Source organism: Actinomadura meyerae, assembly GCF_900188445.1.
Taxonomy (GTDB): domain Bacteria; phylum Actinomycetota; class Actinomycetes; order Streptosporangiales; family Streptosporangiaceae; genus Spirillospora; species Spirillospora meyerae.
In genome coordinates this window covers 56,617-114,287 of the sequence record NZ_FZOR01000015.1, presented here as the reverse complement: position 1 = coordinate 114,287, position 57,671 = coordinate 56,617, and the positions used below count along the sequence as shown (strand labels likewise).

The following is a 57,671-nucleotide window of genomic DNA, read 5'->3' as shown; positions in this document are numbered from 1 at the left end:
TGCCCGCCCGTCGTCCCGAAGTAGACGCCGCACGAGTCGAGCGAGTCGACGGCCATCGCGTCCCGCAGCACGTTGACGTAGCAATGCTCCTGCGGCAGGCCCTCGGTCAGCGGCTCCCACTCGTTGCCGCCCGCCCGGCTGCGGTACACGCGCAGCCGCCCCTCCGGCGGGTAGTGCTCGGAGTCGCTCTTGATCGGGACGACGTACACGGTGTCCGGCTCGTGGGCGTGCACCGCGATCGGGAACCCGAAGTCGCTCGGCAGGTCACCGCTGATCTCATGCCACGTCTCGCCCGCGTCGTCGCTGCGCATGACGTCCCAGTGCTTCTGCATGAACAGCACCTCGGGCCGCGACGGGTGCATCGCGATGCGGTGCACGCAGTGGCCGACCTCCGCGTCCGGGTCGGGGATGCCCTCGGACCGCAGCCCGCGGTTGATCGCCCGCCATGTCCTGCCGGCGTCGTCCGTCCGGAACACGCCCGCCGCCGAGATGGCCGCGTACATCCGCGCCGCGTCGACCGGGTCCCGCACGATGGTGTGCAGGCACATCCCGCCCGCGCCCGGCTGCCACGACGGCCCCGACCCGTGCTCGCGCAGCCCCGGCACCTCCCGCCAGGACGCGCCGCCGTCGTCCGTCAGGAACAGGGCGGCGTCCTCGACCCCGGCGTGCACGACATCGGGATCGGAGGGCGACGCCTCCAGATGCCAGACCCGTTTGAACTCCCACGGTCTCGGCGTCCCGTCGTACCACTGGTGCGTGCCGGGCACGCCCTCGTACGCGAACTCGTTCCCCATCGGCCGCCAGGTCGCGCCGCCGTCGTCCGACCGCTGGATCATCTGCCCGAACCACCCGGTGGACTGCGACACGTACAGCCGCTCCGGATCGGCGGGCGACCCCGCCACGTGGTAGATCTCCCACCCGCCGAAGTGGGGGCCGCTGACCGCCCAGTCCTTCCGCGCGCCATCCGAAGTGAGGATGAAGGCGCCCTTCCGCGTACCCACGAGAACCCGAACCCCGGTCATGCTGCCCTCCAAGAGCCGTCCGGCATGCTTCACCGGGGATGCTGACTCCCGCCACCACCAGAACTCATCGGTGCTCTCAGAGCGGCATACCGTCGATCAGATCGCGGGCGCCCTTCCGCAGCAGATCACGCGCCACGCGCGCCCCCAAGCTCTCGCCCTCGTCCGGGCCCGACCACTCGTGCGCGTAGACGGACTTGGCCCCGTCACAAGCGAAAACCATGCCTCTGAGCGACAACCGCCCATCCCGCTCCAGCCGAGCATGCCCGGCGATCGGGCTGTTGCAGTGTCCTTGAAGCCCCTGCAACATCGCCCGTTCGGCGCTCACGCACTGCCGCGTGTCCTCGTCGTCCAGCCCTCGCACCAGCTTGCGGACGTCGAGGTCGTCGCGGCGGCAGTCCACGGCCAGTACCCCGGCGCCTACGGCCGGAACGATGTCGAGCACCTCGCCCGCCCGCTCGATGCCCAGCCGCCGCAGACCCGCCCGCGCCAGCACGAGCGCATCGAGCTCGCCCGCGTCCAGCCGCCCGAGCCGCGAGTCGACGTTCCCGCGCAGGTTCTCCACCCGCAGATCGGGACGCAACCGCCCGAGCTGAGCGCGCCGCCGCACGGCCGACGTCCCCACCCGCGCGCCCGGCGCGAGACCGGCCAGGCTCCGAACCTGGCTCGCCCTTGGGAAGACCATCACATCGGCGGTGTCATCGCGTTCGAGGTAGGCGGCGAAGGCCAGCCCGGCCGGACGCGGTACATCGCCTGGCACGTCCTTGAGGCAGTGCACCGCGAGATCCACACGGCCCGCGAGCAGCGCCCGATCGATCTCCCGCATGAACGCGCCCTTACCGCCCAGCTCGCTGAGAGCCCCCCGGTGCCGATCGCCGGCCGTCGTGATGCCGACGACGTCGACCCGAACACCGGCCGCCTCCTCCAACCGCGCGGCCACCCCACGCGCCTGCGCCATCGCCAGCGCAGATGTACGCGTTCCGATTCGCAGCGCCCTACGTATGCCCAGCACCGCACCGTGCTCGCCCATGCGTTTATCCTCTGTCCCCACCTCGGACGCGTCCGGCGGACGGTCAGGCTCACACCAACTCCTGGCACGGGAACATGCGGTGCTTGAGGATGAGGTCGAGTGCACTGGCCGCAGCCTTGACCTCACCGCACGGCCAGACGAAACCACTCCGCCGGTCACCCGTCTCGCAGTAACCCCACTCCCCGCCGGGCAAGGCGCGGACGGTCACCGAAGCGCCGACGTCCTGGGTGACCCCGCATGCGTACACCCAAAGAAGCGCGGGGAAGCGGAACTCCCGCCGGTCGTACAGCCCGACACAGCGCCAGCCCAGCGGCAACAGCGCCACCCGCAGAACCTCAAGGCTTCGCACCGCCGCGTCATGCCCGCCGCCGAGCGTCCGGGCCTCGAGAACCAACCGCCACCGCCCGACGGCCCGCACCACTCGTCGGCGCCGGTTCACGAAGCGCCCCACTCGGCGAAAACGCCCTTGCCGCCCTCGCCGTCCCGCACCGCGCCCCAGCGGGCGGCCAGCTCCTCGACGATCATCAGCCCCCGCCCGCCGACCACGTCGGACCCGGGACGGCATGCGACCGGAAGCGTCTCGTCGCCGTCCCAGACCTTCAGCACGTAGACGCCGCCGTCCGCGCACGCGTCCACGCGGATCTCGTCGGTCTTCGCGTGCAGGACGGCATTCGTGACCAGCTCCGAGGCGACCACGCTCACCTCGTACGCGTCGACGGGCCACCCGGCGGCGATCCCCGCGACATGCTCCCGCGCCACCTTCACCATCCTCATATCCGGCTCGAATGCGATCACCAGACCCACTCCCTACCTGCCGAGCGCCCGCATTGGCGCACCGGAGGGGACTTTAATGCTTATCGCGATAAGCAGACAACCGATAGTGACGAGAATCTGACCCTCGGTGTGCGACGGGCGAGAGTCAGACGGGGAGGCGGTAGAGCAGTTCGTAGAGGTGGGAGCCTTTGACCAGCACCGATACCTCTACCGGGCGGTCGTCGTGTGAGTAGGCCACCCGGAACTGGCGGATCACCGGGACGTCCGGCAGGGCCAAGAGGTCGATCTCTTCGCTCGTCGGCATCCGCGACGACACGGCGTCCATGAAGTACCGCAGCTCCCACCCCAGATCGGCCAGGACGCGGGGGGCGCCGCCGCGGATCCGCTGCGTCCCGGCGAGGTCGGTGCCGGCCGCCAGCTCCAGCGGGTAGTACGACCGTTCGATCTCCACCGGCCGACCGGCGTGGCGCAGCAGCCGCCGCCGTAGCAGCACCCGGTCTCCGGCTCCGATGGCCAGCGCTTCCGCGACTTCGTTAGGTGCGGGGACCTCTTCAACCTGCAGGAGCTCGTAGGAGTAGCCGCCGGGTGTTGGAGTGAGATACGCCCCGATCTCCACACGGAACGGTTGGCGGTCACGGACGAAGACGCCCTTGCCCTGGCGGCTCGTCAGGTACCCCTCGGCCTTGAGTACCGCCAAAGCCTTCTGGACGGTCGTGTTCGATACACCGAACTCTGTGACGAGATGCACCGTGGAGGGCAACTGCGTTCCCGGCAGAAGGTCGCCGGCCATGATCCGGGCCCGCACCTCTGCCGCCACTTGCTCGTACGGCGGACGGTCATCAGCTCGTTGCGTCAATGTCGTGGCTCCATGACGAGTCGGTAGCGCAGATGGCGGCCCTCGGCGACCATCACCATCACTGAAGCCTCAAAGCATGTGCCTTCGGCGTCCAGGCAAGTGCGTGACAGGACGATCACCGGCGTCTCCGCCGGCAGTTGCAGCTCGGCGGCTTCAACGCTGGTCGCGGCCCGGAACACGATGTCCTCCCGCGCCTCGTGCACGGTATGGCCCATGCCGACGAGCAGGGTCACCGCCCCGCCCCTGATCCTCTCCGGGGTGGCGAGAGCCGTTCCCGCGGCGATCTCCGCCGGGTACCAGGAATCCGTCAGCTCCACGGGGCGGTCGTCGAGAAGCATGGTCCTGCGCCGTACTACCGCTGGTGTCTCCGGCGGCAGGTTCAAGGCCAAGGCCACGTCCGGCGGCGGGACCTCCGTCGAGACGTCCCGCAACCGCTGCGTGCCGACGCCGCCGGTTCGGGCGGCCTCTTCCCTCCACGGGTCGACTTGCCCCTCTTGCCGAGGAGACAGGTACGGCACCGAACTCACGGTCCACATGACACCCCTCCGTCCACAGCACTTCTCGCGAAAACCATTATGGCTGAGTGATCCTCATGGACGCTGGTCGGGCGCGATCTCCGCCCTGCCCGGGGGTGCGGTCACAACGAGTGCGCCCCAGGGGCGAGATGTCACGGGCGAACGGGTGACCACCGCACTCGCGAGCCTCCGTAGGCGGGCGCGCCCGCCTACGATCGGTCCTGCGGATGTCCAGGGCTTCGTCGCTTGTCAGTGATGTCGCCCCGTCCACCCCTGCCGAGGTGGCCAAGAGCCACGGAGGACTACGGATGAGCGAGTGGCGCAAGGCAAGCCGGAGCAATGCGTCCGGCAATGAGTGCGTGGAGGCCGCGGCTCTCGCTGAGGGGCGCGGTGTCAGGGACAGCAAAGCACCCGGCAACGGGCATCTCACCCTCTCCGGCAGGGCGTTCGGTGAACTCATCGCGAGGGTGAAGCGTGACGAGCTTGATCTCTCACGCCGCTCAGGTGGGTTGCAGTAGAGCAGTTCGTACAGGTGGGAATTCTTGACCAGCGCCGATTCCTCTATCGGGCGCTCTTCGTGCGAGTAGGCGACCCGGAAGTGGCGGGTCACCGGGACGTCCGGGCCAAGAGGTCGATCTCTTCGCTCGTCAGCATCCGCGACGACACCGCGTCCCGTCCACGAAGTACCGCAAAACTCTTGCGGCCAACCGGCGTTGCGCAGCCGCCGCCGTAGCAGCACCCGTCGCTGGCTCCGCTGCTGGGGCCTACCGCATTTTCGTTAGGCGGGGACCTATTCGACCTGCAGAAGCTCATAGAAATCAGCAGTCGAAAGAGCCGGGTGCGGGCGGGGGCTGTTGTGGCTTGGGTGGGTGTGGTGCCGACCGGGTTCGGGGGTCGGCTCAGGGATGGGCTTGGCATGTGGTGCCGGCGGGGTGGTCGTGCTTGGGTGCGCGCCTGCTGATGCATGTGGTCGTGGGCTGCCAAGCAGTGGGCGGACGGGTGAGGGTGGTGCCGTGCTCGCTCCCGTGCCGGCGCCGGTGCCGGTGGAGTGGCTGGGGGCGGTGTGTCGAGCGGGCAGCCGGGAATCAGGGCTGACGCGGAAGGTCATCGAGCCTGGGCGGTCGGGCCCGGGCCCGGGCCCGCGCCGCTGTGGCGGGCGGGCTCGGGTGTCGGTGTGTTGGTCAGGCGGCTTGGGGCCATGTGGGTGGTGGGTGTCTTCGCTGGTGGAGGGGGGCGGTGTCGGGTGGGTGGAGGCGGTAGGTGTAGCGGCCGTCGGGTGTTTTGGTGATGTGGAGTCGGTCGGGGTGGGTGTGTTTGTAGCGGTTGTGCCAGCCGCAGCACAGGGTGAGTTTGTCGATGTCGGTGGGGCTGTTGCCGAGGGCCCAGCCGTGGACGTGGTCGACCTCGCACAGCGTCCCAGGCACTTCGCACTCCTGCACCGCGCAGGTGTCGTAGAGCGTTTCCAGGACTTGGCGCTGCGGGGCGGTGGCGAACCGCACCCGGTGCCCCAGGTACAGCGGCGTGTTCCCCTGACCGAGCAGCACCGGTGACACCCCGGCGTTGAGGGCTATGCGGCGGGCCTGCTCTGCGGGGATGGGGGTGCCGTCGGTGAGGCGTGCGGGGGTGGTGCCGCCGGTGAGGGTGTCCAGGTCGCAGATGACGGTGACCTTGGTGGCCGTGTGCCCACCCGCCAGCACGCCGGTGAGCGCGGCCGCGGTGCGTTCGGACAGGTCGCGGTGGTCGTCGGTTCCGGCGGGCTTGGCCAGCGGTGCCAGGGTGCCGTCCCAGATCGCGGCGTCTTCGGCGTTGAGCCAGCCCTTGATGTACCGCCCGCCGTCCAGCGATCGGGTGGAGTCGATCCACGACCGCTCATATCCGCGCGCCACATCTGCCGGGGCCTGCTCACGCCCGTCGCGTTCGGCGATGACGTCGCGGATCCGCTTACCGAAGCTGGCGACCTTCCCCGCGGAGAAGCCTTGGTCGACCATGCTCAGCAGGATCTCTTCAGCGGCCGGGCAATCGTCATCGTCTAAGCGGGTGGTGGCTTCGGCGATCGTCGCGGCGTACCCGGTCGACAGTTCACCGGTAGTCCATCGCTCGGTGACCTCCGTCAGGCGGTGGCGCTGCCGCGCCAGGGTCAGCCGTTCCTTGGCGCGGGATTCGCGCATGCCCATGCGGGACCGCAGCCAGGAGCGGGTGGAGGGGAAACCCCACCGCTGCACCTCCCGGGCACTGTCCACGGCGCCGACGAGCCCGGCCAGTGCGGCCTCGTGCAGGTCGCTGGTGGCGGCGAGATCCTCGGCCAGATCCAGGCAGGCGGTTGGGGAGTCGGGGGCGGTGCGGGAAGCGAGTTCGGCGGCGATCGCTGACGCCGCGTTCACCAATTCGGCGGTGGACGCGGCGTCAAGATCGACCGAAATTGAACTCATGGACACATGATATCTGGCCCGGACGTCACTTCACGCTCTCGAACTAGAGTTCTATCATGATTTTTTAGCGGTGACTCATGATCGCCCTCAGCCGGTTTTTGCATAAGTTACATTTCGGGCATCTCGGTTTCATGGACTTGTGGATTGTGGAATGTAAGTTGTGTCCGCCTGTATGAGGGATCGGAGAGGCGGCAATCGGAGCAGGTTGTCCAATCGGTAACCTCAATGACTGGCACGTACCGCACGAGGCCCGTTGCTTGCCCAGTCGCGAACACCGGGGAGATGGACGCGCAATCACCCTTCTGGCCATTCCTTGCAGTCGTCACCCTGCAAGGCGCTCAAGCATGACCAGTGAACCGTTCATCCCCTCTGGCGGACGTCGATCTCCGCATCATCGCGATGGGTACGTCCAGCCGCCGAGCTCGGGGTCCGGGCCGAGACTGGACCGGCGCTGCTGAAAGCCACCGAGGACGGGCTGAACCTGCGCGTTCTGGACGGCACGCACGCTCATCACACGCGACCGGGTACGGCCGACCGGCAGTACTGCTCGGCCAAGCCTCTGGCAGGGCGTTCGGTGGGCTGGTCGCTCGGGTGGAGCGGGTGGAGCGGGTGGAGAGGGTGGAGAGGGTGGAGAGGGTGGGGTCAGCGGGGGCGGGCCACTCGGGCCTCGTCCCAGACGGGGTCGGGGGACTCGTAGACGGTGCCGTCGGCGCCGAAGATCAAGTGGCGGTCGAAGGCGCGGGCGAACCAGCGGTCGTGGGTCACGGAGATGACCGTGCCCTCGTAGGACTCCAGGCCCTCCTGCAGGGCTTCGGCGCTGGCGAGGTCGAGGTTGTCCGTCGGCTCGTCCAGCAGGAGGAGGGTGGCGCCGCCCAGCTCCAGGAGGAGGATCTGCAGGCGGGCCTGCTGGCCGCCGGAGAGGGTCTCGAAGGGCTGTTCGGCGCAGACGGTCAGCTCGTAGCGCGCCAGGGCGCTCATGGCGTCGTTGCGGAGGCGGGCGTGCTCGGTCATGACGATCTCGCACGGGGTGCGTCCGGCCAGGTCGGGACGGGCGTGGGTCTGCGCGAACAGGCCCGGGACGACGCGGGCGCCCAGGCGGGCCACGCCGGTGTGGGCGACGGGTTTCACCGGGGTCGCGCCACGAGGAAGTTCCTCGGCTATGGCCGTGAGCAGGCGCAGGAAGTGGGACTTGCCCGACCCGTTGGAGCCCAGTACCGCCACACGCTCGCCGTACCAGATCTCGGTGTCGAACGGCTTCATCAAGCCCGTCAGTTCCAGGTTCTCGCAGATCACCGAGCGTTTGCCGGTGCGGCCGCCGCGCAGGCGCATCTTGAGGTTCTGGTCGCGGGGCGGGATCTCCGGCGGGCCCGCCTCCTCGAACTTGCGCAGGCGGGTCTGGGCCGCGCGGTAGCGGGACGCGAAGCCGTCGTTGACCGTCGCCTTGGTGCGCAGCGTGTTGACGAGTTCCTTGAGCTTCGCGTGCTCCTCGTCCCAGCGGCGGCGCAGCTCTTCGAGCCGCTCGTTGCGGTCGCGGCGGGCGGCGGCGTAGGTGGCGAAGCGGCCGCCGTGGATCCAGACGCGGCCCGCCTCGACGGTGACGATCCGGTCGGCGGCGCGGTCGAGGAGTTCCCGGTCGTGGGACACGAGGAGGACCGTCTTGGGCGTTTCGCGCAGCCTTTCTTCCAGCCAGCGCTTGCCCGGGACGTCAAGGTAGTTGTCCGGCTCGTCCAGCAGGAGGACTTCGTCGGGGCCGCGCAGGAGGGCTTCCAGGGCGAGGCGTTTCTGCTCGCCGCCGGACAGGGTGCGCACCTCGCGCCAGCGGCAGGAGTCGTACGGGACGCCCAGCGCCGCCACGCAGCACGCGTCCCAGAGCACCTCGATCTCGTAGCCGCCCGCGTCGCCCCAGCCCGCGAGGGCCGTGGCGTAGCGGAGCTGGGTCGGTTCGTCGTCGCGCTCCATCATCGCCAGCTCGGCCGCCTCGACGGCTTCGGCCGCCGACCGGACGCGGGGCGGTGCCAGGGACAGCAGCAGGTCGTGCACCGAGGAGTCGTCCCGCATGCTGCCGATGAACTGGCGCATCACGCCGATGCCGCCGCTGTGCCCGACCGTCCCGGACTGCGGGGCGAGATCCCCCGCGATCAGGCGCAGGAGCGTCGTCTTGCCGGCGCCGTTCGGGCCGACGAGGGCGGCCGTGACGCCTTCGCCGACGCGGAAGGAGACGTCGTCCAGCAGTTTGCGGCCGTCCGGAAGCACATGGCTGATGTGGCCGACTTCGACGTGTCCCACCGTTCTCCCCCTCGCTGACCCACCGAGTGTCCGGAGGCGGCGGCGGGGCGTCAAACGGTTTTCCCGGGCGCTGTCGGCGGTTGCGGCTATGATCTCCGGCTCCGGGAGAGGTTGGACGATGACGGCGACACAAGAGGCCCCCGCGTGCTACCGGCACCCCAAGCGCGAGACGTATGTCCGCTGCTCGCGGTGCGACCGCTACATCTGCCCCGACTGCATGCGGACGGCCGCGGTGGGGCAGCAGTGCGTCGAGTGCGTTCGGGAGGGCAACAAGACGGTCCGGCAGGGGCGCACCGTCTTCGGCGGCACGGTTTCGGTCACGCCGTGGGTGACGTACGTACTCATCGCGGTCAACGTGCTGGTGTATCTCGGTGAGCTGGCCAAGCCCGACCTCGTCGACAGGCTCGGGTCGCTGGGCACCGGGCTCACCGGGCCGGACGGCGACCTCTTCGTGGCCGACGGGACGACCTACGCCGGGTTCGATCCCGTGGGCGTGGCCCACGGCGAGTGGTACCGGCTGATCACGTCGGCGTTCGTGCATCTGCCGCCGACGGAGGGCGGGTTCGGGATCCTCCACATCGTCTTCAACATGTGGTGGCTGTGGCGGCTCGGCCGCCCCGCCGAGGAGATGCTCGGCCGCTGGCGGTTCCTCGCCCTGTACCTGCTGTCCGCGCTCGGCGGCTCCGTGCTCGGCTACCTGATCGACCCCGGCATGAACGCGGTGGGCGCGTCCGGCGCGGTGTTCGGGCTCACCGCCGCCTACTGGATCTTCATGCGCCGGCTCGGGCACCGCATGGACGAGGCGAACCGGCTCGTCGTGCTCGCCCTGATCTGGCTGGTCGTCTCGGCCGGGATCGCCTCCTGGCAGGGGCACCTCGGCGGCCTCCTGGCGGGCGGCGCGGTCGCGCTGGCCTTCGCCTACGCGCCCCGGGAGCGGCGCCTGCCCGTCCAGGCGGGCGCCGCCGCGGCCCTGTTCGTCCTGCTGGCCGTGCTGGTGGTGGTCAAGACGGGGGAGCTGGGCGGCACCCTGCTGTGACGCTGTGAGGCTGACGCTGTGAGGCTGACGCTGTGAGGCTGACGCTGTGAGGCTGACGCTGTGATGCTGTGACAGCCTCAGGCCGCCTTCGCCAGCAGCGACTCGACATGGGCGGCCACCGCGGTCAAGGCGATCTTGGACGTCTCGCCGGTGGCGCGGACCGTCACCTCGGCCACGCCCTCCGCGAGGCCGCGGCGGCCGATCGTCACGCGGAACGGGATGCCGGTCAGCTCCGCGTCGCGGAACTTCACGCCCGCCCGCTCGGGACGGTCGTCGATCACGACCTCCACCCCGGCGTCCGACAGCGCGGCGTAGACATCCTCGGCCGCCCCCGACACGCCCGGGTCGTCGGACTGCGCCGGGACGACCACCACCTGGAACGGCGCCACGGAGACGGGCCACACGATGCCCCGCTCGTCGTGGTGGGTCTCGACGATCGCGGCCATCGCCCGCTCGACGCCGATCCCGTAGCTGCCCATCACCACCGGGACGCGCCGGCCGTCCGGGTCCAGGACCTCGACGCCGAGCGCCCGGGAGTAGCGGTCGCCGAGCTTGAAGATGTGCCCGACCTCGATGGCCCGGACGGTCTCCAGCGGCGTCCCGCAGCGGACGCAGGGCTCCCCGGCCGCGACCTCGCGCAGGTCGGCCCAGGCGCCGACCTCGATGTCGCGGCCGACGTCCACGCCGCGCAGGTGGACGTCGTCGGTGTTCGCGCCGGTGAACATGTCGCGGCGGCCGCGCAGCGCCTCGTCCGCGATCACCGGGAGGGCCGTGCCGACCGCGCCGAGGCTGCCGGGCAGCGCGCCGAGCGCGTCCCGGATCTCCGCCGGCTCCGCGGCGCGGATCTCCGCCGCGCCCGTCGCGTCCACCAGCTTCTGCTCGTTCAGCGGATGGTCGCCGCGCAGCAGGACGAGCGTGAGCGCGCCGTCCAGGACGTACACGAGCGTCTTGATCTGGCGGTCGCCCGGCGCGCCGTAGGCCAGCAGATCCTCGATGGTGCGGACGCCGGGCGTGTCGAACCGCTCCGGCGCGGGCAGGCCCGGCCCGTCGGACACCTCCGGCAGCGCCGACGTCGCCCGCTCGATGTTCGCCGCGTAGCCGCACGACGGGCAGCGGGCCACGAGGTCCTCGCCGGCGTCGGACGGGCACATGAACTCGGTCGAGCCGGAGCCGCCCATGGTGCCGCTGGACGCCTCGCACACCAGCGCCGGCACCCCCAGCCGCGCGAAGATCCGCGTGTAGGCGTCCCGGTAGGACTCGAACGACGCGTCGAGCCCGGCGCCGTCGGCGTCGAAGCTGTAGGCGTCCTTCATGGTGAACTCGCGGGTCCGCATGAGGCCGCCCTTGGGGCGCGGCTCGTCCCGGAACTTGGTCTGGAACTGGTACCACTGCTGCGGCAGCTGCCGGTACGAGCCGAGCTCCCGGGCGACCGTCGCGAAGATCTCCTCGTGCGTCATGCCGAGGGCGTGCTCGGCGCCGCGCCGGTCGCGGAGCCGGAACATCTCCTGCCCCATCAGCTCCCAGCGCCCCGACCTGCGCCACGGCTCGGCCGGATGCAGCGCGGGCAGCAGCATCTCCTGCGCGCCGATCCGCGCCATCTCCTCCCGGACGATCGCGATGATCTTCGATCGGACGCGGACGGCCAGCGGCAGCAGCGAGTAGTGCCCGGCGGTGAGCTGCCGGACGAACCCGGCGCGCAGCAGCAGCCGGTGGCTCGCCGCGTCCGCCTCCGCGGGGTCCTCGCGGAGCGTGGGCGCGAACATCTGGGACCAGCGCATCCCGCGAGGGTAGCGAAGGTGCCCGGATCAGCGCCGATGGTCAGTACCCTTGTGTGCCGTGAGTCGAGAAGGTGTGACACCGCAGAGCGAGGATTTCTCCGCCTGGTACAACGAGGTGGTCGTGCAGGCCCAGCTCGTCGACCGCGGCCCGGTGCGCGGCACGATGGTCATCCGACCGTACGGTTTCCGGATGTGGGAGCTGCTCCAGGCCGACCTGGACCGGCGCATCAAGGACGCGGGCCACGACAACGCCTGCTTCCCGATGTTCATCCCGGAGTCCTACCTCAAGCGCGAGGCCGAGCACGTCGAGGGCTTCTCGCCGGAGCTCGCGGTCGTCACCCACGCCGGCGGCAAGGACCTGGAGGAGCCGCTCGTCGTGCGGCCCACGTCCGAGACCGTCATCGGCGAGTACATGGCCAAGTGGATCGACTCCCACCGCGACCTGCCGCTGCTGCTGAACCAGTGGGCGAACGTCGTCCGGTGGGAGATGCGGCCCCGGATGTTCCTGCGCACGACCGAGTTCCTCTGGCAGGAGGGCCACACCGCGCACATCGACGAGGACGACGCGATGCGCGAGACGATGTGGGCGCTGGACGCCTACGCCGCCGTCGCCCGCGACCTCGCGGCGATGCCGGTCGTGCCCGGGGAGAAGACGCCCGGCGAGCGGTTCGCCGGCGCCGTCCGCACCTACACGATCGAGGGCATGATGCGGGACGGCCGGGCCCTGCAGGCCGGCACGTCGCACTACCTCGGCACCAACTTCGCCAAGGCGTTCGAGATCCAGTACCAGGACGAGGCGGGCAAGCTCACCCACGCCCACACCACGTCCTGGGGGATGAGCACCCGCATGATCGGCGGCGTGATCATGACGCACGGGGACGACAAGGGCCTGGTGCTGCCGCCGCGGCTCGCCCCCTACCAGGTCGTGATCGTCCCGATCGGGCGCAAGGAGCAGGGCGAGCAGGCCGCCGCCGAGGCCCGCCGGCTGGGCGCGGCGATCAAGTCGACGGGCGTGCGCGTGCACGTCGACGACAACCGCCCGCAGCTGTCGCCGGGCTTCAAGTTCAACGAGTGGGAGATGCGCGGCGTCCCGGTCCGCATCGAGCTCGGCAAGCGCGACATCGAGGCCGGCGTCGCGACCGTCGTCCGGCGGCTGCCGACCGCCGAGGGGCAGGGCAAGGAGCAGATCCCGCTCGCCAAGGTCCCCGAGGTGCTGCCCGGGATGCTCGCCGACTTCCAGGCGTTCCTGCTGGCCAGGGCCGAGGAGTTCCGCGAGTCCAACACCGCCGTCGTGGACGGCTGGGACGCCTTCGCCGCGCAGGTCGCCACCGGCTGGGCCCGCGCCTTCCACTGCGGCGAGACCGAGTGCGAGGACGCGATCAAGGCCGACACCGCCGCGACCCCGCGGGTCATCCCGGCGGACGCGCCCGAGGAGACCGGTACCTGCGTCAAGTGCGGCCGCCCGTCCGCCTACGGCAAGCGCGTCATCTTCGGCCGCGCCTACTGACCGCCGGGGAGCGCCCGCGCGGTCACGTGTCGCCCTCCGCGCGGGCGTTCGCCTTCATCCGGGCCAGATACGGCTGGACGAACCACACCCAGCCGCTCAGCGCCAGGATCCCCACGGCCGTCAGGACGACCGGGACCGCCCGCTCCGACAGCGACTCGACGATCAGCATGGTCGCCGCGGTGATCGAGACCGCCAGCGCGAACGCGCCGGCGATGCCGTACTGGTTCGCGCGCTTGATCAGCAGCTCCTTCTGCCCGAGCCGGAACAGGATGCGGTGCTGGAACGCCGGCGCGATGAAGCAGATCGACGCGAACGCGGCGGCGAACAGCGCGATGTAGTACAGCGTCGTCCCGGTGCCGTCCACCTTGTCGTAACCGGCGGAGAACGGGACGGTCAGCAGGAACGCGAACAGCACCTGCACCCCGGTCGTCGCGACCCGGAACCCCTGGAGCAGCTCCATCAGCTGCCGGTCCAGCCGCTCGTACTCGGTCTCATTGCGCGGCTTGTCGGCGGGATCGACGGTCATGTACCCGATCTACCCCGGCTGAACGACCATCATCCCGACAACCGGCGCATGACGGTCGGTTCGGGGTGGTCAGTCCGGGCGGCGTCAGTCCAGGCCGGGGCAGTCCAGGACGGGGCAGTCCAGGACGGGGCAGTCCAGGCCGGGTCAGTCCAGGGTGGGCTGCTCGACCCGCAGCGCGAGCATCGACACGTCGTCGCGCAGGTCGCCGTCGCAGAAGTCGAGCAGCGCCTGCTCCACCCCGGCGAGCATGCCCTCCGGGGTGTCGCCGGCGTGCCCGGCGAGCGCCTCCAGCAGCCGCTCCTGGCCGAACTCCTGCCGCGTCATGTCGCACGCCTCCAGCACCCCGTCGGAGTGCAGGATCAGCGTGTCGCCGACGGCGAGGTCGATGGTGTCCAGCCCGGCCTCGAAGTCCTCGAACAGGCCCAGCGGGACGCCGCCCCGCGACGCCGACCTGATCACCCCGTCGGCGCGCACCACGATCGCCGGCGGATGCCCGGCGGTGCCCAGCGACACGACGATCCGCTCCGTCTCCAGCGTCAGCCCGGCCATCACGGCCGTGACGAACCGGTCCTCCTCCAGCAGCGCCTCGTTCACGATGCCGAGGACGTCCCCGGGGGACGACTTCCACCGCGACGCCAGCCGGACGCAGTGCCGCGCCGTCGACGTCACCGCCGCCGCGTCCTCGCCCTTGCCGCACACGTCGCCGAGGACGAGCCCCCAGCCGCTCTCGGTGCGGAACACGTCGTAGAAGTCGCCGCCCACGTCGGAGCCGTGCGTGGACGTCAGGTACTTGGCGGCCACCCGTACGCCCGGGATGGCCGGGAGCCTCTTCGGCAGCAGCCCCGCCTGGAGCGTGTCGGCGACCTCGGCGCGCCGCCGGTACAGCCGCGCCGCGCGGATCACCAGCGCCAGGTACCGGCCGAGCCGCTGCACGACCCCGAGGTCCATCAGGTCGAACGCGCCGTACTCGCCGCTCGCCGCCAGTGTGATCGTTCCAATGGCGCGGTCGCCGTCCTCGATCGGCACGCTCAGCACCGAGGTCGCGCCGATCTTGCCGCAGACGGGCTGGCCGTCCGGGCAGACGCCGAGCACGTCGAGGTTCTCCAGGTGCGGGCGCAGGGCGCTCTGCCGGGTGACGAACACGGTGTGCGGGAGGGTGCCCTGGCCGGGCTCGACCTCCTCCAGCATCCGCGCGGCCTCGACGGAGTGCTCGTCCTCGGGGCCCATCACCACCTGGCGGCGCAGCTCCGGCTTCGCGCTCGCCGCGTGGATGCCGCCCTGCGGCGCGCCGCCCGGCCCGGCGCCCGGGGGGCCGGTCAGGTCGATGAACGCCCAGTCGGCCAGCTCGGCGGCCAGCAGCCGGGCGCAGCGCCGCACCGCCACCGTCTCGTTGAAGACCGGTTCGTCGAGCAGCAGCTCGCTCGCGGTGGCGAGGACGTCCATCCGGTGGACGATCGTCGCCACGGCCTCGTCGTCGGCGGGCGCGTGCTGCGCCGTCCGCGCCCGGCCCCGCGCCTGCGGCCGGCGCGGCTCCTCGTCGTCGACGGGCGTGGTCGTCGGGCCGACCGCCACCACGACCATCGGGTCGGGCTCACCGCGGATCCACACCCGCGCCAGCGTCACCACGGCGTCGACCGGGCGGTCCCGGCCGAGGAAGCGGACGTTGACGCGGCGGCGCCGGCCCGTCCGGACCACGGCGGCCAGCTGCGACCGGACCGCCGCGCGCGTCGCCATGTCGCAGAACGCCGTGAACTGCTTGCCCGACACGTACCCGGACGACGTGCCGAGCAGCATCGCCGCCTGCCGGTTGACGCGGCGGACGCTGGTCGTCCGGTCCAGCAGGAACAGCGGGACGGGGGCGTCCTGGAACACGGTGCGCAGCACCCGGCGCTCGTTCTCCGCCGCGGCCGACCCGCCCTGCTCGCCGGACTGCTCGCCGCCCATCGTGCGCAGCACGGTCAGCGCCAGCTCGAGCTCGACCAGCGCCGCGTCCAGCGTGGCGCGCAGATCGGGCTCCGGGACCCCGGCGGCCTGGCGCAGCTCGCCGATGCGTCCCTCGAGATCCGTGATCTCCCGCGTCAGGGATTCGGGTTCGAGCTGGTCGGGCTGATCGTGCATCTGGTCTCCTTCTCCTCCGCGTCACACGGTGGAACCAGCACGGCTCCCCTCCGGACCGGCCGCGGTCCGCGAAGCCGCTTCGAGCAGCCTATTCGCCTCTCCCGCATGCGTCTGTAAGCACAGCCTTAAGGAAGGCCCTGGTGACCGACGATACGCTGCGCGAGCGCCGTCAGCTTCACATGACGTGTCTGTGAGATACGACGCATCTCGGCGAACGCCTCGTCGGCGTCGCAGCCCAGCGCGTGCATGAGGATGCCCTTGGCCTGGTCGACGATCGCGCGCGCCTCCACGGCCTGCTGGAGCTGGACGGCCGTCCGGTGCACGTCGTCGTACTGCTGGGAGTTGGACACGGCGGCGGTGCCCTGCGCCAGCAGCAGCGCCGCGAGCGCGTGCCGGCCGTGGCCGAGCGCCTTCGGCTGCACCCCGTAGAGGGTCAGCGTGACCAGGACGGGCGGGTTCAGGTGCGGGGTCGTGCTGAAGCAGCGCACCCCGCGGCGCAGCATGTCCGACATCGACTCGGGCCAGCGGGTCTCGGCGAGGATGTCGTCGGAGGTGAGGACCCGGCGCTCGCGTACCACGTCGTAGAGCGGCCCGTGCCCGCGCGAGAGCTGCCGGTCGGTCACCTCGGCGAGATCGGGATGGCTCGCGGCGGCCGCGAGCGGCTCCGGCCGCGCCTCCTCCGCCGCGCGGGCGTCCACGGCGATCTCCGCGTCCCGGTCCGGGGCCTCGGCGGCCGCGGGCCACGCGGTCGCCGCGCCGGCCGCCGGGGGCAGTGCCCACCGGACGCTCGCCGCGCCGGCGCAGCCGGGCACGGCGCGCGCGGCCAGCTCGGTCACCCGGTTCAGGGTGCCGACGTCCGAGGATTCCCCGACCATGCCCAGCCGGGCGATCTCGAGGGCGAGCTGGTCCGTGAGGACCGTTTCGGTGGCCGTCACTCCTCCGAGATTATCCTGGCCGGGCACCTGCGGCGCATGGCCGCGCCCGTGGCGACCCTCGTGGTCCATGGAGCGTCCTAGTCGTCGGGCCTTGTCGGTCGTGGGCCCGGTCGTGGGCCCGGTCGCGGGGCCTGGTTGCCGGGCCGGGTCGTTGGGTTCAGTTGTTGGGCGGCGCCTTGCTGATCTCCCCGAGCGGACCCGTCTCCCCGTTCGCCATCGCGAGGTCGCCGATGGAGACGATGCCCACCAGGCGCTCCTCGGCGTCCACGACCGGGAGCCTGCGCACGGCCTGCTCGCACATCAGCCGCGCCACGGTCCCGGTGTCGTCGTCCGGGCGGACGGTGATCAGCTCCGCCGTGCACACGTCCCCGAGGTGGGTGAGCGCCGTGTTCCGGCTCTCCGCCACCGCGCGGACCACGATGTCGCGGTCGGTCACCACCCCGCACAACCGCCCGGCATAGGTGACGAGCACGTCGCCGATGCCTTCGTCCCGCATCGCGCGGGCCGCCTCGTACAGCGTCGCGTCGAGCGGCAATGACAGGGGGGCCTCCGTCATCACGTCGCTGACCCTTGGTGGCATCGCGCGCACATCCTCCCGAATCGCCCGGCGGCTCGCGTGTCCCGTGAGCGCGCCTTACCCAGGGTCGGCGCGCCTATTCGGACAGTTGGGGACGAGCCGACATTTCGTGTCGTTTCGCGTGGTCAGCAGCGTTGTGGTCAGAAGCGTCCGTAGTGGGAAGCGTCCGTAGTGGGAAGCATCCGCGGTCAGAAGGCGAACACCGTGCCGGTCCGCGACCACATGGCGCAGTCGTTGCCGTACTCGGCCCGGAACCGCACCGGTTTTCCGCGCCACTTACCGTCAGCGCGCGCGACGACCGGCGCGTGGACGGCGGTGCACATCCGGCCGTCCGGCGGGTGCTCGAACCTCCCCCCGGACGCCTTCAGCTCGGCGCACGCCCGGGCCGCCGAGGGATGCGCGCCTGCGGGCGGATCGCACCGCAGCGTGACGGCCCGCGTCCCGGACGTGTCGCGCCCGGGATGGGTGAGCGTGAGCCGCAGCGACGAATCCGAAGGGACGGCGGGCACGAGGGCGATCACCGCACCGGCGATGACCCCCGTCAGGAGGTTCGACACGAAAGCCTCCGAATGGTCGAGGGGACTCTCCACTCAGAGTAGCGAACCGACAACGTTCTGTAGGTGGAAACAAGTGATCCCGCAGCCACGGGGCAGCTGCGGGACCACGTTTTTTCCGATCATCGCGAATTGCGAAATCGAGCAATTGCGATCGCGTGCAGTGGCGATCCGGTGCGACTCGGGAGTCAGGCCGCGAGGGTGTGCGCGGCGCGGCGGTGGCCAGCGAGGGACTCGCGGAGCTGCTTGCGTCCGCGGTGCAGCCGGGACATCACCGTGCCGATGGGGGTGCCCATCATCTCGGCGATCTCCTTGTAGGCGTAGCCCTCGACGTCGGCCAGGTAGACGGCGTCGCGGAAGTCCTTCGGCAGGGCGCGCAGCGCGTCGATGACCTGCGAGTCGGGGATGCGGTCGAGGGCCTCGGACTCGGCGGACCGGAAACCGGAGCTGTGCGCCTCGGTCTGCGCGAGCTGCCACTCCTCCAGCTCCTCGGAGCCGGCGCGCTGGGGCTCGCGCTGCTTCTTGCGGTAGGTGTTGATGAAGTTGTTGGTGAGGATCCGGTGCAGCCAGGCCTTGAGGTTCGTGCCCTCCTGGAACTGGTGGAAGTTCACGTAGGCCTTGGCCAGGGTCTCCTGGACGAGGTCCTCGGCGTCGGCGGAGTTGCGGGTCATCCGGACGGCGCTCGCGTACAGCGGGTCGGCCAGCGGAAGCACGTCCTGCTCGTAGCGCCGGGTGCTGTCGATGTTCGTGGTGCTCCTCTTCGCGCGCGCGCCGTCGCCGGCGGCGCTCGCGGTGTTCTTGACGGTGCTCTTAACGGCGGTGTCGCTCTTGGTACCGGCGCCGCTCTCGACGCCGGCGCCGCCCTTGATGCTCATGGTGTGGATCGTGCGGCTGGCGTCGCGGCCGTTGTCGCGGACAGTGGTGACAGCGGTCATCGTCGCTCCCCGTGGTAGGGCCCCGTGTGAGAAGGGCCGGTTGCATGGCGCGTGGTCGGGGGCACGCGCGGACCGGGCGGATGAAACCGCCCCCCGTTGAGTGGTACGTGCCACCGTTCCCGGCGGGTTCGGAGAAGGTCCCCGGTCCCGCGCGGAGGCCGGGCCGGAGGTTCTGCGCGGGTCGGCGGTGCCAGGGCGACCCCGGTGGTCCGGGACGTCGCGGGCGATGCTCGATCAGGCGCTTGACCACCCGCCGGTGGTCTTCCTGCCAGGTAAGACGCGTGGAAGGGTCCAAAAGGTTGCCTCGGATCGAGGTGTCGCTCATCACATCCGCGTGGCGTGTCGGCGAACCCGCGATGAACCCTTGGTATAAGGCGCGCCGACGCCGGGCTATTCCCACCTGTCCCGAAAGGGGCGGCCCCCGCCCAGAGCGTCGAGCGTCCGGGACGAGGGCCGCGTTCGTGGGCGTATGCGGATTGCGGGCGTATGCGGACCGTGGGATGCGGACCGTGGGATGCGGACCGTGGGATGCGGATCGTGGGTGTATGCGGAGTGGGTCTATGCGGAGTGGGTCTATGCGGAGTGGGTGTTGCGGTCAGTCGAGCAGGTGGCGCAGGGCCTTGGTGATCAGGGTCCGGGCGCCGGGGGACTGCTCGATGCCGAAGCCGAGCAGGACGGTGTCCCGGGTCGCCACCGCGGACACGGAGTCGATCAGGGCCTGCGACCGGACGTACTCGGCGCCGTTGCCGGGGCTGCCGGCGGGGGCGCCCTGGATCGTCCACGGGCCGAGCCCGGCCTCGAACCCTTCGGCGTCGGGCTGGCCGCCGGACGTGGTCAGCCGGGTGTCGTCGATGAACACCCCGGTCCCGCCGGTGGCGGGGTCGCTGACGTAGGAGATGGACACCTCGACCTTCTTGCCCGCGTAGGCGGACAGGTCGAACGCGGCCGGGACCCAGCCGTTGGAGTTGCCGGTGAAGGCGTTCCACTGGCCGGACGTCCCGGTGTTGCCGCAGGGGTTGCCGCCGGTGAGGTAGTGGGTGAGGAAGGGATGCATGTCCAGGTAGTAGCCCTGCTCGCACTGCTCGGGGACGGCGGTGCTCGTCCGGCCGTTCTTGTCGGGCAGCGTGGTCCAGTCCTCGGCTCCGGCGGTGTGCGCCTCGACGATGATGTTGTCGAAGCCCGTCTCGGTGCTGTAGGAGAGCTGGGCCTGCAGGGTCGGGGCCTGGGCCGCGGTGATCGACGAGAGGTCGATCGTGCGGGTCAGGCGGCGGTAGGCGCCGTCCTGGTGCGGGCCGGCGACGTACCACTGGCCCTCGACGGGCTCGGTGGGCGCGGCGGCGCCGGTGTAGTCCCCGGCCTTCCAACTGGTGAACTGCGGGAACTCCGCCTTGGGCAGGACGGTCGAGGTGACCTGGAACCCGCCGGCCTCGTTCACCGGGTTGGTCGCGGTGCCGCCGAGCGCGGACGTGACTCCGGAGAACGGGTCCCTGGTTCCGGTGAAGCCGGTGGGCGCGCCCACGCGCTGCCTGTCGTAGGCCCCCATGTAGTACTGGAGGAAGTCGTCCGACAGGAGCTCGCAGTCGTCCCGGAAGTTGCCGGTGACCACGCACGGCTTCTCGGGATGGCCCTTCAGGCCGTAGTAGATGCCGCCTCCGTTGAGCCGGCTGATCGGGCCGTAGTAACCGGTCGTCTCGCCGGTGTGGAGGAGCTTGCCGCCCTCGTTCAGGTACGAGCGGACCGACAGGACGAGGTCCTTCTCGCGGTCGGCCACCTGCGAGTCCGGGGCGTTGCCGATGTAGGTCTTCACCGGGTCGTCGGCCGGGTCCTGGGTGAGGCGGTTGTCGCCGAGGTACCAGACGACGGCCTTGAAGTGCTTCAGGACGCCGAGGTCGTGCGGGACGCCGTCCCTGTCGATGTCCCAGACGAGCGGCCGGTGCCCCGCCGCCTTGACGAGGTCGGCGTACTGGCCGGTGTACCGGGGTGCCTTGGCGGGGTAGACGGGGTTGATCCCGGTGTAGTCCTCGTCCGCGACGATCAGGACGTCCGCCTTGTGCTGGTCGCGGACGGTGTAGGTGAAGTGCTTGCTCTCCACCTGCTTGTGGCCCTTCCGGCCGGTGAACCACACCTCGATCCGGTCGCCGGGCCGCTGCCGGTCGATCGTGCCCCGGTACTCGGCGTAGTAGATCCTGCCGTCGCGGCCGAACCGCTCGCCGCCGCGCCATTCGCGCACGTGCCCGTGCCGCACCCGGCCCCCGTTGACCCGGTAGCGCAGCTCCTTGTTCTTCAGTGACCTGCGGATCACGGACGCGACCTCCTGCGACGACCCGTACGACGTCGCGAACGCGTCGGTCTCGAAGTCGGGCGCGGTGCGTCCCACGGGGGACACCGGCTCGTCCGGCGTGTGCGCGGACCTGCCGACCGACAGCGCGAACGGCAGGTTCTTGCGGAACTCCCGCTCGATCAGCGCCTCGTCGTCCGGGAACTCGAAGTCGCTGCCGCAGTCGCCGGGCTCCCAGGCGTCGTCCGGGTCCTCGTCGGCGGCGGTCGTGCAGGTCGCCATCTCCGGCGTGATCGCGAGGCTGCCGTAGGCGCCGTCGACCTGGCCGTCGGTCTCGCCGTTGGTCGTGTAGAGCTGGGCGCCCAGCTCGGGCGTGTAGCCGGGGACGGCGGGGTGGTCGATGTCTCCGAGCAGGGCGTCGTGGATCGCGTCGTCCGGGCTGCGGGTGAGGGCCTGCCAGCCCACGCCGTGCAGCAGCAGTTCCGCCGCCGAGTGGTAGTTGATCAGGTACTTCGGGCGGACGCGCTTGTAGAGGTCGAGCTGCGCGCGCGTCTCCGGCTCGGACGCCGGCGCCTTGCCGCGGAACGTCTGGCTGGCCGGCAGGGGCGAGGAGCCCTCGTTGTCGTAGCCCCACTTGAAGGGGAAGTTGCGGTTGAGGTCGATGCCGTCCGCGCCGGTGATCTGGCCGTCGCCGTTGTTGTCGCGGACGTTCTTGCGCCACAGCCGGAAGCCGTCCTGGAACGTCAGGTCGTAGCCGTCGACGTTGACGACGGGGACGAACCACAGCTCGGTCGTGTCGATGACCTTGGTGAGCGCCGCGTCCGTGCCGTACCCGCCGACGTAGTGGTGCAGCAGCCGGCGGACCATCTCCGGGGTGATCCACTCGCGGGCGTGCTGCGCGGCCTGGTAGACGACGACGGGCCGCTTGCCGTGCCCGCGCCGCTCCTTGCCCGCGACCCGCACGGCGGTGATCGGCTGCCCCTTGATGGACGTGCCGATGTCCACGGCCTTCGCGATGGACGGGTGGTCGGCCGCGACCTTGAGCAGCTCCTCGCGGATGTTGCCCGGCCCGCTGTAGGGGCGGAAGACCTTCTGCGCGGCGGCCTTAGTGCGCGCGCGGGCGTCCTTAGCCGCGGTGAGGTCGAGACCCCGCGCGTTGAGGGCGGCGGCTTCGGTGCCGCTCATGACGACCTCGACGTGTACCCGGTCCTTCTGCGCGCTCTTGGAGAAGCGGACGTCCTCCCGGTCGAGGGCGGCGCCTGTCAGCACCTTCACCTGGTCGGGGGTCAGCTCGGCGGTGTAGACGCCCACGGCCGGGCCGGACGCCGCCGGGCCCGGTGCCGCGTCGGTGAGGGCCGCGTGGGCCGGTGCTGCGTGGGCCGGTGCTGCGTGGGCGGGCGCCGCGACGAGCGTCCCTAACAGGAGCGCGGCGGTGGCGGCGATGGGCGTGAGTCTTCGACGCCGGAACGATGTGCGCGGCATTGCGCCTCCTGGCAGGGATCACAACGGGGGTTGCGCGATCGTCTGCCGGAGGGCAAAGGGTGTCAATGGGGCAAAAGTTGCCTAAGCCCGCATTCGGCCACTGAATTACTGTGCGCGGTGCATTCCGGCCATGCTGGCCACCTCCGGTCCGGGCGGGCATCTTGGCGGAGACGTCCATTTGTGCTCGCCGATCCCCTGCGGCTCCGTCCTGGCCCGACGCCCGAATCCAGCGTGCTCGAAGCCCTTCGGCAAGCGAGGCGGGCGCTCATCCAGAGCATTTCTGCTGAGTTGCAGCGCACTCGTCTTACAGCAGGTAACGTCCCCTTTACCAGGCGTCGCCGGGGACTTCGGGTGCACCGCGCCCGGAAGGGGGACAGCATGGTCATCGCAGACCTGCTGGGAGTGGCGAAGATGGCCGCCATCACGCTGAACGAGCACGGCCACATCAGCCACTGGGACGACACCGCCGCCGAGCTGTTCGGGGTCGGGGCACCACGCGCACTGGGCCGCCCGCCCGCCGCGCTGCTGCGGCTGCCGTCCGAGCACCGCGGCGCCTTCGAACCGGAGACGTTCGGGCACGTCTGGTGCGGCTCCTGCACCCTGCCGCGGGTCGACACCGGCGAACCCGCCGAGGTCGCCTGGTGGGTGTACCCCATCGACCGGGCGCCCGGTGAGCGCGGCGTCAGCGTGCTGGCGCTGGCCGCCGACCTGTACCGGCTCCGCCGCAACGGGATCAGCATCACCGTCGGCGACCTGCTGCTCTCGCCGCCGGAGGGCCCGGCCCCGGCCCGCCGCCCGGCCACCCGGCTGCTGCGCGTCGAGCCCGCCCTCGCCGCGCCGTCCGGCGACGGCGACGGCGCCGCCGAGACCTTCACCGGACGGCTCGCCGGACTGCTGCCCGCGCTCGACCCGGCCGCCGCGGAGAAGATCACCTCCCGGGTCGCGGGGCTCGGCTGCCCGGCCGTCGCGCTCGGGCTGACGGTCCGGCTGCCGGTCGTCCCGCACGCCGGGGGGCCGCCGGCCGTCCCGGCGCCGCGGCCCGCCGCCCAGGCCCGCCGGCGACGGTCCGCGGGCGGCGACGTTCCCGCCGCCTGGGAGCCCCTCGCCTACCTCGGCGAGGCCGGCGCGCAGATCGGCAGCTCCCTCGACCACCTGCACGCCGCCCGGACGCTCGCCCAGGTCATCGTCCCGCGGCTCGCCGACTTCGCCGCCGTCGAACTCCTCGAACGCGTCGTCGCCGACTCGGCCCCGCCCGCCGACGACGTCGACGAGACCACCCCGATGCGCCGCGTCGCCGTCGCCCACAACGACGACCATGGGCGCTGGGACGACGCCGTCCGCGAGGGGGAGCCGCTGTTCCTGCCGTCCGGCACACCGTTCGTCCAGGCCATGCGGACCGGGCGCCCCGTGCACATCCGGCGCGTCGGCCCCGGGCAGGCCGCCCGGCTCGCCATCGCGTTCGGCAACCCGGAGCTGCGCGGCCTGTTCGCCGGGCGGGCGCTGCTGGTCGTCCCGCTCATCGCGCGCGGCCGCGTCCTCGGCACGTTCAAGCTGCTCCGCAAGCCCGACCGGCCCGGGTTCGGCGACCTCGAACTCGCCATGGTCGACGAGCTCGCCCGCCGCGCCGCGCTGTGCATCGACAACGGGCGGCTCTACCGGCGCGAGGTCCAGGTCGCCGAGAAGCTGCAGCGCAGCATGCTGCCCGACGACCCGCCCGAGGTCGCCGGGGCCCGCGTCCGCTACCGGTACCGCCCGGCCGAGCAGGCCGCGCAGGTCGGCGGCGACTGGTTCGACGCGATCCCGCTGCCCGGCTGCCGGCTCGGCCTCGTCGTCGGGGACGTGATGGGGCACGGCCTCACCGCCGCCGCGATCATGGGGCAGATGCGCACCGCCGTGCGCACCCTCGCCGCCGAGGACATGCGTCCCGACCGGGTGCTGCGCCAGCTCGACGGGCTCGCCCGCCGGCTCGGCGAGGACTACCTCGCCACCTGCCTCTACGCGGTGTACGACCCGGTCGAGCGGCGCTGCACGTTCGCCAACGCGGGGCACGTCCCGCCCGTGCTCGTCTCGCCCGCCGGCGAGAGCCGCGTGCTGGACGTCCCGCCCGGCGTGCCGATCGGCGTCGGCGGCGAGCCGTTCCGGACGATGGAGGTCGACGTCGAGGACGGCTCGCGGCTCGTCCTGTGCACCGACGGGCTCCTCGAACGCCGCGACCGCGACGTCGAGGAGGGCCTGGAGCGGCTGCGCGGGCTGCTCGCCGGGGCGTCCGGCGACCTCGACGGCGCCTGCGACGACCTCCTCGCCGCGCTCGCCGCGCACACCCCCGCCGACGACATCGCGCTCGTCGCGGTCGGCTGCGACGGCATCCCCAAGGACGAGGCCGCCGCCTGGGAGCTCGCCCCGGAGCCGAACAGCGTCCCGTGGATCCGCGCGCAGGTCGCCGCCCGGCTCGCCGGCTGGGGCCTGCACGCCCTCACCGACACCGCGCAGCTGCTCGTCAGCGAGCTCGTCACCAACGCGCTCGTGCACGGCGCCGGGGCTCTCGGCGTCCGCCTGATCAAGGGCCGGACGCTGGTCTGCGAGGTCCACGACGACGGCCACGACCTGCCGCACCTGCGGTACGCCGAGGCCACCGACGAGTCGGGCCGCGGCCTCCAGCTCGTCGGGCACTTCGCCGCCCGCTGGGGCACCCACCGCACCGCCGCGGGCAAGATCGTCTGGTTCGAGCAGCGGCTGCCGCGCTGAGGTGAGGTAGCCGATGTGAGGTAAATGTTCCGTTGCCGCCAGATCCGTTCCGCCGTCCCCATCGGCTCTGATCGAAGGGTGCCGACTACCCCCGGGGGACGAGTTTGGGTGAACATCTGACGCTGCCCGTGCCGGAGACCCTCTACGGAACCTATGCCGTTGCGCTCACCGAACCGCTCGACGACCCCGCGGCCCTCGCCCGCGACCACATCGCGCACCACACCGAGCCGCCGCTGCGCGACCTCGTCCTCGGCATGCTCGGCAGCCCCATGCTCACCCTCGACCAGCGGCCCGCGGACGCCTTCCCGCCGCTGCCCCGCGACCTGCTCGCCGCCTACGGCGCCGCCGCCCCCGACCTGGAGGCGATCACGTCCGCCGCGCACCTGATCGCCGTCCGCGCCGCCTACCCGCCGGGCCGCCCGCCCGCGCACGAATGGGCGTCCCGCGCCGTCGCCGGGGCCCTGGCGGCGATCGCGGGCACCCCGGTGGTGGACGTGTTCACCCCGCGGGTCCTGGCGCCCGAGCACCTGCGGCGCTCCCTGCCCGGCCCGGACGGGACCGTCCGGCTCACCGACTGGATGCTCCTCCCGCACACCGCCGGCCCGGACGGCTTCTTCGTCACCACCAAGGGCCTCGCCCGCTTCGGCCTCCCCGAGCTGCAGACCGAGAACGTCACGCCCGACCTCCTCGAACCCTGGGGCCGCGTCCTCAACGGCCTCGCCCACCGCGTCCTCGACCTGTGGCTGGCCGAACTGCCCGGCGCCGCCCTCACCGCCGACATCCCCGAGACCGTCCCGGTCGGCCTGCGGGACATCGCCGCCGCCCAGGGCACCGGCGACCCGGAGGACCGCGAGGCGCTCGTCCGCCTCCGGCTCGACCCGGGCCCCGTCCTCACCGCCGGCGAACCCGACACCCTCGCCCCCCTCTGCGCCGCCCTCTTCGGCGGCCGACCTTGCCGATGATCTTGATAGGAGCGCAGGATCGACAACGTGAGAATCGGCCCGCGTGACCGCCCCAGCCCCGAGCCAGAGGACTCTTCCGGGGACCCCGTCCAGGTTCCCCATCCGGGAGACGTCCACGTCGCAGGCAAGCGCACGTCCGAATGGGTCCCCCACCCCACTCCGCCCGACCAGGGCGGGGCGCCGCCGCCCGCCCCCGGCGCCGCACCCCCGGCCACGCCGCAGTCGTGGTACCCGGAGGGATCGGGCACCCCGGCACCAGGACGGGACGCCGCGTCCACCACGCCCACCCAGCCGTGGAGGCCCCACGAGACGCCCGCCGCGCCAGCGGCGTCAACGTGGTACCCCCAGCAGCCGGGCCCGGCGCCGTCCCCAGGGCAGGGCCCGCCCGGCACCCCGCCTCCCGACCGCGGCGCCGCCCCTGCGGGAGCCGAGCCGTCATCGTGGTACCCGCAGCAGGCGGGCGGCCGGCCGGCCGCCGACCAGGGCCCTGTCGCCCCTCCGCCGAACCCGGCCGGGGAACAGTCGGCTTCTTCGTCGTCCGGGTCTTCGCCTGGTTGGGCGCCGCCTGGTTCAGGTGCTGCGCCCTTGGAGAGTGAGCGGTCGTCGGGCGGCCCGTCTTGGTATCCGCAAGAGGCAGGTGGCTCGTCAACTGAGCGGGACGGTGCTGCTTCGCCGGTGAACCCGGTGCACGAGGAGTCGGGTTCTTCCTCGTCTGAATCTTCGCCGGGTTGGGCGCCACATGATCCGGGTGCTGTGCCATCGGAAGGCGAGCGCTCGGCGGGCGGCCCGTCGTCTTGGTATTCCGAGCGGGACGGTGCTGCTTCTCCAGTGACGCCTGCGAGCGAGCAGGCGAACTCGGCGAGGCCGCCGTCCTCACAGGAGTGGACGCAAGGCTCCAGCGCCGGCGCGGCGACGTCGTCCCCTGAGCAGGGTGCGGCGGCGTCGACTGGGCAAGAGCCTGTGTCCGGGGCCGAAGCCGAAGGGGAGCGGTCGTCGGGTGGCGAGGCGCTCGGCGGGGCGTCGGCGTCCACGGAGCCTTGGACGCCCTACGAGACCGCCGACGGGGCTGCTGAGGAGCCGCTGACGCCGACGTGGGCGCCGCACGGTTCGGTGCCCTCGGCGGAGCCGGGAGAAGGCACGGCCGCGTGGACGCCTTACGACACCGGTGGTCAGTCGGGCGGCGCGCAGCCGCCGGGGCCGTCGGAGGTCCCGCAGGAGTGGGGCGGCGGCGAGGCGGAGCGGGAGACCAGGCCCGATGTGGTGGCGCGTCCGGGGCAGGACGAGCCGTACCTGCCGGTGAAGGGACTGTCGGCGGAGCCGCCGGTGGGGGCCGTGCCGGCGCCGCGGCCGGGGGACGTGGTCGAGTCCATGGGGCGCGGGGCCATGGCGGACGCTTTCGTCGGGGAGTTCGTCGGCGGGACGACGTGGCGCGCGATGCTGGCGGTGCTGGAGAGCGCCTTCCCCGGACTGGGGATCGCCTCGGCGCTCTCGCGGCGGAGCGATGTGGCGTTGGGCGCGCTCGACAGGAAGGCGGCGACGAGCCTCGGAGTGCCCGCCTGGCTCGACGACGCCGGGATGGTGTTCGACCTCAGCGCGCATCAGGCGAGGCGCCCGGTGCGGTCGCCCATGCCGGGGCGGGCCGCCCCGCCGCGCGCGTCCCGGCCCTACGCGGGCGCGTTCGTCATCGACACGCTCGATCCGCTGCGCTACCACCGCGCGGTCGGCGGGCCGAGGGCGCCGCGCGACCTGTCGGGTGAGGGCGCGCTGCGGGTGCCGCCGGGAGCGGAGGACGACGACGGCGGGGTCGTGGTCGTCGCGAAGCTCACGGAGGCGGGCGTGCGGGTGCTCGACTCGGCGGCGCTGTGGCGGTACGCGGGCAGGGTCGTCACCGGGACGCTGCACGAGCCGGGGCGTCCGGAGACGCGGGCGCGGGTGCGGCGGGCGCTGCGGGCGCTGCGCCAGGTCGTGGTCGTCGACCCGGACCTGCGGCTCGGGCTCTGCCTGCGGATCGACGCGGCGCGCGTGCCGCGCTGCCTGCTGGCCTTCGGGGTGGACGAGGAGGGCGCGGCCCGGTTCGTCCGCCCGTGATCAGTCGTCGGGCCGTGATCAGTCGTCCGGCTGTGATCAGTCGTCGGGGCGCAGCCAGGACAGGTCGCGCTGCCGGTCGGCGGGCAGCTCGCGGATGCGGTCGACGAGCTGCCACGGTTCGGTCGGCGGCGTGCTCTCGTCGTCCGGGAGGACGCCGCACAGCAGCGCGCTCGGCGTGCCCACCGCGACGAACGCGCCGAACTGCGCGATGCCGCCGCCGCGCAGCGACGCCAGCTCGGTGAGCAGCGCGTTGACGGCGGACTCGTCGCGCGGGTCGTAGAGGGCGCGGACGTAGGAGAACAGGTCCTCGGCGAGGACATCGGGGCGCCGTCCCGACATGTGGTACACGGTGCCCCAGTAGGTGCCGGTCGCCTGCGCGGAGCGCTGGTCGCGGATGCGGACGCGCAGCCCGCACTCGGCGGCGCACTTCTCGTACGCCTCCGCCAGCAGCGTCTCGTTCTCGCCCTCCTCGCTGAGCAGGACGCCGGTGACGACGCCCTCCTCGCGGTCCAGCCGGTCGAGCATCTCGCGGTGCAGTTCGAGGACGTCCTGCTCCACCGCGTCGAGGGAGCGGGCCAGAGCGCGCTGGGCGTCGCGGTCGAGGTCGGCGCCGGCCAGCTCGGCGGAGATGTCGCCGAACTGCTTCTCCAGCCGCTCCACCCGCCCGACGGCGGAGTCGAGCCGTTCGAGGATCTCGGTGGGCGGCTCCGGCGGCGGGATGGGGATGCCCGCCGGCTCCGTCGCCTCGTCCACCACCGCCTTGAGGGCCTGGTGGTCCCTGGCGAGGTCGTCCAGCTGCCTGCGCAGCTGCCGCAGCTCCGCCTGGGCGCGAGGGAGCCGTTTGTCGGACGCCAGGTAGAGCTCGCGTCCGGCGATCGCAAGGCAGAGCAGGACCAGGATCACGGTGGTCATGTGACTCCTCGGGAAGCGGCTGCGCCTTCGACGATAACCATCCGTGGCCGGATTGGACGAGATCGCGGCGTATCTCGTCCGAAAGGTCCGGCGAATTCGGTGCGTGCGGTCAGCCGAAGAGCCCGCCGAGCAGCCCGCCGAGGACCTCGGCGGCACCGCCCGCGAGCTCGCCGGCCACGTCGCCCGCGATGTCCCCGGCGACGCCGCCGGCCGCGTCCGCGATCATCCCGCCGGCGACGTTCCCGGCGTATCCGGCGACGGCGTTGCCGAAGGCGTCCACCGGGGCGCCCGCGACGTAGCCGGCCACGTTCGCCGCCTGCCCGGCGGCGTCGCCCATGGCGCCGAAGGCCATGCCGCCCGCGACACCGGCCGCCGCGGCACCGCCGACCAGGCCCGCGGCGGCGATGCCGTGGTGGCCCCGGTGCCCGTGGTGGCCGTGGCGGACGTGCATCGGCGGTGGCGCCGGGTGCCCGTGCGCCGCGGGCGGGTAGGCGGGCGGCGGGCCCGCGTGGCCCGGTGCCGGCGGATACGGGCCGCCGGGCGCCGGAGGCGGCGGACCCTGGGGCGCCGGAGGCGGGGGACCGTGCGGTGACGGAGGCGGCGGGGCACCGTGCGGTGCGGGCGGCGGGGCACCGTGCGGTGCGGGCGGCGGTGCGGAGTGGCCGGGCATGCCGCCAGGGCCCGGCGGCGCGGGAGGCGGAGCACCGTGGTGCGCGGGCGGCGGTCCGGAGGGCCCAGGTGGGAACGCCCCGCCGGGAGGCGGAGGCGGCGGCGGGGTCTGGCCGGGGGCAGGAGCGCCGTACGGCGGCTGACCGGGCGGAGGCGGCGCTCCGGGCCCGGGAGGCATGGCGGCGTGCGCGGGCGCGCCGGGAGGCGGGAACGCGGGGTTCGGCGCACCCCCGTACCCGGGATCGGGGGAGTAGGCGGCCGGTGCCTCGCCGGGGGCGGGCGCCGGGGGCGGGAACTGGGCGTTCCCCGCCTGCCCGTACGGGGCGGCATCACCCGGGGGCGGCGGCGGGAAGGGCGAGCCGCCGGGCGGCGGCAGCGGCGCCCCGGCGGGACCCCCGCCGCCGGGCGCCGACGAGCGCGGCAGCGCGGCGGCGGCCTCCAGCCACTCGCCGATCTTGGCGTTCCAGTCGGTCTCGGCGGCCTCGGCGTGCGCGACCTGGAACACGCCGAACGACTCGTCCTTCGGCGTGTCGCAGTCTTCCGCGCGCAGGACGAAGGCCATGCTGCGCGGGCTGGCGACGAAGCTCAGCCCGACCTTGCCGATCCGCCCCCGGTGCGCGTCCGGCGGGTTGAGGTGGATCTCCTGGTGGAAGGGCAGCTGCTGCGCGACGCCGCGCAGCTTCGACGACTCGAACGTCACATTGGTGATCTGGAAGCCGAGCCGCGCGATCGAGGCGAGCACCCACTGCTGGGACTCCAGCGGCTCGACGGAGATCGGGTCGATGTCGCCCGGGTCGGGCTGCCCGACGGCGTCGACCTCGGTGCACATGCCGATCGTGAAACCGGGCAGCTCGTGCCCGAGGACCGTCGTGAACGGCAGCTCGTACGGCAGCGGGATGGAGAACGCGAGATCGCGCTGCTGCGCCGGTTCGAGCCGGAAGCGGCGGGTGAGCGCGCCCCGGTACACCTCGGGCCCCGCGGTCTCGCCGCCGTGGGGGTTCTGCATGCGCGGCATGAGCGCGAGCGTCACATGCCGGATCTCCACGGGCCCGGGCCCGCCGCGCAGGTGGACCTTGCCCGCCACGACCCCGCCCGGCCTGCAGTTCGGCTCCGCGAGGATCGTGTCGACGGACGGCCCGCCACCCGCCATCTGCCCGTAGGACACCGGCCGTTCCCTTCTCCAGTTCGCGGGGACGTCCTCCCCGCACCAGCCCACCGCGTCCGCCTGGGGCCACGCAAGTTAGACCTACTTCACCATGCCATCGGTTCACCCACGAAGCGGATCTCCGCCCCTATTTCCTCGGTTATTTCCCGCGATCCCCGCCCGCGGCCACCCGCGCCGGACGCACCGCCCCTGCGATCCACGCGGGGGTAGTGCAACGGGGCGAGGGCGAGTGGCGTCGGGACCGGGCAGAGGTGCGGCCGTGGCGGGGTGCCGGGCCTGGCCGCCGCTCACGGTGGTCCGTGAGCGGCGGCCGGGCTTTCCGGCGTGGGTGCGGCCCGCGTGGTGCGGCCGCGTGCCGGGGTGGGACGGCGGGCCGGTCACTCCTCCTTGCCGGTCACTCCTCCTTGGAGGTCACGGTGACCGGGGCGTAGCCGAGGCGCTCCAGGGGTTCGCGGATCTTGGCGGCGTCGCCCACGGCGATGACGGTGAGCGCCTCCGGGTCGACGTGCTTGCGGTAGGCGCGGGCCACCCCGTCGGGGGTGGAGGCGCGGACCGCGGCCAGGTAGGCGCTCGGGTAGCCGGTGCCGAGGCCGTTCGCCGCCGCGTCGGCGAGTTCGGCGGCGACGGCGCGGGCCGTCTCGTACTCGGCGGGCGCCCGGTCGGCCAGGGCGCGGACGGACAGGCCGTGCTCCTCCGCGTCGATGCCCCGCGAGACGACGCTGCGCAGCTCGGTCAGCGCGTCGCCGACGGCGTCGGCGGTGACCTCGGTGTGGACGGAGCCCTGCGCGATGAACAGGCCGCAGTGCCGCATGCGCAGCAGGCCTGCGCGCATGCCGTAGGTGTAGCCCTTCTCCTCGCGCAGCACCGCGTTCAGGCGGGACGTGAGGCCGCCGCCGAGGACGTGCGCGGCGACCGTCAGGGACGGCCAGTCGTGGTGCGACCGGTTGGGGACGCCGTGCCCGAAGCTGAGGTAGGTCTGGACGGAGCCGGGGCGGTCGACGACGACGATGCGCGCCGCCGAGTCGGGCAGGACGCGGTCGGGGGTCGGCAGCGGCTCGCCGGTGGCCGCCCAGGACTCCAGCGCGGCGGTGAGGGCCGCGTCGGCGCCCGTGCCGGACAGGTCGCCGGTGACGACCGCGGTGGCCTCGGCCGGGACGATGGAGCCGTAGAAGGCGCGGACGTCGGAGCCCTGCAGCGCGCCGACCGAGGAGCGGTCGCCGCCCGTCGGGCGGGACGCGCGGGCCTCGGACGGGAACATCACCGCGCGCAGTTCGCGCATGGCGCGCGAGCCGGGGTCGGCGTCCTCCTGGGCGATCTCCTCCAGTCGCTCGCGCACGAGCCGCCGGACGTCGGCGTCGTCGAGGGCGGGGCGCCGCACGACGCCGGAGAACAGGTCGAGGGCGGCGCCGAGGCGGGAGGTCGGCACGTCCAGCGCGATGCGCAGCGCGGTGAGGTCGGCGCTCGCGTAGAAGCTGGCGCCGAGGCGCTCGAACGCGGCGGTCAGCGCGGTGCCGCCGCCGGGCTCGGTGCCCTCCATCAGGGCGTGCGCCGCGAGGGTGGCGACGCCGTCGAGGCCGGCGGGCTCGCGGCCCGCGCCCGCGTGCAGGACGAGCCGGACCGCGGCGAGCCGGCGGCCGGGCAGGTCGCAGCGGATCGTCGCCGGGCCGGCCGGGACGCGGCCCTCGACGCCGGACGGGAACACCCAGGCCGGGGCCGGGCCGGGGACGGGACGGGGCTGCAGTGCCAGGCCGCTGCTCACGAGGTGCCTCCGTAGGTCAGGGCGGTGCGGGCGCCGGGGGCCAGCCAGCGGCCCGCCATCTCCTTGATCGCGTCCCCGGTGACGGCGGCGGCGCGGCCGGGGGCGGTGAAGACCCGGGCCGGGTCGTCGAACTGGGTGGCGTTCTGCGACAGCGCGTTGGCCAGGCCGGTGACGGTCTCGGTCTGCTCCAGGAAGCCGCGCTCGGCCTGCGCGGTGGCGCGGGCGGTCTCGTCGGCGTCGGGGCCGTGCGCGGCGAACCGCTCGAGCTCCTCGTCCAGCACGGCGGCGATCTTGTCCGGTTCCGGCCCGATCGCGTCGACGATCGCCAGCGACGGGCCGGAGGCGAGCCGGGTCACCCCGGCCCAGACCTCCGTGGCGATCTGGTCGCGGCGGACCATCCGGTCGTAGAGGCGGGAGCCGGAGCCGCCGCCGAGGATCTCGACGGCCAGCTCGGCGGCCTCGACGTCGTCGCCGCCGTCGGTCGGCAGCGTGAACATCGCGAAGTAGGCCGGGGAGGGGACCTCCTCGGTCAGGGTCTCGCCGCGGACGCCGGTCAGCGGCCCGAGCTCGCCGGGGCGGGCGGCGGGCTTGGCCGGGCCGGCCGGGATGCCGCCGAAGTACCGCTCGACCGCCGCGATCGTCGCGGCCGGGTCGACGTCGCCGACGACGGACAGGACGGCGTTGCCCGGCGCGTACCAGGTGGCGAAGAAGTCGGTGCAGTCGTCGAGGGTGGTGGCGTCGAGGTCGTCCATCGAGCCGATCGGCGTGTGCGCGTACGGGTGGCCCTCGGGGAACGTCAGCGCGCACAGCCGCTCGAAGGCCGTCCCGTAGGGCTGGTTGTCGTAGCGCTGGCGGCGTTCGTTCTTCACGACGTCGCGCTGGTTGTCGAGGTTGGCCTGGGTGAGCGCGGCGGGCAGGGTGCCCATCCGGTCGGCCTCCAGCCAGAGGGCGAGCTCCAGGTGGCTGACCGGCACCGTCTCGTAGTAGTTCGTGCGCTCGAACGAGGTGCTGGCGTTGAACGCGGCGCCCGCGCTCTCCAGCAGCGCGGCGTGCTCGCCTTCGGCGACGTTCGCCGAGCCCTGGAACATCAGGTGCTCGAAGAGGTGGGCGAGGCCGGTCCGGCCGGCCCGCTCGTGCCGCGAGCCCACCCCGTACCAGATGTTCACGGCGGCCAGTGGTACGACGTGGTCCTCGCAGACCACCACGCGCAGGCCATTGCCGAGCGTGTGCTCATGCAGCGGCTGTTCTGCCACGGAGCGCTCCCGTCCGTTCGATGGGTCGGCCGGCGGACAGCACCGCGCGCGTCGGCGGGTCATGCCCGAGCGGCGGGCTTGATCTCGGTCTCACCGTACCGGCTGCGTCCCGCCTCGGGCGCGTCCACGCCGACCTGTGGACGAGCAGGTCGACAAAGCCGGACAAGAACGGGTGAAAGGGGACGGGTGCGGGGAGCGCGTGCGGGGCGGGAGGCGTGTCGAAGGGGAGCGGGAGGCGTGTCGAAGGGGAGCGGGACGCGTGTCGAAGGGGAGCGGGACGCGTGTCGAAGGGGAGCGGGACGCGTGTCGAAGGGGAGCGGGACGCGTGTCGAAGGGGCGGGACGCGTGTCGAAGGGGCGGGACGCGTGTCGATAGGGAGCAGGTGTGGAGTCGGAGGGAGTGGGCGGGGAGTTCGGAAGGGGAGTTCGAAAGGGGAGTGGAGGGTCAGGAGGTGGCGGCCTCGTGGGCCGCGATCGCGTCCTCCAGGGAGCCGTGCAGGACGAAGATCTTGGTGAGCTGGGTGACGTGGAAGACCCGGCGCACCCGGTCGTTGACGCCCATGAAGGACATCGAGCCGTCGCGCGCGCGGAGCCGGTGGTAGATCCCGACCAGCACGCCGAGGCCGGTGGAGTCGAGGAACGTCACCTCCCCGAGGTCGATGACGAGATGGGTACCGCCGTTGTCGATGATGTCGAGCAGCGCCTCGCGCAGCCGGGGGCTGGTGAAGACGTCGATCTCACCGCTGATCTTGACGACCGTGAGGCCCTTCTCGACGCGGTGCTCGACGGCGAAGTCCACAGGTTCTCCTCTCGTCCGCATGGCTCGTCGGGCCCTGTGCGAGGTGCCCGCGGGGGGATTGGATAGTTACCCGTGTCGCGCTCCATTACGCCCTGGGGGCGCTGCGCCGTGGGTCACGGCGCACGGAAAAGGGCCCACACCACCTTGCCGTGGTCGAGCCCCCGCCACCCCCACCGGACGCTGAACGACTCGACGAGGTGGAGGCCGCGTCCCGTCTCGGCGATGTAGTCGGGTTCGCGGCGGCGCGGCGCGGCGCGGCTGGCGTCCATGATGCCGCAGAGCAGCCACGGCGCCTCGTGCCCCAGGCGCAGCCTGATGGCGGACGGCGCGGAGCCCAGCGGGTCGGCCGGGTCGCCGTACACGCCCTCGCGGTGCACGTCGACGCCCGGCCGCCCGCTGGAGTTCACCCCTCCGCTGTGCCGCAGTGCGTTCGTGACGAGTTCGGAGACGACGAGTCCGACGTCGTCGGCGAGCTCGGAGAGATCCCATTCGGCCAGCCGGGAGATGGCGAAGTGGCGGGCCTCGGTGACCGATTCCGGATCGGGCTGCACGGTGAACGACACCGTGGAGCCGCGCAGCTCCGTCAGCGCCGTGACCGCCGTGTCCAGCCGCGGCGGCAGGTCCACCGACTCGGGGACCGGCGTCGACAGCCCAGCGTGGTCCCGTGGGTCGCTGGGCCCCGCGACGGGGCCGAGCTCCCACCGCGTGTCGTCGTGCGCGTGGCGTGACGTCATTCCACCGGACCCCGCAGAGTGATCTCGTTGTGCAGCCGTGGCTCGGAAGTCTCGTGCGTTATCCTGCGCATCGTAGCGTGCGAATGCAAGGCCCAATGCACGTGCATCCGGGTTGTGTGGGTGTGGGGCGACGCGGATTGCACGCGGGTGATCGGAGGTAACCGCAGGACACTCAGGCCAGTGGCACACTAGGTTCGCTGTCCGCCGAATAGCCGGGAGGTTGGGCGTGACTCCAGAGACGCCGGGAAGCGGGTCGACGGTCCGTCGGATCCTGCTCGGGTCGCAGCTGCGCCGTCTGCGCGAGCAGAAGGGCGTGACCCGTCAGGACGCCGGCTACGTCATCCGTGCGTCGGAGTCGAAGATCAGCCGTCTCGAGCTCGGCCGGGTCAGCTTCAAAGAACGCGACGTGGACGACCTGCTCACGTTGTACGGCGTCAGCGACAAGACCGAGCGCGAGGCGCTGCTGCAACTGGCGCGGGAGGCCAACACCCCCGGTTGGTGGCACCGGTACAACGACGTGTTGCCCGGCTGGTTCCAGACCTACGTGGGCCTGGAGGAGTCGGCGGCGTTGATCCGCACATATGAACTGCAGTTCGTCCCGGGGCTGCTGCAGTCGGAGGGGTATGCGCGAGCGGTGATCCGCCTGGGCAACGCCGGAGCCGCCGAACACGAGATCGACCAGCGCGTGGAACTGCGCCTGCAACGTCAGGAACGCCTCACGGGCCCGGACGCGCCGCGCCTGTGGGCCGTGGTGGACGAGGGGGCGCTCCGGCGCCCGATCGGCGGTCCGGAGGTGATGCGGGGCCAGTTCGAGCACCTCATCGAGATGTCCAAGCTGCCCAACGTCACCATCCAGACCATGCCGTTCAGGTTCGGCGGCCACGCCGCCGAGGGCGGGGCCTTCACCATCCTGCGCTTTCCCGAGCAGGACCTGCCGGACGTGGTTTACGTCGAGAACCTCACCGGCGCGATGTACCTGGACAAGCGCGACGACGTCGACACCTATCTGCAGGCGATGGAACGCCTGTGCGTCGACAGTGCGACCCCGGAGCGCACCGTCGAGCTTCTCGGTGATCTTCTCAGAGAGACATGATGCTCCAGACCGATTACGACAACGGGATGCCGGCCGCCGAACTCCTCGGAGCGCGGTGGCTGAAGTCCCGGCGAAGCAACTCCCAGGGGAACTGTGTGGAAATCGCCGAGCTGCCCGGTGGGCAGGTGGCGATGCGCAACTCCCGTCATCCCGACGGACCCGCCTTGATTTACACCCGCCCGGAGATAGAGGCGCTGATCCTTGGAGCCAAGGACGGCGACTTCGACCATCTCATCGCCTCCCGTAACTGACCGCTCTCCCAACGATCGGCACGCCCGAACGGCGGCGGGTCGGCTCCGGAACACCGAATGTCGACCCGGCCGCGGTACGGGCCGCGGACCGCTCACAGGCCACCCAGGCGCGAGGGTGGCCTTTTAATTTGCCGCCTTGCTCTCGCGCCTCGACTCCGTCGCTGCGAGGCCCGCCGGGACCCGCCGGGGTCAGCCGCAGTTGCCGTAGGGGGCGCTGCGGCCGTTGCCGCCGAACCTCACGCAGACGCCGGGCGCCTTCACGTACACCGGTCCGGCGTACCAGGCGAACGACCCGCTGTCGGCGATGGAGCTGCCGCCCTTCTTCTGGATCCACACCGACACGGACGACGCCTTGCCGACGTTCACCGTCTTCATGGTGACCGCGCAGTTGTAGCCGGAGCTGTTGTAGAGCAGGTAGGCGACGCCGCCGGAGACGCTCAGCGACCGCTGCACGTAGTAGCCGCTTCCGTGGCCGCCGCCGTTGCACGCCTGCTGCGGGGTGTACTTGTTGGCGGGCTCCTTGCCGGGGGTGGTGCCGCCGCCACCACCGCCACCGCCGCCGGTGCCCGGCGTGGGTGCGGGCTGGCCGGGCTGCTGCGGCGTCCCCGGCTTTTTGGACGGGCTGGGGGACGCGGGGTCGCCGCTCTTCTCGCCCTGCGGCTGACCGGGCTTCCGGCTGGACGGGTTCTGCGCGGCGTTGCCCGCGTCGTCCGTCGGCCCGGCACCCTCCTGCGCGCCCTGGTTGTCGTCGGAGGCGACGGTCTGCTGGTCCTTGCCCTGGTCGTCGCCGCCCCTCGTCGCGGCCCAGGCGGCACCGCCCGCGAGGACGACGGCCACCGCCGCCGCTGCCGCGATGGGCACGACGAGACGCCCGCGCTTCCTGCGCTCCGGGCCGTGCGGGCCCTGGCCGTGTGGGCTGAGACCGTGCGGGCTGAGACCGTGCGGGCTGAGACCGTGCGGGCCCTGGCCGTGCGGTCCGGCGGGCGGGACCGGCGGGGGCGCGCCGTGCGCCTGGCCCGGCATGGCCGGCTGCGGGTTCAGCTCCTCGTAGGGCGGCGGCTGCGGGGCCGTCCTGTTCCGGGGAGCCGACGGGTCGGTGACGTGGTCGGGGGGCAGCAGGGCGCCCGCCATCGCCGACGGGGAGGCGTAAGGGTCCGTCGAACTCCGCGGGCCGCCCGCGCCGGGGGTCGCCGCCGAGTCGGCGGGCAGGCCGGGGAAGGCGGGCAGCGGCGGGACGGGCGATCCGGCCGCGAACGTCCCGGTGGCGGCGCCGACCAGGCGCTCCTGGGCCTGCCGCGCGGTCGGGCGCTGCGACGGCTCCTTGGACAGGCACGCCAGGACCAGCTCGCGCATCGGGTCGGGCAGGTCGCCGAGATCGGGCTCGCCGGTGAGGATCCGGTGCATGACCGTCGCCATCTCGTCGTTCCCGAACGCGGGACGCCCCGTGGCGGCGAACGCCATCGTCGTCCCCCACGCGAACATGTCGGCCGCGGGGCCGACCTCGCCGCCGGTGAAGTGCTCGGGCGACATGTAGGCGGGCGTGCCGACGTTCTGCGTCTCGCCCGCCGCGCCCAGCGCGCGCGCCACGCCGAAGTCGATGACGCGAGGGCCGTCCGGGCCCAGCATCACGTTGTGCGGCTTGAAGTCGCGGTGGACGATGCCGGCCTGGTGGATCGCGGTGAGCGCGGTCAGGGTGCTGATCGCGAGGCGCTCCAGCGCACCGCCCGTGCGCGGGCCCTCCGTCCGCACGACATGGTGCAGCGACAGGCCCGGCACGTACTCGCTGACGATGTAGGGCTGGTCGCCCGCGACATCGGCGTCGAGCACCTGCGCGGTGCAGAACCGCGCGACGCGCTTGGCGACCTCGAGTTCGCGGACGAAGCGCGCGCGGGCCGACTCGTCGCCGGCGAGACCGCCGTGCAGCAGCTTGATCGCGACATGGTCGGAGGACCGGATCGGTCCGGTGTCACCGGCCCGGCGGCCGAGGAAGACCGCCCCCTGGCCGCCCTCCCCGAGGCGGCCGAGGATCTCGTATCCGCCCAGCTCAGTGGGGTCGCCCGACCTCAGTGGCAGGGCGTCCGGCATCGTCCTGTCCGTCACACCACTCGCTCCCCGTCGCTTCCGGCTCGTCCGCAAGACCGTGCAGCAAGACTATTGGGCAGACGATGGTAGGCGCTCCGCACGATCGATGATCTCCCCGGCGACCTCGATCCGGGTGCGTGCGCGCGAGCAATAGGACTATAGTCCGGTTGATTCGACGAGGTTGATTCGACGAGGCTGGTCGGACGGGGACGGGGAGGCGGCCGATGGAGCGGGGACCCGCGAGCGGCCGGCGCGCCGACCTCGAACTGATGCGGACGCCGCCGCCCAAGGAGCGCGCCGATGCCGCCCGCAACCGCGCGAAGGTGCTGGACGCGGCGGCCGAGCTCTTCGCCCGGCAGGGGGTCGATTCGGTCTCGATGGACGCCGTCGCCGCCGCGGCCGGGGTCGGCAAGGGGACGCTGTTCCGCCGGTTCGGCGACAAGGCCGGGCTGGCGGCGGCCCTGCTGAACCAGCGCGAGCGCGACCTGCAGGACGCGATCCTCTCCGGGCCGCCCCCGCTGGGCCCGGGCGACGGGACCGCGGACGTCCCGCCGGCCGACCGCCTGCACGCCTTCGCCGACGCCTACCTCGACTACGTGCTCGCCCATCTGTCCCTGGTGCGGATGTCGGAGACCGCCGCGCCGGGAGCGCGCTACCGCATCGGCGCCTACGGGTTCTGGCACCGGCACCTGGTGATCCTGCTCGACCAGCTCGGCGGAACGGTCCCGGACGCCGGGGGCGGCGGGGAGGCCGTCGCCGACCCGGACGCCACCGCCCATGCGCTCCTGGCCGTCCTCGGGGCGGAGCATCTCGCCGCGATGGTCGACGGCGTGGGGGCGGAACGCACGCGTGCCGCCGTCCACGCGCTCTACACCGTGGCCCACGGCGGGCCCTGAGCGCGAGACGGCGAAGCCCCCGTGCGGTATGCACGGGGGCTCGGCGTCACGCTGGGGTCAGGCCGGGTCGGGAGTCTTCCGCTCGGGACGGGGCTCCCCCCGGCCGTCCACTTTGCCCGGTGGTCCCTCCGGGGCGTGGTTGCGTTCCAGCTGGGCCGCCACCGCGAGGGCTCGCAGCGACGTCGTCTTCACGTGTTTGCGTCCGTTCGAGGAACGGGTGCGGGGGATGCTGCTCGGCACGGTTCACCTCCATGGGTCGTGGACCTGGGTGCTACCCGGTACGCCGGTGTTCGCACGGTAGTTGCAACCGCAAGATCCTTCCGGCTATTCCGAGTGATCGTTCCGTTTATGCGCGTCCGGTTCCGGCCGCGGCCTGCGACGGTGATGCTCGTCTGGCTATCTAGGTTGTAATCCTAACTAGGTTGCCCTACCGTATAGATCGTTGTCCTGAACAGATGGGCCGAACAGAAGGGGAGGTGCCGACCGCCATGGCCGTCGACCGCCGCGCCAGCTGGCTCAAGGGCGTCCTCGACCTGCTGGTCCTCGCCGGGCTGACCCGGGGCGAGAGCTACGGGTACGAGATCGCCAAGACCCTCGCGGACGCGGGGCTCGGGCAGATCAAGGGCGGCACGCTGTACCCCGTCCTCAACCGGCTGGAGGAGGCGGGGCTGGTCTCCTCGGAGTTCCGCGCCGCCGACCGCGGGCCCGGCCGCCGGTACTACCGCCTCACGGCCGCGGGCAGCGCGACGCTCGCCGAGCAGAGCGGCCTGTGGCTCGCCTTCGACGAATCAGTGCGGAAGATGCTCACCCAGGGAGCCGAGCGATGACCCACCCCTACTTCGACGAACTGACGCGGAGCCTGCGCGGCCGCGGCCTCCCCGAGAACGAGATCACCCGGACCGTGGCCGACCTGGCCGCCTTCGCGGCCGAGTCCGGCACCGACCCCGAGCAGGAGTTCGGCACGCCGGACGCGTTCGCCGCCCAGCTCGCTGGGGAGGGCGAGCGCGCGAGCGCCGCCGCCGCACCCCCGGCGGAGGCCGAGACATGGACGTGGCGTGCCGACGCGTTCCACGAGCGCGAGGTGCTCGACCGCTACGGCGACGAGGGATGGGAGGTCGAGCGGGTCGACGCCGCCGGCCGCTTCGTGAGCCGCCGCGCCGCCGACCGCCCGCTGCGCTGGGAGTACCGCCGCGAGACCGTGCTGCCCCGCAACCGCGCCGCCGTCGAGGAGCGCCTCGCCCCGGAGGGCTGGGAGCCCTGCGGGACATGGTTCCACTACGAGTACTTCAAGCGCCCCAAGGCGGCCACCCTCGGCCTGGAGGGCGAGCTCGACGCGTCGCCGGAGGTCCCGGCCAAGGCGACCTACTGGAGCAAGCGCTTCTACCTCTTCATCGTCGGCTACTTCGCCTTCATCGCCGCGCTGTGCACGGCGTGGGTCGTCCTAGCTCCGGACGACTCCCACCCCACCTTCATCGCGGGCTGCCTGACCGGCGGCGTGGTGGCCCTCGTGCTGATGGGCCTGCGCAGGTGGCAGACCCATCGCGCCCAGTAGCGGGCCCTACAGGTAGAGGCCGACGCTCCCCGACGCGCCGGACGGGCCCTGCGGGGGCCGCAGGTCGGCGGCCTCCAGCGTGGCGAGCTCCTCCGGGCCGGAGGCCGCGGTGAGCCGCCCGGCCTGGACGGCCAGGGCGTCGTCCAGCAGGTTGCGCATGAGGCGGCCGTTGCCGAACGACGGGCCGCGCGGCACGTCCCGCAGGATCTCGCGGAGGCGGGCCGGGACGTCCGGCGCGGGCCGGAGCCCGTCCCGCGCCGCGAGGTGCTCGAAGATCGCGACCAGCTCGTCGTCGGAGTAGTCGGGGAACGCCAGCCGCTTGGGGAAGCGGGACCGCAGCCCGGAGTTGGCGTCCAGGAAGGCGTCCATCTCGCGCTGGTAGCCCGCCGCGATGACCACCAGGTCGCCGCGGTACTCCTCCATCAGCTGGACGAGCGTCGCGACGGCCTCCCGCCCGTACTGGTCGCCGGCCAGGGAGTACGCCTCGTCGATGAACAGGACCCCGCCGAGGGCCTGCTCGACGGCGGCCCGCACCCGCGGCGCGGTCTGGCCGACGTAGGCACCGGCGAGGTCGGCGCGGGACACCTCGACGAGGTGCCCGGACGACAGCAGCCCGACCTGCGCGTAGACGGACGCGACGAGCCGCGCCACGGTCGTCTTGGCGGTGCCGGGGTTGCCGGTGAACACCATGTGCCGGGCCGGGGCGCCGGCGGACTGCCCGGCGGCGCGGCGCAGGTCGGCGGCGCGGGCCTCGGCGGCGAGCCGGCGCACCTCCTCCTTGACGGACGCGAGCCCGATCAGGGCGTCCAGCCCGGCGAGCGGGTCGGTGGCGGGCGGCACCCGCGTGGCGCCGCCGAGGCCGTCCGGGATGTCGTCGGCGGTGAGGCGGGCGAGGTCGGCGGCGGTGGGCGCGTCCAGCGCGGTGACGCGGCGGGCCTGCAGCGTGATGGCGCGCTCGCACAGGTTGCGCATGACGCGGGCGTTGCCGAAGGACCGGCCGCGCGGGGCCCGGCGCAGCAGGTCGGCGAGCTTGCCGCGCGCCCCGTCCGACACCTCCAGCCCGGCGGCCGCGGCCTGCCCGGTGAAGATCTCCAGCAGCTCGGCGTCGCTGAAGTCGGGGAACCGGACCGTGCCGGGGAACCGGGAGGCCAGGCCCGGGTCGGAGGCGATGAACCGCTGCATCTCGCGCTCGTAGCCCGCGACGATGACGACGAGGTCGTCCCGGTGGTCCTCCATGCCCTTCAGCAGCTCGGCGACGGCCTCGGGGCCGTAGTCGTCCTCCGAGCCCGTCGGGGCCAGCGCGTACGCCTCGTCGACGAACAGGACGCCGCCGACGGCGCGCTGCACGACGCCGCGGGTCTTCCCGGCGGTCTCGCCGACGTAGCGCCCGACGAGCCCGGCGCGGGACGTCTCGACCAGGTGCCCGGACGACAGGACGCCGAGGTCCTTCAGCACGCGGGCGAACAGCCGCGCGACGACGGTCTTGCCGGTGCCGGGGCTGCCGGTGAACACCATGTGCCGGGCGGGCGGCGCGGGGACGGGCAGCCCGGCGTCGCGGCGCATCTTCGCGGCCTTCGCGGCGGCGACGAGCAGCTCGATCTCCTGCTTGACGCCGCCGAGCCCGGTGAGGGCGGCGAGTTCGGCCATCGGGTCGTCGCCGGTGGTGTCGAACGAGGCGGGGATGTCGGCGTGCGTGACGACGAGTTCGGCGCCGGGCTCGGTGCGGGCGCGGACGGCGTCCACGACGGTGTCGGCGAGGTGCTGGGCCAGGCGGGCGTTGCGCAGGTTCCGCACGGGAGGCGTGCGGACGAGCAGCTCACCGGCGGCGGTTAGGGCGCGCTTGTGCGCGCGCGCCCCGCGCTTCTGGATCGCGCGGTTGAACAGCTCCGCGTGGCCCTCGGCGGTGAACGGATGCGTGCGGACGATCTGGAACCGCAGCGCGAGCGCGGGGTTGACCTCGCGGATCCGTTCGTCGCCTCCCGGCTCGCACAGGACGACGACGTGCAGGTCGTCGTGGGCGTCCAGGGTGCGGTGCAGCTGCTCGACGATGGCCTCGCCGCTCTGCGTGTCGTGGGACATGTCGTCCAGCCCGTCGATGACCATCAGCCGCACGCCGGCGCAGTCGCGAGCCTCGGAGTAGAGCTGGCTGGTCGCGGCGGAGACCTCCTTGGCGGCGAAGAAGTCGCCGGCCAGCCACAGCGGCGGCTCCACGATGCCGTGCCGCTGGACGAGTTCGGCGACCTCCTGGGCGGCGTCGCGCTTGCCGGTGCCGTCCGGGCCGACGATCATCAGCCGGACCGGGCCGTCGCCCGCGGCGATGGCGCCGAGCGCGGCGACCACGTCCGGCTGCCCGATCAGCCCGGTCTCGATCTCGGCGGTGCGGCCGCGGCGCCCCCGCGACGGCGCCGCGCCGAGGCTCGCGGCGAGCGGGTTGGCGACGCGCCGGCGCGGGCCGAACAGGCGGCGCACGTCCTTCTGGAACCCGCCGACGGGAAGCCACACGGGGTCGGGCCCGCGCGCGGGACCGGGCAGCCCCTGGACGCAGCCGGTGAAGCGGGCGGCCATGTCGAGCCACCCCCGGCAGGCGTCGACGGCGCCGGCGCCGAGCGCGCGGGCGAGCCACGCCCACTCGTCCGAGCACCAGTCGTCGGGGTCGAAGGAGGAGCCGCGGGCGTCCTCGAACCGTCCGAGCAGCTCGCCGAACCGGTCCTCGGTGAGGACGACCGACAGTTCGGCCGGGACCTGCTCGAGCCCCGCCTGGAGCAGCAGGTGGACGAGCAGCCCGTCGGCGGTCTCGCCGTGCGGGGCCACCTGGCGCAGGTGCTCGTGGACGGGCAGCAGCCCCGAGCACACCCAGTCCAGGTAGCCGATCGGGCCGGCCAGCTCCGGCAGGACGGCGAGGACGTCGTCGTCGGCCTGCGCGGCCCACGCGTTGCGCCGCTTCTCCAGGGGCAGCGAGAGCCAGTCCCCGGACGGCGGGTTGTCGAACAGCCGGAGCAGGGCGCGCCGCCGCCGCTCGAACGGCTCCAGGCCCTCGAACACCCCGACCGCCTCGCGGGCGAGAGTGAGCGCGAGATCCTGGTCGCGGGTCTCCTCCAGCCAGTCGAAGGGCCGGAAGTCCCCGGCCCCGGCCGTCCAGTCGACGTCGTTCTCGGAGGGGTCCATCGGGTCGCGCATGTAGGGACCGAAGACGTCGTAGTACAGCTTTGCGCCCGACCCGGCCATGACGGCGGCGCCGCCAGGGAGGAAGCCGAGCATGGTCATCAGCTCGGCGACGATGAGCGGGGCGGGGGAGTGCATCAGCCCGTGCTCGTCCACGGTGAGTTCCGCGCAGCGAGGGTCCTTGACGAGCGCGTCCACGCGGCTGTGGATCTCCTCGTAGAACCCGTCCGGGACGCGCCACGGAGGGGACGCGTACAAGTCGAGGACGGGCTCGTCCGTGACGAGCAGTTCCAGATGTTCCGGCAGCCGCACCGCTGCTCCTCCCCGCAGTTCACGAAACAGGGCGAAGCCTAGCGATCTGGGGCTTTCCGGAGGCCGGACCGGCCGAGGCCGGAAGGGTAACCCGCCACCATGGGAACAATTGCGGGTTTTTCCCATTAAGTGCCATCTGTCACTTTGTTCACGCGTCCGGACCGCTGTGCGAGGCTCAGCGGACCGCTCAACTGGGTAGGTATCCGAAGATTCGGTTCGCCCGCCGGGCTGGTCCCGCCCCGGAGCGGCTCAGCGTGGAGCCCCAGGAGACCGTCGGCCGCGGGCGGACGCGCCCGTGCCGCCTCCTGGGGAGATACGTTGATCAGAAAGCTGCTCGTCGCCAACCGGGGCGAGATCGCCGTGCGCGCCTTCCGCGCGGCCTACGAACTCGGCATCGCCAGCGTCGCCGTCTACGCGCACGAGGACCGGCTGTCCCTGCACCGGCAGAAGGCGGACGAGGCGTACGAGATCGGCGAGCACGGCCACCCCGTCCGCGCCTACCTCGACGTGGACGCCATCGTGGAGACCGCGCTGCGGGTGGGCGCCGACGCGGTCTACCCGGGGTACGGGTTCCTGTCCGAGAGCCCCGAGCTGGCCGAGGCGTGCGAGCGCAACGGCATCAAGTTCGTCGGCCCGCCGTCCCGGGTGCTCAGCCTGGCCGGCAACAAGATCGAGGCGGTCGCGGCGGCGCGCCGGGCGGGCCTGCCCGTGCTGCGCTCGGCGACCCCCGCGCCGGGCGAGGAGCTCGCGGCGGCCGACGAGGTCGGCTTCCCGCTGTTCGTCAAGGCCGCGGCCGGCGGCGGCGGGCGCGGGCTCCGCCGCGTCGACCAGCGCGACGAGCTGGAGGCCGCCGTCGCCACCGCGCGCCGCGAGGCGGAGAGCGCGTTCGGCGACCCGACCGTCTTCCTGGAGCAGGCCGTGGACCGGCCCCGCCACATCGAGGTGCAGATCCTCGCGGACGGGGAGGGCCACGTCGTTCACCTGCGCGAGCGCGACTGCTCGGTGCAGCGCCGCCACCAGAAGGTCGTGGAGATCGCGCCCGCGCCCCGGCTCGACCCCGTCGTGGCGCAGCGCCTCTGCGAGGACGCGGTGAAGTTCGCCCGCGAGATCGGCTACGAGAACGCGGGCACCGTCGAGTTCCTGGTGAACGACCGCGGCGAGCACGTGTTCATCGAGATGAACCCGCGCATCCAGGTGGAGCACACCGTGACCGAGGAGGTCACCGGCGTCGACCTGGTGCAGAGCCAGCTGCGCATCGCGGGCGGCGACACCCTCCCCGGCCTCGGCATCGCGCAGGAGGACGTCACCGTCAGCGGCTTCGCCGTGCAGTGCCGCATCACCACCGAGGACCCGGCGAACGGCTTCCGCCCGGACACCGGCAAGATCTCGGCGTACCGGTCGCCAGGCGGCGCCGGGGTCCGGCTCGACACCGGCACCGCCTACGGCGGTGCGATCGTCTCCCCCCACTTCGACTCGCTGCTGGTGAAGCTGACCTGCCGGGGCAGGACGTTCGAGGAGGCGGTGCGGCGCGCGCGCAGAGCCGTCGCCGAGTTCCGCATCCGCGGCGTCGCGTCCAACATCCCGTTCCTCCAGGCGCTGCTGGACGAGCCGGACTTCCGCGCGGGCGGCGTCACCACGTCCTACATCGCCGACCACCCCGAGCTGCTGACGGCACGGTCGAGCGGCGACCGCGCGACCCGGCTCGTCCGGTACCTCGCGGACGTCACCGTCAACAAGCCTCACGGCGACGCTCCGACCGACCTGGACCCGTCGACGAAGCTGCCGCCGCTGGACCTGGACGCGCCCTTCCCAGAAGGTTCGAGGGACCGCCTCCTCGCCCTCGGCGCGCGCGCGTTCGCCGAGCAGCTCCGCAACCAGAGCGCTCTGGCCGTCACCGACACGACATTCCGGGACGCGCACCAGTCGCTCCTGGCGACACGAGTACGCACCTACGACCTGCTCACCGCCGCGCCTTACCTGGCGCGCATGACGCCTCAGCTTCTGTCCATCGAGGCATGGGGTGGGGCAACCTACGACGTCGCGCTCCGCTTCCTCGGTGAATCGCCCTGGGACCGGCTGGCCGCGATCCGTGAGGCCGCTCCGAACCTGTGCATCCAGATGCTGCTTCGGGGCCGCAACACCGTCGGCTACACCCCGTACCCCGACTCGGTCGCGCGCGCCTTCGTGAAGGAGGCGGCCAGTACGGGCGTCGACATCTTCCGTGTGTTCGACGCCCTGAACGACATCGAGGCCATGCGTCCGGCCATCGACGCGGCACTCCAGACCCACGCCCTGGTCGAAGGCACCCTCTGCTACACGGGCGACCTCTCGTCCCCGGATGAGAACCTCTACACGCTCGACTACTACCTGCGGCTCGCGGAGGAACTGGTCGAGGCGGGCGTCCACATCCTGTGCATCAAGGACATGGCCGGCCTGCTCCGCGCGCCCGCCGCGCGCACACTCGTCAAGGCCCTGCGCGAGCGGTTCGACCTGCCCGTCCACCTGCACACCCACGACACCGCCGGCGGGCAGATCGGCACCTACATCGCCGCGATCGAGGCCGGCGTCGACGCCGTCGACGGCGCCGCCGCGCCCCTGTCGGGCACCACCAGCCAGCCGCCCCTCCAGGCGATCGTGGCCGCGACCGACTTCACCGACCAGGCGACCGGCATCGACCTGGACGCGCTGACCGTCATGGAGCCGTACTGGGAGGCCGTCCGCAAGCTGTACGCGCCGTTCGAGATGGGGCTGCCGTCGCCGACCGGCCGCGTCTACCGGCACGAGATCCCGGGCGGGCAGCTGTCCAACCTGCGCCAGCAGGCGGTCGCGCTCGGCCTCGGCGACCGCTTCGAGGAGATCGAGCGGCTGTACGCGGCGGCGGACGCGATCCTCGGCCGCCTGGTGAAGGTCACCCCGTCCAGCAAGGTCGTCGGCGACCTGGCCCTGCACCTCGTCGCCGCCGGCGCCGACCCCGCCGACTTCGCCGCGAACCCGGAGCGCTACGACATCCCCGACAGCGTCATCGGGTTCCTCAACGGCGAGCTGGGCGACCCGCCGGGCGGCTGGCCGGAGCCCTTCCGCACCAAGGCCCTCGCCGGACGCCAGTACACGCCGCCCAGGGCCGAACTGGACGGCGCCGAAGAGAAGGCCCTGGCCGGGCCGGAGGTCCGCGACACCCTGGACCGCCTCCTCTTCCCCGGTCCGGCGAAGGACTACCGCGAAGCCCGCGCCGCCTACGGCGACCTCTCCGTCCTGCCCACCGGCCCGTTCCTCTACGGCCTGCGCACCGGGCACGAGGTCGCGTTCGACCTCGAACCGGGCGTGCGCGTGCTCGCCGGGCTGGAGGCGGTCGGCGACGTCGACGAGGCGGGCGTCCGGCAGGTCATCTGCACGGTGAACGGCCAGCTCCGCACGCTGTCCGTGCGTGACAAGTCCGTCGTGTCGGACGCGCCGCCGGTCGAGCGCGCCGACCCGTCCGAACCCGGTCACGTCGCGGCGCCCTTCGACGGCTCGGTGACCCTCCGCGCCGCCAAGGGCGACACGGTCGCCGCGGGCGACGTGGTCGCCACGATCGAGGCGATGAAGATGGAGGCCGCCATCACCGCCCCCGTGGCCGGGACGGTGGCGCGCCTCGCCGTCCCTGAGGCCACACCGGTCCAGGCGGGCGACCTCCTGCTGGTCATCCAGGAGTCCTGACCGAGTTCGCGCGGGGTCCCGCGGCGTCCGAGCGGCGCGGCGGGACCCCGCCGCGCGTCAGCGCCCGGCCTCCCGGCGCACCGCGTAGTCGCCGAGCGACGGGGACAGCAGGTCGAAGGCGGTGCGGGCCGTCTTGGCGAGGGACGCGGCTATCTCGTCGTCGCTCTCCCCGGCGAGGGTGCGGCGCAGGGTCTCCTGGAAGAGGAAGCGGTGGACGGCGCCGAGCTGGGCGGCGGCCAGCCGGGGGAGGGGGTCGTCCGGGGCGGCGCCGGTCTCCTCGGCGAGGACGGCGGCGAGGGCCTCCTCGCGCTCCTCGTGGAACTCGCGGAGGCGGGCGACCAGCGCCGGGCTCTCGACGATCATGCGGGCGAAGTCCGGGCCGGAGAAGCCGATGACCGGATCGTGCCGGTCGGCGGCGGCGAGGAACGCGCGCCGCAGCGCGGCCAGCGCCGACTCCCCGGGCGCGCGGCCGGCGACCGTGCGGGCCAGCAGCCCGGTGAACTCCTCGTGCAGGTCGAGTGCGAGGTCCTCCTTGCGGGGGAAGTAGTTGGTCACGGTCATCTTCGCGACCTGCGCCGCCGCCGCGACGTCGGCGATCGTCACCCGGTCGAAGCCGTGCCGCAGGAAGAGGCGCGTCGCCTGGTTCGAGATGTTCTGCCTCGTCTGCTGCTTCTTCATCTCCCGCAGTCCCATGGCGGAGATTATTCCATACCGACCTAAGTTTGTCATTGACACATCTCTAGGTTCGTCCTAAGTTTATGTCGCAAGGCAGCCGGGTACCGAGATCGGGTGACCCGTTCCCTCCCGGCCGGACGAGCAAAGGACACCGCCCTGAACGCCAGCCACGCGCCCAGCGCGTCCCCCCGCGCGACCGTGAACCTCGTCGACCCGATGAAGGACTACCTGTCCCGCATCGGGCGCACCCCGCTGCTCACCGCCGAGCAGGAGGTCGACCTGGCCAAGCGCATCGAGGCCGGCCTGTTCGCCCGCGAGCGTCTCGAGACCCTCGGCGACGACCTCTCCCTCCAGGACAAGGAGGACCTGGAGTGGATCGCCGCCGACGGGCGCCGCGCCAAGGAGCACATGGTCGAGGCCAACCTGCGCCTCGTCGTGTCGCTCGCCAAGCGCTACATGGGCCACGGCCTCCCGCTGAACGACCTGGTCCAGGAGGGCAACCTCGGGCTGATCCGCGCGGTGGAGAAGTTCGAGTACCGCCGGGGCCTGAAGTTCTCCACCTACGCCGTCTGGTGGATCAAGCAGGCGATCAGCCGCGCGCTGGCCGACCAGAGCCGCACCATCCGCATCCCCGTGCACGTCGTCGAGGTCCTCAACCGGATGACGCGCGTCCGGCGGCGCATGATGCAGGACCTCGGCCGCGAGCCCACCTCGCAGGAGCTGGCCGCCGAGCTGGACATCACCACCGAGAAGGTGGAGTGGCTGCGCCGGCAGGCCCGCGAGCCGCTGTCGCTGCACACCCCGCTCGGCGAGGACGGCGACGGCGAGCTCGGCGACGTCATCGAGGACCCCGACGGCGGCGACCCCGCCGACGTCGTCGCGTCCTCGATGCTGCGCGGGCGGCTGGACGCGGTGCTGGAGACGCTCACCGAGCGCGAGGCCGGCGTCATCTCCATGCGGTTCGGGCTGTCCGGCGGCGAGCCGAAGACCCTCGAAGAGGTCGGCAAGGTCTACGGGGTGACGCGCGAGCGCATCCGGCAGATCGAGTCGAAGGGCATGCACAAGCTGCGCCACCCGTCCCGCCGGGAGACCCTCGCCGACCTGCTCGGCTGAAGGCGGCCCCGGAAAGACCCGTAGCACGGCCCGGTTCACGCGGTGAACCGGGCCGTTGATTTCTCACGTATTGGGATGGGGATGACAGGGCGGCTGATCGCCGAGGACACTCGTGTCCTGACGTCCTGCGGCCGGTGGAGAGTTGGGCATGATGGCAAGGCGGTTCGGGCGGCCGGCGGCCGCGGCCGTGGCTGCGGCCACGGCACTGGCGCTGACGGCGGTCCCGGCCCCGGCGCGGGCGACCGGTCCGGGCGCCGCGCTCGCCACCCCCTCCGCCACCGCCTCCGGTACGACGCTGCGCCCGCCGACCGTGGCGTTCGACGCGGCGAAGCTGCGCGCCACCCTGGACGCCACCCGCGACGCCGGCATGTACGGGCTGTTCTCCGAGGCCCGCGACGGGCGCACCGCGTGGGACGGCGCGTCCGGCGTCGCCGACGTGCGCACGCGCCGCCCGGTCACGCCCGGCATGCGGCAGCGGGTCGGCAGCATCACCAAGTCGTTCGTCGCCGCCGCGGTCCTCCTGGAGACCGAGAAGGGGCGCATCGTCCTGGACGCGCCGGTCGGGCGGTACCTGCCGGGCCTGCTTCCGGGGGGTCTCGGCGACCAGATCACGGTCCGCATGCTGCTGAACCACACGAGCGGGATCGGCGACTACGTCGGCATCGCGTTCCCGTCGTGGACGGAGCTGTCACCGAAGAGCCTCGACGAGTATCGCTACCGGAACGTCTCGCCCGAGCAGCTCATCGCGTGGGGCCTCCAGGCGCCGCGCACCGGGATGCCGGGGGAGCGCTGGTCCTACTCCAACACCAACTACATCATCGCCGGAAGGCTCCTGGAGAAGGTGACGGGAACCAGGGTGGAGAAGTACATCACCCGCAACGTCATCGAGAAGGCCGGGCTCAAGCACACCTACTTCCCGTCCTCGCCCTGGATCGCCGAGCCCCACCCGCGCATGTACGAGTCGCTGTACCGGCATGTGCAGCCCCCGCGCGACTACAGCGTTTACAACATGAGCTGGGCGTGGACGGCGGGCGCACTGGTCTCCACCATGGACGACCTCAACCGCTTCTACCGCGCGCTCCTCACCGGCCGCATCATCGGCAAGGACGCGCTGGCGGAGATGAAGCGCACCGTCCCGGTGCAGGACGCCGAGGGCAACGTCCTGATGAACTACGGTCTCGGCCTCTACGCGCTGAACCTTCCGTGCGGGACGTTCTGGGGCCACGACGGCGCCGTCTTCGGGGCCGGTACGCAGGCGCTGTCGTCGGCCGGCGGCGCGCGCCAGGTGTCGGTCGCCTTCAACCTGATGAAGTACCAGCAGCTCGACGCGAACGGCGTGCCCGTCACGCACCCGATCGACAACGCGCTCGCCGCGCACGTCGTGGAGGCCCTCTGCGGGACCCGGCCCGCGACGGCGACGGCCGCTCCCGGCGAGCCCCTGCGCCTGCTGCCGCTCCAGTCGTACCGCGCCGTCCCCTGACCGCGACCCGCCGCGCAGAAGGCGTCAGGCCAGGTCGGACGGGTCGGTGTTGGCGCCGCACAGCACGACCAGCACCCGCTCGTCCGGGGACGGCCGGTAGGCGCCGGTGCGCAGGGCGGCAACGGCCGCGGCGGTGCCGTGCTCCACGACCAGGCGGTACTCGTCCCACACGAACCGGCGGGCCTCGACGATCGCCTCGTCGGGGACCAGGACGGACCGGACCCCGGTGCGGGTCGCGACGTCGAACGCGATGTCGCCGAGCCGGGTGGCGCCGAGCGAGTCGGCCGCGATCCCCGACACCGCCGCGTCGACCGGGCCCCGGGCGTGCAGGGCGCGTTCGAGCGTCGGGATGCCCTCGGGCTCGACCCCGACGACGCGGGCCCGCCCGTCGAGGGCCGCGGCGACCCCGGCCATCAGGCCGCCGCCGCCGACCGCGAGCAGGACGGTGTCGACCTCGCCGCCGGTCTGCTCCAGGATCTCCAGGCCGAGGGTGCCCTGCCCGGCGCAGACCTCCGGCAGGTCGTAGGCGTGGCAGAACAGGGCCCCGGTGTCGGCGGCGCGCTTGAGCGCGGCGGTCTGCGCCTCGGCGTACCGCGTGCCGACCTGGACGACGGTGGCGCCGAGGGCGCGGAGCCGCTCCACCTTCACCGCGGGCGCCGTCTCCGGGACGAACACCTCGGCGGGCACGCCGGTCTCCGCCGCCGCGTAGGCGAACGCGAGGCCCGCGTTGCCGCCGGAGGCCGCGACGATGCCGGAGGGCGGGAGCCGTCCCTCGTCCCGCGCGGCGAGGACGTGGTTGAACGCCCCGCGCGCCTTGAACGACCCGGTGTGCTGGGCGAGTTCGAGCTTCAGCCACATCCGTCCGGCGGGCGCGAGCGGGGCCGGGTCGACCTCGATCAGCGGCGTGCGGCGGACGCGGCCCGCGATGCGCCGGGCCGCCGCCCGGACGTCGGATTGAGCGATCACCGGTCTTCCTCCCCGAGCCTCGGCGGTCACGTCCAGTCTGGCGCATGACCGGCCCGGGGAGCGCCGTCACGGCGCGCCGGGCGCGGTGCCGGGCGAGAGGCCGCTCACGGTGCGCCGGGCGAAGGGTCGCCAAGTGCGGCGGCGCGGGCGAGGAGCACCGCGCGCTCGGGCGCGTTGCGGGTCAGTTCGGCGGCGCGCTCGAACTGCTCCCTGGCCTCCTCCCGGCGGCCGAGGCGTTCGAGCAGGTCGCCGCGGACGCCGGGCAGCAGGTGGTAGCCGCGCAGCGACGGCTCGTCCAGCAGCGCGTCGGCGAGTTCGAGGCCCTTCTCCGGGCCGTGCGCGTGGCCGACCGCGACCGCGCGGTTCAGCTCCACGACGGGGGACGGGGCGACGTTGGCGAGGATGTCGTAGAGGGACGCGATCTGCGCCCAGTCGGTGTCCTCGGGGGCGAGGGCCTGCGCGTGGGTGGCGGCGATGGCCCCCTGCAGGACGTACGGGCCGGGCGGCTGCCCGATCGCCTTGGCGCGGAGCAGGGACGCGAAGCCCCGGTGGATGAGGAGCCGGTCCCAGAGGCCGCGGTCCTGCTCCAGGAGCGGGATGGGTTCGCCGGACGCACCGGTGCGCGCGCGTGTCCGTGACGCTTGTATCTCCATCAGGGCGACGAGCCCGTGCACTTCGGGTTCGCCGGGCGCGAGTTCGGCGAGGATGCGGCCCAGGCGCAGCGCCTCCTGGCACAAATCCGTCCGCACCCAGGCGTCGCCCGTGGAGGCGGCGTACCCCTCGTTGAAGATGAGGTAGACGACCTCCAGGACGGACGACAGCCGCGCGGCGCGGTCGGCCCCCTCCGGGACCTCGAACGGCACGCCGGCGTCCGCGAGGGTGCGCTTGGCCCGGACGATCCGCTGCGCCACGGTCGACTCGGCGACCAGGAACGCGTGCGCGATCTCGTCGGTGGTGAGGCCGCCGAGCATCCGCAGCGTCAGCGCCACCCGCGCCTGGACAGGCAGCACGGGGTGGCAGGCCGTGAAGATGAGCCGCAGGACGTCGTCCTCGATGTGCTCCTCGTCGGGGACGTCGAGCTCGGCCGGCGCCTGGCTCTCCAGGTCGCGGCCCATCTCCTCCAGCTTGTGCGCGAAGCGCTGCTGACGGCGGATGCGGTCGATGGCGCGGCGCTTGCCGACCGCCATGAGCCAGGCGCCCGGGTTGTCCGGGACGCCTGACTCCGGCCACTGTTCGAGCGCGGCGACCAGCGCGTCCTGCGCGAGTTCCTCGGCGAGCCCGATGTCGTGCACCATCCGGGCGAGGCCGCCGATGATGCGGGCGGACTCCAGCCGCCACACCGCGTCGATGCTCGCCCGCACGCGGGGCGCGTGCCCTCCGGGCCCGTCCGAAGCCGTCACGCCGCCGATGAGAGCACCCGCACCGGCCGCCGCGCAAGCTCAGCGCGCGGTCACTGCCCCGGGAAGGGGTCGTCCGGGCCGAACACCTGCTTGATGACGCCCTCGCCGCTGCCGACGATCGAGTAGAACCGCTTGGACATCTCGATCGCCTCCTCGCGGCTGCGGACCTCGATCAGCGCGAAGCCGACCACGCCCTCCTTCGACTCGGCGAACGGGCCGTCGGTGACGGTGACCTTGCCGTCGACCGAGGTGATGCGGGTGCCGTGCGGCTCCAGCCCGCCCGTCGCGAGCAGCACGCCCGCCTTGGCCATCTCCGCGATGAACTCGCCCATCTCCTGCTGGAGGCGCTCGTCCGGCGGCGCGGTGTCGGGGCCGGTGTCGGTGGTCATCATCATGAATCGCATGGGGTGCCTCCTGTCGTCGGTGTCCGGGGTCATCCCCGGCCTTCACTGGCGCGTCGAAGAAGGGGAGGGCGGATCGACATCCGCGGCCCGGTTTTTTGGTTTTTTCTTCGGAGCATGGATCGTGCCAGGTCAGCCCGCCGGAGGGCAGCCCCGGACGCCGGAAGTTTCCGCAGATCACGACAAACCGGGGCGTTCAGGGCAGGTGGGCAAGGCGCCCGGCGTCGAGTAACTTCTCTCCGTAGGTAGTTTTCTTTCCTGTCGAGGAGGAGTTCCGTGGGAGATCCGGCACCGGATACCGGTCCGCGACCGGGACCCGGCATCGACGACACGGTGCCGCAGTCCGCGCGCATCTGGAACTACTGGCTGGGCGGCAAGGACAACTACCCCGTCGACCGGGCCGCCGGCGACCAGTTCGTGGCCGCCTACCCGCAGATCGTGGACATCGCCCGGCACTCGCGGGCCTTCCTCTCCCGCGCCGTCCGGTACCTGGCCGGCACCGTCGGGATCCGCCAGTTCCTCGACATCGGCACCGGCCTGCCCACCGTCGACAACACCCACGAGGTCGCGCAGCGCGTCGCGCCCGAGGCCCGCATCGTCTACGTCGACAGCGACCCGCTCGTCCTGTCGCACGCCCGAGCGCTGCTCACCAGCAGGCCGGAGGGCGCGACCAGCTACGTCGACGCCGACCTGCGCGACCCCGCCCGCATCCTCGCCGAGGCCGGCCGCATCCTCGCCGAGGCCGGCCGCACCCTCGACCTCGGCCGCCCCGTCGGGCTGATGCTGCTGAACATCCTCGGGCACGTCGCCGACTACGACGAGGCCCGCGCGGTCGTGCGGCACCTCGTGGGAGCGCTGCCGGCCGGCAGCCACCTGGTGGTCGCGGACGGCACCGACGTCATCACCGGCGAGGCGTTCCGGACCGCGATCGAGATGTGGAACCAGGCCAGCGACGCCCCCTACCACCTGCGCACCCCCGAGCAGATCGCCGGCTTCTTCGCGGACGTGGAGATCCTGGAGCCCGGGGTCGTGCCGGTGTCGCGGTGGCGCAGCGAGCCCGGCCCGTTCGGCGAGCCGGACGAGGTCGACGAGTACTGCGCCGTGGGCGTGAAGAGATCATGACCGCGCGCCCCCGCCCGGACGAGCCGCTGCGCACCGCGCCGGACCTGCGCGACTCCGGGCCGACCGTGCTGCGCATGGTGGTCGGCGCGCAGCTGCGCCGCTTCCGCGAGGCGGCGGGGATCTCCACCGAGGACGCGGGCTACGAGATCCGCGGCTCGCACTCCAAGATCAGCCGGATGGAGCTGGGCCGGGTCGGGTTCAAGGGGCGCGACATCGCCGACCTGCTGACCCTCTACGGCGTGACCGACCCCGGCGTCCGCGACACGCTGCTGGAGCTGGCCGAGCACGCCGGCACCCCCGGCTGGTGGCAGGCGTACGCCGACGTGGTGCCCGGCTGGTACGAGCCCTACCTCGGCCTGGAGCAGGGGGCGCTGGTCGCCCGCGTGTACGAGGTCCAGTACGTCCCGGAGCTGCTGCAGACCCCCGGCTACGCGCGCGCCCTGCTGTCCGCCCGCCACCCGGAGGCCGACCAGGAGGGAATCGAGCGCCGGGTCGAGCTGCGCATGGCGCGCCGCCGCGTGTTCGAGCGCCCCGACCCGCTGAAGCTGTGGGCCGTGCTGGACGAGGCGGTGCTGCGCCGCGTCGTCGGCGGCCCCCTGACGATGCGCGCCCAGATCGAGCACCTCATCGAGATGGCGGAGCTGCCGAACGTCACCGTGCAGGTCCTGCCGTTCGCTTCGGGCGGCCACGCGGCCGAGTGCGGCCCGGTGACGCTGCTGCGGTTCGCCGAACCCGAACTGCCCGACGTCGTCTACCTGGAGCAGCTCACCGGCGCCCTGTACCCCGACCGCGCGGCCGACATCGCGCGCTACCGCGATGTCCTCGACCGCATCGGCGTGCAGGCCGAGCCGCCGTCCAGCACTCCGCAGATCCTGGCCGCCCTCCTCAACGGGTGACGGCGCCGATCCGCCGGCGGACGGCCGGGTCGACGGCGTTCCTCTCCAGCCAGTACGTGACGGTGCCGGCCGGGTCCGGGGGCGGCTCGATGCACAGATCCGGGCCGATGAGGGGCGCCACCTCCTCGTAGGCGTCGCCGTGGTCGGTGAGCGTCCAGCCGAGCCAGGGTCCGGGCAGGGCGTCCGCGCTCATCGGGAGGTCGCTCGCCCACCAGTCGACGCGGCGGTTCGGGACGTCCACGTACAGACCGTTGTTCGGGATGCTCTCCAGGACGGCGCAGGGGATCGCCTCCGGCTGCGGTGCGAGGAGCACGTCCGGCCCCGCGAGCAGGATGTCGGACGCGCGGTGGCCCCACTCGCCCGCGAAGGCGAGACCCGCCTCGGTGCGCACGGCGACCAGGGTCTCGGCGACGGTGGAGAGGTCGTCGTCCTCCATCGGCGCGCCCGCCCACTTGGCCGGCAGGGGCATCGGCGGGTCGTCCAGGTAGAGGACGGTGTCATAGCCCAGCCCCAGGTACTCCATCACCTCGTGCAGGCTCCGGGTGGCCCAGTCGACCTCCCAGCCGGGCCAGAGCACCCGGACGATGCCGAGCCACGCGCGGATCTCGGGGATGGACGGGTCGCGCACGTCGTCCATGATGTGGACGAGCATCCGGCGGCGCGGCAGGTCGAGCAAGAGGACGGCGTTCCACCACACCGAGTTCATCCAGAAGTCGGCGGTGCCGCCCTTCTGCTCCTCGATGAACGTGATCGTGCCGTCGGGGCCGCGCAGGACGTCGTGCCACAGCGTGTAGGCGCCGCGGTGGCGGGACCACACGCGGTACCCGCCGCGGTCGACGACGACGTAATGGGCG

45 protein-coding genes (2 of these 45 only partly in view) are annotated in these 57,671 nt (G+C 72.7%); 16 read left to right on the top strand and 29 right to left on the bottom strand.

The window, feature by feature from the left end:
- The 6 genes from CHF16_RS17455 to CHF16_RS17430 form a co-directional block, all read right to left on the bottom strand.
- A protein-coding gene (locus CHF16_RS17455) for a WD40/YVTN/BNR-like repeat-containing protein (protein ID WP_089327167.1) crosses the window boundary here: on the bottom strand, positions 1-1,022 show its 5' portion. It extends 94 nt beyond the left edge of the window; the window shows 1,022 of its 1,116 coding nt (coding positions 1-1,022); its start codon is at positions 1,020-1,022; its stop codon lies off the left edge, out of view.
- Positions 1,023-1,098: 76 nt separating this feature from the next.
- Entirely contained in the window at positions 1,099-2,049 is a 951-nt protein-coding gene (hemC, locus tag CHF16_RS17450; RefSeq protein WP_089327106.1) for a hydroxymethylbilane synthase, read from the bottom strand.
- Positions 2,050-2,098: 49 nt separating this feature from the next.
- The gene (locus tag CHF16_RS17445; RefSeq protein ID WP_179271567.1) at positions 2,099-2,443 is read right to left on the bottom strand and encodes a hypothetical protein; all 345 of its coding nucleotides are present in this window, start codon (positions 2,441-2,443) and stop codon (positions 2,099-2,101) included.
- A gap of 41 nt (positions 2,444-2,484) precedes the next feature.
- Positions 2,485-2,844: an ATP-binding protein gene (locus CHF16_RS17440; protein WP_143228023.1), complete on the bottom strand. Its 360-nt coding sequence runs from the start codon at positions 2,842-2,844 to the stop codon at positions 2,485-2,487.
- 124 nt (positions 2,845-2,968) lie between these two features.
- Positions 2,969-3,640: a GntR family transcriptional regulator gene (locus CHF16_RS17435; RefSeq protein ID WP_281259368.1), complete on the bottom strand. Its 672-nt coding sequence runs from the start codon at positions 3,638-3,640 to the stop codon at positions 2,969-2,971.
- 35 nt (positions 3,641-3,675) lie between these two features.
- On the bottom strand, positions 3,676-4,215 hold the full coding sequence (locus CHF16_RS17430) for a GntR family transcriptional regulator (RefSeq protein WP_089327102.1): 540 nt from the start codon (positions 4,213-4,215) through the stop codon (positions 3,676-3,678).
- A gap of 206 nt (positions 4,216-4,421) precedes the next feature.
- Here CHF16_RS17430 and CHF16_RS17425 point away from each other — a divergent pair, with 206 nt between their 5' ends.
- Positions 4,422-4,712, top strand: a complete 291-nt coding sequence (locus tag CHF16_RS17425; protein ID WP_342750100.1) for a DUF397 domain-containing protein — start codon at positions 4,422-4,424, stop codon at positions 4,710-4,712.
- Between the two features lie 663 nt (positions 4,713-5,375).
- Here the strand turns inward: CHF16_RS17425 and CHF16_RS17420 are convergent.
- Together CHF16_RS17420 and CHF16_RS17415 are read right to left on the bottom strand one after the other, a co-directional pair.
- Positions 5,376-6,623, bottom strand: coding sequence for an HNH endonuclease signature motif containing protein (locus tag CHF16_RS17420; RefSeq protein ID WP_143228022.1), 1,248 nt, complete (start codon positions 6,621-6,623; stop codon positions 5,376-5,378).
- 642 nt (positions 6,624-7,265) lie between these two features.
- Positions 7,266-8,909: an ABC-F family ATP-binding cassette domain-containing protein gene (locus tag CHF16_RS17415; RefSeq protein ID WP_089327099.1), complete on the bottom strand. Its 1,644-nt coding sequence runs from the start codon at positions 8,907-8,909 to the stop codon at positions 7,266-7,268.
- A 118-nt stretch (positions 8,910-9,027) separates the two neighbouring features.
- Between CHF16_RS17415 and CHF16_RS17410 the strand changes: the two genes are divergently transcribed.
- A complete protein-coding gene (locus CHF16_RS17410; RefSeq protein WP_089327098.1) occupies positions 9,028-9,945 on the top strand; it encodes a rhomboid family intramembrane serine protease in 918 nt (305 codons plus the stop codon).
- 77 nt (positions 9,946-10,022) lie between these two features.
- On the opposite strand, the gene CHF16_RS17405 is transcribed toward CHF16_RS17410, so the two are convergent.
- On the bottom strand, positions 10,023-11,723 hold the full coding sequence (locus CHF16_RS17405) for a proline--tRNA ligase (RefSeq protein WP_089327097.1): 1,701 nt from the start codon (positions 11,721-11,723) through the stop codon (positions 10,023-10,025).
- Between the two features lie 58 nt (positions 11,724-11,781).
- Here CHF16_RS17405 and proS point away from each other — a divergent pair, with 58 nt between their 5' ends.
- Entirely contained in the window at positions 11,782-13,230 is a 1,449-nt protein-coding gene (gene proS / locus CHF16_RS17400; RefSeq protein ID WP_179271566.1) for a proline--tRNA ligase, read from the top strand.
- A 22-nt stretch (positions 13,231-13,252) separates the two neighbouring features.
- Here proS and CHF16_RS17395 read toward each other — a convergent pair whose 3' ends face one another.
- The 7 genes from CHF16_RS17395 to CHF16_RS17365 form a co-directional block, all read right to left on the bottom strand.
- Complete coding sequence (locus CHF16_RS17395) at positions 13,253-13,756, bottom strand: DUF6328 family protein (protein WP_089327095.1); 504 nt, start codon at positions 13,754-13,756, stop codon at positions 13,253-13,255.
- A gap of 144 nt (positions 13,757-13,900) precedes the next feature.
- On the bottom strand, positions 13,901-15,874 hold the full coding sequence (locus tag CHF16_RS17390) for a SpoIIE family protein phosphatase (protein WP_089327094.1): 1,974 nt from the start codon (positions 15,872-15,874) through the stop codon (positions 13,901-13,903).
- 125 nt (positions 15,875-15,999) lie between these two features.
- Positions 16,000-16,809: an ANTAR domain-containing response regulator gene (locus CHF16_RS17385; protein ID WP_245868684.1), complete on the bottom strand. Its 810-nt coding sequence runs from the start codon at positions 16,807-16,809 to the stop codon at positions 16,000-16,002.
- 157 nt (positions 16,810-16,966) lie between these two features.
- A complete protein-coding gene (locus tag CHF16_RS17380) occupies positions 16,967-17,365 on the bottom strand; it encodes a CBS domain-containing protein (protein WP_245868681.1) in 399 nt (132 codons plus the stop codon).
- Between the two features lie 209 nt (positions 17,366-17,574).
- A complete protein-coding gene (locus tag CHF16_RS17375; protein WP_179271565.1) occupies positions 17,575-17,943 on the bottom strand; it encodes an SSI family serine proteinase inhibitor in 369 nt (122 codons plus the stop codon).
- A gap of 185 nt (positions 17,944-18,128) precedes the next feature.
- Positions 18,129-18,815: a sigma-70 family RNA polymerase sigma factor gene (locus CHF16_RS17370; RefSeq protein WP_089327166.1), complete on the bottom strand. Its 687-nt coding sequence runs from the start codon at positions 18,813-18,815 to the stop codon at positions 18,129-18,131.
- 655 nt (positions 18,816-19,470) lie between these two features.
- Positions 19,471-22,635, bottom strand: a complete 3,165-nt coding sequence (locus CHF16_RS17365; protein ID WP_089327090.1) for a M14 family metallopeptidase — start codon at positions 22,633-22,635, stop codon at positions 19,471-19,473.
- A gap of 378 nt (positions 22,636-23,013) precedes the next feature.
- Between CHF16_RS17365 and CHF16_RS17360 the strand changes: the two genes are divergently transcribed.
- The 3 genes from CHF16_RS17360 (at position 23,014) to CHF16_RS17350 (ending at position 28,430) form a co-directional block, all read left to right on the top strand.
- Positions 23,014-25,380 carry a SpoIIE family protein phosphatase gene (locus CHF16_RS17360; protein ID WP_089327089.1) on the top strand — a complete coding sequence of 789 codons (2,367 nt, stop codon included), beginning with the start codon at positions 23,014-23,016 and terminating at the stop codon, positions 25,378-25,380.
- Between the two features lie 104 nt (positions 25,381-25,484).
- Positions 25,485-26,342 carry a hypothetical protein gene (locus tag CHF16_RS17355; RefSeq protein WP_143228021.1) on the top strand — a complete coding sequence of 286 codons (858 nt, stop codon included), beginning with the start codon at positions 25,485-25,487 and terminating at the stop codon, positions 26,340-26,342.
- A 960-nt stretch (positions 26,343-27,302) separates the two neighbouring features.
- Positions 27,303-28,430 carry a hypothetical protein gene (locus CHF16_RS17350; protein WP_089327087.1) on the top strand — a complete coding sequence of 376 codons (1,128 nt, stop codon included), beginning with the start codon at positions 27,303-27,305 and terminating at the stop codon, positions 28,428-28,430.
- A 36-nt stretch (positions 28,431-28,466) separates the two neighbouring features.
- On the opposite strand, the gene CHF16_RS17345 is transcribed toward CHF16_RS17350, so the two are convergent.
- The 6 genes from CHF16_RS17345 to CHF16_RS17320 form a co-directional block, all read right to left on the bottom strand.
- Positions 28,467-29,342 (bottom strand): hypothetical protein, encoded by an 876-nt coding sequence (locus CHF16_RS17345; RefSeq protein WP_089327086.1) that lies wholly within the window; start codon positions 29,340-29,342, stop codon positions 28,467-28,469.
- A gap of 109 nt (positions 29,343-29,451) precedes the next feature.
- Positions 29,452-31,176 carry a sporulation protein gene (locus CHF16_RS41870; RefSeq protein ID WP_089327085.1) on the bottom strand — a complete coding sequence of 575 codons (1,725 nt, stop codon included), beginning with the start codon at positions 31,174-31,176 and terminating at the stop codon, positions 29,452-29,454.
- A gap of 394 nt (positions 31,177-31,570) precedes the next feature.
- Positions 31,571-32,935, bottom strand: a complete 1,365-nt coding sequence (locus tag CHF16_RS17335) for a M16 family metallopeptidase (RefSeq protein ID WP_089327084.1) — start codon at positions 32,933-32,935, stop codon at positions 31,571-31,573.
- Positions 32,932-34,188 carry a M16 family metallopeptidase gene (locus tag CHF16_RS17330; protein WP_089327083.1) on the bottom strand — a complete coding sequence of 419 codons (1,257 nt, stop codon included), beginning with the start codon at positions 34,186-34,188 and terminating at the stop codon, positions 32,932-32,934. Before CHF16_RS17330 ends, CHF16_RS17335 begins: the two co-directional genes overlap by 4 nt.
- Positions 34,189-34,632: 444 nt before the next feature.
- Positions 34,633-34,986, bottom strand: a complete 354-nt coding sequence (locus CHF16_RS17325) for an STAS domain-containing protein (protein WP_245868678.1) — start codon at positions 34,984-34,986, stop codon at positions 34,633-34,635.
- A 113-nt stretch (positions 34,987-35,099) separates the two neighbouring features.
- The gene (locus CHF16_RS17320; RefSeq protein ID WP_143228020.1) at positions 35,100-35,720 is read right to left on the bottom strand and encodes an ATP-binding protein; all 621 of its coding nucleotides are present in this window, start codon (positions 35,718-35,720) and stop codon (positions 35,100-35,102) included.
- Between the two features lie 271 nt (positions 35,721-35,991).
- On the opposite strand from CHF16_RS17320, the gene CHF16_RS17315 reads away from it, so the two are divergent.
- Both CHF16_RS17315 and CHF16_RS17310 read left to right on the top strand, forming a co-directional pair.
- Entirely contained in the window at positions 35,992-36,813 is an 822-nt protein-coding gene (locus CHF16_RS17315) for a helix-turn-helix domain-containing protein (RefSeq protein ID WP_089327164.1), read from the top strand.
- Entirely contained in the window at positions 36,810-37,064 is a 255-nt protein-coding gene (locus CHF16_RS17310) for a DUF397 domain-containing protein (RefSeq protein WP_386875468.1), read from the top strand. The genes CHF16_RS17315 and CHF16_RS17310 overlap by 4 nt, the downstream gene beginning before the upstream one ends.
- Before the next feature lie 189 nt (positions 37,065-37,253).
- On the opposite strand, the gene CHF16_RS40900 is transcribed toward CHF16_RS17310, so the two are convergent.
- Positions 37,254-39,164: a serine/threonine protein kinase gene (locus tag CHF16_RS40900; protein ID WP_245868674.1), complete on the bottom strand. Its 1,911-nt coding sequence runs from the start codon at positions 39,162-39,164 to the stop codon at positions 37,254-37,256.
- 206 nt (positions 39,165-39,370) lie between these two features.
- Between CHF16_RS40900 and CHF16_RS17300 the strand changes: the two genes are divergently transcribed.
- The 3 genes from CHF16_RS17300 to CHF16_RS17290 all read left to right on the top strand — a co-directional run bounded on the left by CHF16_RS17300 (position 39,371) and on the right by CHF16_RS17290 (position 41,594).
- A complete protein-coding gene (locus CHF16_RS17300) occupies positions 39,371-40,042 on the top strand; it encodes a TetR/AcrR family transcriptional regulator (protein ID WP_089327081.1) in 672 nt (223 codons plus the stop codon).
- A gap of 488 nt (positions 40,043-40,530) precedes the next feature.
- On the top strand, positions 40,531-40,869 hold the full coding sequence (locus CHF16_RS17295; RefSeq protein ID WP_089327080.1) for a PadR family transcriptional regulator: 339 nt from the start codon (positions 40,531-40,533) through the stop codon (positions 40,867-40,869).
- Positions 40,866-41,594, top strand: coding sequence for a hypothetical protein (locus tag CHF16_RS17290; protein ID WP_179271563.1), 729 nt, complete (start codon positions 40,866-40,868; stop codon positions 41,592-41,594). Before CHF16_RS17295 ends, CHF16_RS17290 begins: the two co-directional genes overlap by 4 nt.
- Before the next feature lie 6 nt (positions 41,595-41,600).
- Here CHF16_RS17290 and CHF16_RS17285 read toward each other — a convergent pair whose 3' ends face one another.
- A complete protein-coding gene (locus CHF16_RS17285; RefSeq protein WP_089327079.1) occupies positions 41,601-45,068 on the bottom strand; it encodes an AAA family ATPase in 3,468 nt (1,155 codons plus the stop codon).
- Between the two features lie 318 nt (positions 45,069-45,386).
- Here CHF16_RS17285 and CHF16_RS17280 point away from each other — a divergent pair, with 318 nt between their 5' ends.
- A complete protein-coding gene (locus CHF16_RS17280; protein ID WP_089327078.1) occupies positions 45,387-48,764 on the top strand; it encodes a pyruvate carboxylase in 3,378 nt (1,125 codons plus the stop codon).
- Positions 48,765-48,821: 57 nt separating this feature from the next.
- Here the strand turns inward: CHF16_RS17280 and CHF16_RS17275 are convergent, their stop codons facing one another.
- On the bottom strand, positions 48,822-49,457 hold the full coding sequence (locus tag CHF16_RS17275) for a TetR/AcrR family transcriptional regulator (protein ID WP_089327077.1): 636 nt from the start codon (positions 49,455-49,457) through the stop codon (positions 48,822-48,824).
- Positions 49,458-49,553: 96 nt separating this feature from the next.
- On the opposite strand from CHF16_RS17275, the gene CHF16_RS17270 reads away from it, so the two are divergent.
- Positions 49,554-50,552, top strand: coding sequence for an RNA polymerase sigma factor (locus CHF16_RS17270; RefSeq protein ID WP_425427496.1), 999 nt, complete (start codon positions 49,554-49,556; stop codon positions 50,550-50,552).
- 148 nt (positions 50,553-50,700) lie between these two features.
- Entirely contained in the window at positions 50,701-52,032 is a 1,332-nt protein-coding gene (locus CHF16_RS17265; RefSeq protein WP_245868672.1) for a serine hydrolase domain-containing protein, read from the top strand.
- A 24-nt stretch (positions 52,033-52,056) separates the two neighbouring features.
- Here the strand turns inward: CHF16_RS17265 and CHF16_RS17260 are convergent, their stop codons facing one another.
- The 3 genes from CHF16_RS17260 to CHF16_RS17250 form a co-directional block, all read right to left on the bottom strand.
- Positions 52,057-52,998 carry a threonine/serine dehydratase gene (locus CHF16_RS17260; protein WP_089327076.1) on the bottom strand — a complete coding sequence of 314 codons (942 nt, stop codon included), beginning with the start codon at positions 52,996-52,998 and terminating at the stop codon, positions 52,057-52,059.
- Positions 52,999-53,102: 104 nt separating this feature from the next.
- Positions 53,103-54,398 (bottom strand): RNA polymerase sigma factor, encoded by a 1,296-nt coding sequence (locus CHF16_RS17255; protein WP_342750099.1) that lies wholly within the window; start codon positions 54,396-54,398, stop codon positions 53,103-53,105.
- A gap of 50 nt (positions 54,399-54,448) precedes the next feature.
- Positions 54,449-54,802, bottom strand: coding sequence for a YciI family protein (locus CHF16_RS17250; RefSeq protein WP_089327159.1), 354 nt, complete (start codon positions 54,800-54,802; stop codon positions 54,449-54,451).
- A gap of 273 nt (positions 54,803-55,075) precedes the next feature.
- Here CHF16_RS17250 and CHF16_RS17245 point away from each other — a divergent pair, with 273 nt between their 5' ends.
- Together CHF16_RS17245 and CHF16_RS17240 are read left to right on the top strand one after the other, a co-directional pair.
- The gene (locus CHF16_RS17245; protein WP_089327075.1) at positions 55,076-55,921 is read left to right on the top strand and encodes an SAM-dependent methyltransferase; all 846 of its coding nucleotides are present in this window, start codon (positions 55,076-55,078) and stop codon (positions 55,919-55,921) included.
- Positions 55,918-56,817, top strand: a complete 900-nt coding sequence (locus CHF16_RS17240; protein WP_089327074.1) for a helix-turn-helix domain-containing protein — start codon at positions 55,918-55,920, stop codon at positions 56,815-56,817. Before CHF16_RS17245 ends, CHF16_RS17240 begins: the two co-directional genes overlap by 4 nt.
- On the opposite strand, the gene CHF16_RS39495 is transcribed toward CHF16_RS17240, so the two are convergent.
- Positions 56,807-57,671: the 3' portion of a hypothetical protein gene (locus CHF16_RS39495; RefSeq protein ID WP_143228019.1), read on the bottom strand. Its footprint extends 14 nt past the window's final position; the window shows 865 of its 879 coding nt (coding positions 15-879); its start codon lies beyond the right edge, outside the window; it ends in the stop codon at positions 56,807-56,809. The genes CHF16_RS17240 and CHF16_RS39495 overlap by 11 nt on opposite strands.

Bases quoted from the DNA above. Each gene is read 5' to 3' on its own strand.
- CHF16_RS17360 (WP_089327089.1), top strand. From the start codon at position 23,014: ATGGTCATCGCAGACCTGCTGGGAGTGGCGAAGATGGCCGCCATCACG.
- CHF16_RS17290 (WP_179271563.1), top strand. From the start codon at position 40,866: ATGACCCACCCCTACTTCGACGAACTGACGCGGAGCCTGCGCGGCCGC.
- CHF16_RS17320 (WP_143228020.1), bottom strand. From the start codon at position 35,720: ATGACGTCACGCCACGCGCACGACGACACGCGGTGGGAGCTCGGCCCC.
- CHF16_RS17395 (WP_089327095.1), bottom strand. From the start codon at position 13,756: ATGACCGTCGATCCCGCCGACAAGCCGCGCAATGAGACCGAGTACGAG.
- CHF16_RS17420 (WP_143228022.1), bottom strand. From the start codon at position 6,623: ATGAGTTCAATTTCGGTCGATCTTGACGCCGCGTCCACCGCCGAATTG.
- CHF16_RS17365 (WP_089327090.1), bottom strand. From the start codon at position 22,635: ATGCCGCGCACATCGTTCCGGCGTCGAAGACTCACGCCCATCGCCGCC.
- CHF16_RS17275 (WP_089327077.1), bottom strand. From the start codon at position 49,457: ATGGGACTGCGGGAGATGAAGAAGCAGCAGACGAGGCAGAACATCTCG.
- CHF16_RS17405 (WP_089327097.1), bottom strand. From the start codon at position 11,723: ATGCGCTGGTCCCAGATGTTCGCGCCCACGCTCCGCGAGGACCCCGCG.
- CHF16_RS17300 (WP_089327081.1), top strand. From the start codon at position 39,371: ATGGAGCGGGGACCCGCGAGCGGCCGGCGCGCCGACCTCGAACTGATG.
- CHF16_RS17410 (WP_089327098.1), top strand. From the start codon at position 9,028: ATGACGGCGACACAAGAGGCCCCCGCGTGCTACCGGCACCCCAAGCGC.
- CHF16_RS17380 (WP_245868681.1), bottom strand. From the start codon at position 17,365: ATGACGGAGGCCCCCCTGTCATTGCCGCTCGACGCGACGCTGTACGAG.
- CHF16_RS17430 (WP_089327102.1), bottom strand. From the start codon at position 4,215: ATGTGGACCGTGAGTTCGGTGCCGTACCTGTCTCCTCGGCAAGAGGGG.
- CHF16_RS17390 (WP_089327094.1), bottom strand. From the start codon at position 15,874: ATGCACGATCAGCCCGACCAGCTCGAACCCGAATCCCTGACGCGGGAG.
- hemC (WP_089327106.1), bottom strand. From the start codon at position 2,049: ATGGGCGAGCACGGTGCGGTGCTGGGCATACGTAGGGCGCTGCGAATC.
- CHF16_RS17370 (WP_089327166.1), bottom strand. From the start codon at position 18,815: ATGAGCATCAAGGGCGGCGCCGGCGTCGAGAGCGGCGCCGGTACCAAG.
- CHF16_RS17310 (WP_386875468.1), top strand. From the start codon at position 36,810: ATGATGCTCCAGACCGATTACGACAACGGGATGCCGGCCGCCGAACTC.
- CHF16_RS17250 (WP_089327159.1), bottom strand. From the start codon at position 54,802: ATGCGATTCATGATGATGACCACCGACACCGGCCCCGACACCGCGCCG.
- CHF16_RS17265 (WP_245868672.1), top strand. From the start codon at position 50,701: ATGATGGCAAGGCGGTTCGGGCGGCCGGCGGCCGCGGCCGTGGCTGCG.
- CHF16_RS17295 (WP_089327080.1), top strand. From the start codon at position 40,531: ATGGCCGTCGACCGCCGCGCCAGCTGGCTCAAGGGCGTCCTCGACCTG.
- CHF16_RS17425 (WP_342750100.1), top strand. From the start codon at position 4,422: ATGTCCAGGGCTTCGTCGCTTGTCAGTGATGTCGCCCCGTCCACCCCT.
- CHF16_RS17345 (WP_089327086.1), bottom strand. From the start codon at position 29,342: ATGACCACCGTGATCCTGGTCCTGCTCTGCCTTGCGATCGCCGGACGC.
- CHF16_RS17240 (WP_089327074.1), top strand. From the start codon at position 55,918: ATGACCGCGCGCCCCCGCCCGGACGAGCCGCTGCGCACCGCGCCGGAC.